This window comes from Streptomyces hyderabadensis (assembly GCF_020404845.1).
Classification (GTDB): Bacteria; Actinomycetota; Actinomycetes; order Streptomycetales; family Streptomycetaceae; genus Streptomyces; species Streptomyces hyderabadensis.
The window spans coordinates 171139-228809 of record NZ_JAIOJZ010000004.1; the positions used below are offsets into that span (position 1 = coordinate 171139).

The following is a 57671-nucleotide window of genomic DNA, read 5'->3' on the forward strand; positions in this document are numbered from 1 at the left end:
TGTCGCCGCGCGCCGCTTCCGGCCGCCGGTGCCGCAGGGCCATCGGCAGGACCCGCCGCAGATGCCCGGGGGTCACCCGGTCCGCGCCCTCCAGGGCGGCCAGTGCCCGGGCGGCCAGCACGGCCACGATCTCCCCCCGCTGGCCCACCGCCCCGGTGCGTTCCGCGGCCCGGGCGCACAGCTCCAGGACGTGGTCGGGGACGTCGACGGCGCCGACCCTGGCCCGGGCGGCCGTCAGCCGGTCCCGGGCGCGCCCGTCCTCCCGCCGCGCGTCGGACAGCCACGCGGAGTCCTCGCGTCCCAGCTCCTGCTCGAAGTCGAGCACCGTGCGCAGCAGCAGGTGCCGGGCGGTCGCGTCCAGCGTCTCGGCGGTGACCATCAGGCCAAAGCGGTCGAGCAGTTGGGGGCGCAGGCCGCCCTCCTCGGGGTTCATGGTGCCGACCAGCCCGAACGAAAGGTACTTGGCGGTGTCCAGCCCCTCGCGCTGCACGGACAGCACACCGGTGGCGGCGACGTCCAGGATGATGTCGACGAGGTGGTCGTCGAGGAGGTTCACCTCGTCGACGTAGAGCAGCCCCTTGTCCGCCGCGTCCTCCAGCAGTCCGGGCTGCGGCCGGGGCTCGCCGCGGATGAGCGCGTCCAGGTCCCAGCCGCCGACGACGCGGTCGTCGGTCGCGTTGATGGGCAGGGTGACCGGCAGTTCACCGTGGGCCATCAGGGCGAAGGCCCGGACGAGGGTCGACTTGGCCGTACCGCGCGGACCGGCCATGAGCACGCCGCCGATGCGCGGGACGACGTGGTGCAGCTCCAGCGCCAGCTTCAGCTCGTCCTGGGCCACGACACGGGAGTACGGCAGGATGCGCGGGCCCGGCACCTCCCGGTTCACGAACCGGCCCCGTCCGCCGTACCGGCCCCCTGGTCGTCGGGGGCGGGGGCGGGGACCGGGTCCGTGGCCGGAGCCGTCGCCGGGGCGGTCTGCCAGCGGAGCGTGATCTGGAGCTGGGCCTCGGCCCCGCTCTTGACGAGGGTGGCCACCCCGGCGTCGATCTTGATGGCGAGCTGCATCTCGATCTCGTCCGGCCGCAGCCCCTCCTGGAGCTCGCCGAAGCGCCGTACGGCCTGGGCGGCGCACCTGCGGGCGAGGTCCAGCCCGTCGGTGTAGACGTCCCGCGCCACCCGGACGACCCGCTGTCCGGCGCCGTCCCGGGTCACCTCGCCGCCGAACACGAGGTCGAGCCCGTCGACGGCGGACGCGTCGACCTGCGCGTCGACCTCGACCGGTATCGGCCCGTCCGCGCCCGCCGGCACGGGCCCCAATAGGATCACCACACGCTCCCCCACGGCTCAACTCGTGTGTGTTACAGGTGTGTTGAGTGGAACCCTGTTCTTCCCCGGGGCGCGGGGGGTTATGCGCCCCGGGGCAACGAACGTGACCTTCCGGTCCGGCCTCCGCGCGGTCAGGTGGTCTGGGGCTCGAAGTCCCAGTACGGGCGGTTGCGGGAGCGGGCGGAGACGGTGTGCGAGTGCTTGCTGCCCAGTGTCGCGTCGAGGTCGGACAGTGCCTCCTGCTCGACCTTCTCCGCCTGCCGGCGGTCCCGCAGGCCACGCAGGTCCGCCGCATAGGCGATACGGGTCGACAGCGTGAGCGGGTGGGTGCGGCCGAGCGACTCGATGGCCCGCGCCACCGTGTCCCGGCTCAGCTCGGCGGCGCCTTCGGTGTCGCCCACCAGGTTCCGCAGCGCGGAGGCGTTCAGGGCGCAGCCGAGCGTCCAGGGGTGGCTCTCGCCGACGGCCTGCGTCATCTCGGCCAGCGCCTGCTCCACGAGGACGTGCCCGTGCTCGCGTTCGCCGACGTTGCGCAGGATCAGCGCCTGGTTGGCGCGGGACCCGGCGATGAACGGGTGTCCGGCGGGAAGCATCATCTCGTAGCGGGCGACGACTGCTTCGCTGAGTTCGCGCGCCTGGTCGATGTCGCCGTGTTCACGGGCGTAGCAGCTCTGCCCCGTCGCGAAGATCAAGGTCAGCGGATGGGTCTCGCCCAGCACCCGTTCCCCGCGCTCCAGAACGCTGCTGAGCATCGGTCCCGGCTCCTCGCCGTGAGGGGCCCGCTCACCGAGGCGGTACCGGCACAGCGCCAGGTTGTACTCGGCCTTGAGCGTCTGCGGGTTGTCCGGACCCATCACGATGCGGTTCTCACGCACGTTCTTCGACTGCAGGGACTCGGCGTCGGCGTAGCGGCCCAGCAGGCGGAGATCGATGGCGTACGTGATCTCGGAGCTGAGCGCCCACGGATGGCGGGCGCGCAGCAGTTGGCGACGCGCCTCCATGGTTCTCCGGTCGGTCTCCAGCGTCTCCTCGTACCGGCCGAGCAGGCGCAGGGAGACGCCCAGGTTGTTCTGCGCGTTCAGGGTCCTGGAGTCCTGGTCGCCGAGGAGTTCGCGGTAGGCCGCCAGGACCCACTGGGAGAGTTCCAGGGCCTCGTCGTAGCGGGCCAGGCCGCGCAGGTCGCCGCCGAGGCCCGCGGCGGCGCGCAGGTGATCCAGGTCCTGGGGCCCGCGTTCTTCCCTGAGGTGCTCGACCGCGTCGCGGCTGAGGGACTCGGTGCGGGCGTAGTCGCCCATGGCGCGCAGCAGGTTGGTGTAGTGGTAGGTCAGCTCCCAGATCCGCGCGTGGGTCGGACCGAGGAGCCGGCGCCAGGCGGTGAGGGCGCGCTCGCCGAGTTTGATGCCGGCCCGGTACTCGCCGGAGAAGTACATGTAGCGCAGGCAGTTCAGGACCATGCGCTGGACCTTCGGGTCCTTGCTCTTGAGGACGTCCGCGTACTTGAGGTGCGGCACGATCTCGGCGTAGCCGGGCCACAGCCGGGTCTCGGTCGGCCGGCCCGGGTCGGCCGCGGCCAGGGCCCGCCGTACGACGTCGATGAACTCGCTGCGGTCGGTGTCCGGCATGTCCTTGTGCACGATCTGGTGGACCATGCGGTGCAGGTAGAGCGACTCCCCGGCGGAGACCGGTTCGTCCAGGGACGCCTCGTGGGACTCCAGCCGGACCACCGAGTAGGTGCGCAGCTGGTTGATCGCCTTGTTCCACAGCAGCGGGTCGTTGAGCAGTCCGGCGAGCTGCTCGGGCAGCTCGTCGACGGGCATCTCCTTCAGCAGCCGCACGGGGATGAAACCCGGCGCGAAGAAGGTGCACAGGCGCAGCAGGTCGACGGACTCCGGGACGGTCTCCCGGAGCTTGTTCAGCAGTATCGACCAGGCGGTCTGGAAGGCCAGCGGGAAGTCCGCCGACACCTTGACCACATCGCTGTCGATACCGCCCTCCAGCAGGGCGATGTACTCGTCGACCGACAGGTCGGAGTCGTTCAGCCAGCCCGCCGTCTGGTCGAGCAGCAGCGGCAGGTCGCCCAGTGCCTCGGCCAGTTGGTCGGCCTCGGCCTCCGACAGCCGGGGGGCGCGGCGGCGGATGAAGGCGACCGACTCGTCGCGGGGATAGACCCGCACTTCGAGCAGCTTGCTGTTGTGCTCGCTCCACTCGGGGTTGCGCGAGGTGACGATGACGTGTCCGGGGCCGGTCGGCAGCAGGTCCCAGATTTGCTCCGGTTCATCCGCCCCGTCCAGGACCAGCAGCCACCGCGAGTACGGCTCGCCGCGCCGGAGCGCGTCGCGTACGGCGCGCAGCCGCTCGCCGTACTCCTGGCCGGTGCGCAGGCCCAGTTTCGGTGCCAGTTCCGCCAGTTGCCGCCGGTAGGTGACGCGCTTCTCCGCGTTCACCCACCAGACCACGTCGTACTCCGAACCGAACCGGTGCGCGTACTCGGCGGCGAACTGGGTCTTGCCCACACCGGACATGCCGTGCAGGGTCAGTACGCCGGCGCCGGGCTCGGCGCTCTGCAGGAGGTGGTAGGCCTCGTTGAACAGCGGTTCGCGGCCGGTGAAGCGGGTGTTGCGCCGTGGCACCACGCCCCACACGTCCGGCATCGCGGCCGGGAACCGCGGCCCGCGCCGTGACTCCGCCGAGGTGTCGACGGGCGCGTCGGGCGACAGGTCGAGCCGGTCGAGCAGGCGGCGCTCCGCCTCCTCGGCGCCCATGTTGGTCAGCGCGACCGGGGCCAGGACGGCCGCGGCGGCCGGGACCGCCGCCGTGGTGACGGACACGGCGGCGAAGCGGGACGGATCGGGGGCGACGATCTCGCGCAGGGCCGCGTTCCACTCCTCGTGGGTGCGCGGTCCGAGCTGGAAGTACCACTCGCTGACGATGATGAGGACCCGGCCCTCGGCCAGCGTCAGGTCGCGCAGCAGGTCCACCAGCGGGACGTCGGCCGGGGAGTCCCAGCGCAGCGGCACCACCCGTACGCCGCGCCGCTCCAGCCGGTCCCCGATCCAGGCCGCCCAGGCCCGGTTGAAGCCTGCGAAGTGGATCGTGACCGTCTGCCTGGCGGTCCCCCTCTCGGCCGTCTCGACCGGCTTGCGAGCTCCAGACATGCAGTGGCCTCCAGCACGTAGTACCGCAAAATCCTAGGACTCCGGAGCGTCGCGCGTAAGTCCGCCGACCGACGGCAACACCCCCTGTACGGACGATCTTTCCGTACCCGGCGGCGGTGCGTGGGCATTCATCCGTTAGAGGGCGGGAGCGCGGATGCGTGCCGCTGGGCCCACAGTGCGCGAGCGGAGGCCACGTACGCCTGGGCGCGTGCCACGTGGCCCCTGGGTGCGGGGTGTTCGGCCATCCGTTCGTGGGCGGCGGCCATCTCGTCGACGAACCGGCGCCCTGGCACCGTGAGGTCGGGCGAGCCGACGAGGGCGGGCAGCGCGGCCCCGACCTGGGCGCGGTAGCGCGCGTGCTGGGCCCACGCCCAGTCCCGGTCCGGCAGTCCGCCGGCGAGCGCCCGGCGCTGGTAGAACGCGGCCATCGCGAGGTGGGAGTACGTGCCCTGGAGCAGGCCGTCGTAGGGCCGGGGATCGGCCCGCCAGGGGGCGAAGTACCGCGCCGCGGGACCGGCCCGGTGCAGGGTCACCAGGTCGCCGAGGGCGGCGAGTTTCGCGTGCTGCAGTTCGTGGACGAGGGTGGCGGCCAGGGTCACGGCGTCGGGCGGCGTGCTGCTGAGGAGGGCGCCGAACGCCTCACGGCGGGTGGCGCTGCAACTGCCGCGGCCGGTGCCGACGTCGGGCGGCGTCTCCAGCGGGACCAGGCAGCGCAGCAGCGCACCGGCCTCGGCGAGGCGTTGCGCGCCGCCCGAGCGGAGCGCCAGGGCCGTGCCGGACCAGGCCTGGAGCCACCGTTTGCGTTCCGCGTCGTCGAGGGCGAGCGGGGTGCGCAGGTTGCCGTGGCCGGGGCCGTCGGGCAGTTCGCGGTACGGGTCGAGGTCGTCGAGCGGCAGGGGCGGCGCGGCCGGGGTGAGGCCGGGGAGCGCGTGCGCGGGGGTCCAGGCGAGGGCGCCGGACCAGGCGCCGACGCCGCTCTCCAGGTGGACGGTCACGTCGGGGACGTCGGCCTGGCGCAGCACCAGCCGGCCGTCGGTGCAGGTGACGTCGACGGGTACGTCCCCGGACCGTGCCGTGTGCAGCGCGCCCAGCGACGGGAGGGCGAGGATTCCGTCGCGGGCCGTGAGCCGGGTGCGGAAGGGGATGCCCGCCCCGGCCGCGACGACCGCGGCGATCGCGCTGAAGTGGGCGAGGTCGCGCCGCAGCCGCCGGGCCCGCTCACCGTCCGCCGCTCCGGGCGGGGCGTCGAGGCCCCGCAGACAGGAGCGCGCCCAGGGACCGGTGAGCGGGTGGAAGAGCCGGGCACGCGCCGGGTTGCCGAACCACGCGTCGGCGAAGGAGGGCGACGCGCCGGCCCCTGCGCGGGTTGAGGCGTCGGCGGCGGCTCGGGGGCTCCATGTGCCGGGCGGGGCGTCGTCGGCGAGGCGGGGGCTCCCTGCCCCGGGCAGGGCGTCGTCGGCACCGCCGGCAGCGCGGTCAGGCGGCGCGCCGGGCATGGTACCGGCGGCAGCACGGTGGCTCGGGGACCCGGGCCCGGCACCGGCGGCAGCACCGTCCGGCGGCGCGCCGTGCCAGTCGGCCGCGGCGACAGGGTCGTTCGGCGTGCCGGGCAGGGCATCGGGGGCAGCACGGTCACTCCGCACGCCGCGCCCGGCATCGGCGGCAACGCCGGTAGTCCACGCGCCGGGCAGCGCATCGCGGTCGCCGCTCGGCGTCGCGCGGCCGGGCCGGCGCTCCGGGCCCCGCGCGTCCGCCGCCGGGAGCCGGTCCGCCTCGGTCAGCAGCGCCCAGTCCTCGCGCAGCCTCGCCTTCTGCGCGGCGGTGCAGACGGACCGCTCGGCCCCCTCGGCCGCGTCCAGCACGGCTCGCAGCAGCAGCAACCGCCGCGTGTCCTGGTCCCGCACGAGGAGCGCCAGGGTGTCGGGGCCGCCTTCGGTCCGGGCGAGTTCGAGCAGGGCCCGCTCGGGAACCACCGGAAACATCACGAAACGCCTCCTGGGGCCGAGACCGTCCCGGCGCGGGCCGAACCGTTCCCGACCGGCCGGATCGAAGCCCCACCGCCCGAAACGACATCGGCCGCCGCCGGGCCGGTCGCGGACGGACCCGTCGCGGACGAGTCACCCGCGGTCGCCCCGTTCGCGGCCACGGCGAGCCGCGAGGACACGTGGCGGATGAAGCGCTGGAGGTCCGCGCAGTACACGGACGGGTTCCGGAAGCCGTGCCCGGCGCGGTAGCGGTGCGCGTAGTGCCCGCCTCCGCAGACCCGCAGCAGCGGGCAGGCCCGGCACTGGTCCGCGAGCGACGCCGCGCCCGCCTGGCGGGCGGCCACGCCCGGGTGCCGCAGCGCCTCGTCGAACGTGTGGCGGAACACGTCGAGGCCGGTCCGCGCGGCCCCCGGATAGGCCGATTTGAGCGAGTCGACCTGCTCGATCGACCCGTCGGTCTCCACCACGACCGCGTCGAACGGCGCGAGCCCCAGCGCCTCGGTGGCCGCGGGCAGACCCAGCAGGAGCGCCACGCACTCCTCGAAGAGCCGCACCCGGACCTCACGCCGCCCTGCGGCCCACCAGCGGTCGAAGACGGCGCACAGCCAGTCGCCGTACCGGACGCCGGTCCGGCCCGGCGGCGGCGCCGACCAGTTGCCGTGCGGCAGCAGGAGGTCCAGCGCGGGCGGGCGCAGGCCGAGCAGCGACTCGTACGTCTCGACCGGGTCCAGCGTCGGGTCGACGACGGTCAGCAGACCCGCGTACGCCTGCGGGAAGCGCTCGGCGGCCAGGCGCGCCCCTCGTGCCGCGGCGGGCCAGGACGGGCGGCCCGCGTGGTCCACCCGCCGTCGGTTGTGGGCGGCGGTGCCTCCGTCGAGGCTGATGCCGACGCGGACGCCGGCGTCGGCCAGTACGGCGAGGCGTTCCTCGGTGAGCAGGGTGCCGTTGGTCTGCACGGTGGCGTGGACCTGACACCCCGGCGGGACCAGCTCCCGCACCCGTCCGGCGACCGCGGCCAGCGGCCCGGCCCCCGCGAGCAGCGGTTCGCCCCCGTGCAGGACCAGGGCGAGGTCGCGCAGCGCGTGCCGGGCGGCGTGCTCGGCGATGCGGGTGGCGGTGCGCTCCAGGACGGCGGCGGAGGCGGCGGCGGGACGGTCGCGCCAGCCGCTGTCCGGGCCTTCGTAGAGGTAGCAGTAGGTGCAGGCCAGGTTGCAGCGGCCGTGCATCTTGACGATGAACTGACGGAAGGGGAAGGCGCCTTCGGGACCGGTTCCCGGACCGGGAACGGCGGGAGCCGGTTCGGTCATGGCCTGTTCCGACATTCCAGCACCCCCCATGCCGTAACGGTTCGGCCGGTGTCGCCGCGACTCGGCGCCACGGCACCGTGCCGCACGGAGCCGCATTCCCGGCGCGGCGGGTGCCCGAAACTCGACGCCGCGGAAGTTGTCCTATTCACATATCTTCAGGCACCAAGATGACTGCGGCCGCCGGGCTGAGAAATTCAGAGAGGCCATCAGAGAGACCAGCGGGATCAGAAGGAGTTGTCGAAGCCCCACAGCATCTCGCTCGGCTCCGCGGCCCGCGCCCTCAGCTCCCCCAGCACCTCGCGCAGCACCGGGTGCTCGATGGTGCCCAGCTGTGCGAGGTCCAGTGCCAGCAGGTCCGGCAGTGGCTCCCCGGCGCCCGTGAGCGCCTGCTCCGCCCCGCCGGCCTCTTCCTGTTTGTCCATTCCCGTCTCCTCTCCCCTGCTGCCCCGAGCCGACTTCGACGGTGTCCGCCCTCACTCCAGGTCGGCGAGCCGCTGCGCCGTCTGCCGCGCGGTCGGCTCCCCGGTGGCCAGACGGTCGTCCGGCAACCGGTCCCACTGCGCCCGGGCCGCCGCGTAGGCGTCCCGTGCCGCGCGGGGCCGGACGGCCGCCTCGAAGGACATACCCCGCCAGTGGTGTGCCTGCGCGGCCAGTTCCACGGCCTCCTGGCGTCGGCGCTCGGTTTCGGCCTCCTCCTCCGCCCGGCGGGCCGCCTCGGCGGCCGCCCGGAAGGCGTCCACCGCCACGTCCAGCCGCGCCGCCCGGCCGAGACTCTGGAACGCCTCGAACTGGGCCTGCCCCAGCTCCAGTCGGCAGCGTGCCGCCAGCAGCGGGTCCTCCGCGTCGGCCGCGGCGAGCCCGAAGAGGTGCTCCGCCTCCCTGAGGTCGACCCGGTCGCCGCGCGCCTGGTACCGGAGCATGAGGGCCTGGCCGAGGAGCAGCAGCCGGTGGGCGACCCGCGGGCTGCCCGCCGGGGTCTCCATCCGGCAGTCCCGCAGCACCCGGATCGCGTCGGACACCCGGTCCCGGCGCCGGTGGGCGGGCTCCAGCGTGGCCAGCCGGAGCAGTACGCTCCCCCACTCGGCGAGCACGTCCGCGTGCGCGGGCGCGTCCCTCGACATCCAGTGCGCCGCCTGGGCGAAACGGTCGGCTGCCGCGTGCAGTTCGGGCGGCTCCCCGGACTCGGCGTAGCGGGCCAGGGCCACCCGCCCGGCGCGGACCAGCAACGCCGCGCGCTGCGCCTGCTCGCGTACCCGGCCGAGTGCCTCGTCGGTCCGGGCCTGGGCCTCGTCCAGCGGGCCGCCCGCCGCCAACAGCGCGTCGACCAGGTCGACCAGCACCCGGACCCGGTCACGGACGGACTCGGCGGTGTCCTGTTCCGGGTCGGCCTCGAGCCCCCGGCGCAGCGACCGCGCCGACTGCTCCGCGTACAGCCTGGCCTGGGCCGGGTCCGCCGTCACCGCCGACAGACGCAGCAGGGTGCGGCCGTGGGCCAGCAGCAGCTCGGCGGGGCGGTCGCTGCGGTCGGGCCAGGCGTCGGCGAACGCCTCCAGCATGCCGACGGCACTCTGCAGGAGGGCGCTGTCGCCGCCCAGGCGCCACTGGGTCTCCAGCGAGGCGACCCGTTCCAGGGTGAGCCGCAGCGCCTCCGCCTCGTCCAGGCCGGGTGCCGCGCACGCGACCGCGTACTCCCGGTCGGCGCGGCGCAGCAGGTCGAGCGCGCCGGACCGGTCTCCGCGCCGTCGCGCGTCGGTGGCGGCGGCGTGCAGCACGCGCGCGAGGACGGCGCGTTCCCGCAGGGCGTGCGGGGGCGCGGCGGCCCGTTCGGCGGCCCGGGTGGCCTCCTGCAGCAGCGCGGCACCGCCCTGCACCTCCCACAGCCGCAGGGTGCAGCGCGCGTACTCGCCCCACAGCTCGGGGTCGGCGCCGGCCGGCCGTTCCTGCTCGGTGGCGCCGCGCAGCAACTGCACGGCGTCGATGACGTCCTGGACCATGCCCTCGCCGTCGAACCGGGCGAGCAGGGCGCGCGCCCGGACGACCGCCCGGTGCGTGGGCCGGTCCGCGGTGAGCTGCGTGCCGGTCCGGCTGTCGTACGTCGCGAACTGCTCGGGCAACGGCATGAACCGCTCCAGGATCCGGGCCGCGACCTCCGCGAAGGGCTGCGGGACCGGGGCGCTCGCGCCGTTGCCCCCGTTCTCGCCCGGGTAGCCGGGTTCGGCGCCGGAGGGGTGCGGGTGCGGGCGGCCGGGGCCGTCGTCGCCGAGCTGGGCCAGCGCGAGCGCCGGGAAGTTGGGGCCGCCCTTGCCGAAGTGCTGCTCGATGTACTCCGAGCAGTGCTTGAGGACCAGCATGGCCTCGTCCCGCCCGAGCCGGGACAGCAGGGCCTCGCGCACCTCGGGGTCGATGTCGTACCACTGGGTGCCGTCCTCGCCGTGCTCCGCGCGGGCCCGGGTGAGCAGGCCGCCGACCAGCACCTCGGCGAGTTCGGACGGGCCGGATCCGGGCAGCATCGTCCGCTGGACCAGCTGCATCACCGGGAGGCACAGCGGCGTCGCCGCGAGGTAGACGGCCAGCCGCGCGGCGGCCGGGGACGCCCCCGCGCTGAACCTGCTGACCCGCTCCAACGGCGTGCGGCGGCGGTCCGGGCGGGCCGCCGGGGCGGCCGGCTGGTCGGCCCGCACCCAGCCCACGGCGCCCGGGACCGGTCCGGCGCCGGACAGCAGGCGCGCCCACGAGCCGAGGGCCACCGGCTCCGGCGGCAGTACGGGGACGGCCAGCGCGCCCCGGCGGGCCTCGGCGGAGGCGCCGGAGGCGGTGCGCACCCGCAGCAGTCCGCCGCCCAGGGTGTCACCGCGCGACAGGCCACCGAAGGTGACGGGCAGCCGGGTGCGGTTCCACATGCGCTGCGGCAGCGGCTGGAGCACGGCGACGGGGCCCTGCCGGGACAGGTGGTGGAGCAGCCGGTGGGCGTGGCCGCTGTGCCACAGCGGGCCGGCGCAGTCGCTGACCAGGACGACGATCCGGCGCCCGGTCGGATCGCTGAGCCGGTCGGCGGCGTGCAGCGGCGCGCCGTGCGGGTCGGCGCTGCGGCTGACGGCCGGGCCCCCGTCCGGACCCTGGTGCAGATGGCTGACCTGGACGTCCGAGAAGGCCCCCAGCCGACTGAAGATCTGGGCCAGTTCGGCGAACAGCCGGCCCCATACGCGCATCGAGGAGGAGGCGTCCAGCACCAGTTGCAACCGGGCGTCGCCGCGGGTGAGGTACCGGCGGACGGGCAGGATCAGTCCCCCGGCCCGGGCGCTGACCTCCGCGGTCCCGACCTCGTCGAGTTCGGAGCGCAGCGGGGTGGCCGGGCTCCGGTAGCCCTGCAAGGGGCGCAGGGCGCGCAGGAGTTCGAGCGGCGCGGGCAGCACCGGAGCGGCGGGCACCCCCACCGGCAGCGCCCGGGCCCGGCCGGCTCCGCGCACCCCGGTTCCCTCGCCGGGCGGCAGCGGGTAGAGGGCCACCCGCCGGGCGGCCGGAGGGTCGGGCCGCTCGGGCGAGGGCGGCCGGGTCTCGGGCGGGGGCGGCGCAACGGGCCGGGCGGGCGGCCGGACCGCCGGGGGCGCAAGGCGGTCGCCCGGGTCGGGCGCCGGGTCCGTGGCGTCGGCGGACCGGGTCCACCGGGCCAGCCAGAGCGCGTCGCAGAGCTGCTCGGCGTCCGGGTCCAGGCCGATCTCCCGCAGCCGCAGGACGAGTCGGGCGAGCGGGTCGTCGCCGGTCGCGGCCGCACGACCTGCCCCGGAACCACCGTCGCCGGGCACGGCCGCACGACCTGCCCCGGAACCACCGTCGCCGGGCGCGGCGGCACGACGTGCCCGGGAGCCGCCGTCGCCGGGCGCGCCGGGGTGGCCGGGGGTGCCGTTGCCGCCGGGGCCGTGACGCGCCGTCTCGTCGGGCATCGCGTCACCTCGGGCGATCGAGCCGCTGGATGAGCAGGTCGGCCAGGCGGTCGCGGCTGGGCGTGGCGGCGGCGTCGGTGAGGTAGATCGCGTTGAGCAACTGGTCCGTCGCCAGCAACTCGCTGCGGGACCGCTCCAGGAAGCGGGTGACGAGGTCGTCGCCCGCGCGGGCCGCCTCGTCGCCCAGGTGGGCCCGTACGAAGGTGGCGAGCCGGTTGTGGTCGGGCCGGCCGAGTTCCAGGTGGATGCAGCGCCGCATCAGCGGGGCCGGGAAGTCGCGTTCGCCGTTGCTGGTGAGCACCACGAACGGGAAGGCACGGCAGCGCACCCGGCCGTCGCGCACCGGCACCTTCACGCCGTCCGCGGTGAGCACCTCGGCGGTGCGGTCCGGCAGCCGGTCCGCGATGCGTTCCAGCTCCGGGATGGCGAACTCGCCTTCCTCCAGTACGTTCAGGAGGTCGTTGGGCAGGTCGATGTCGCTCTTGTCCAGCTCGTCGATGAGCAGGACACGCGGCTTGTCCGAGGGCAGCAGGGCGGTGCCGAGGGGGCCGAGCCGGATGTAGCCGCCGATGCCGTCGACCGCGCCCGGCGTCCCGGATCCCGGGCCGTTGTCCGCCTGCGCCGCGATCTGCACGTCCTGCAGGCGCGCGATGGCGTCGTAGTGGTAGAGGCCGTCCTGCAGTTCGGAGCGGCTGACGATGGACCAGCGCAGTACGTTGCCCAGGCCCAGTTCGTACGCCACCGAGTGGGCCAGGGTGCTCTTGCCCGCGCCGGGGCTGCCGGTGACGAGGAGCGGCCGGCGCAGGTACAGCGCGGCGTTGATCATCTCGAGTTCCTCGGCGCCCGGCCGGTGCAGCTCGGCCAGGTGCCGGTGGGCGCCGAGCCTGCGGTCCTCGGAGCCGTCGCCGGAGCCCGCCGCGTCCCGGCTGGTGAAGTCCCGCCACGGGGGCGGGTCGGGAAGCCGGTCGAGGCCGTCGTGGGGTTCGCCGGCGCCCCGGTAGATGAGCCACTCGCTGGATTCGGTCATGATCCAATCCTCGTCGTCACTCGTCCCGGGGGCGCTGTCGTCGTGGGGCGTCCATCACGGTATCGATCCTGAACGGGACTGGTAAGAGGCACATCACCCAACGGGTCCCTCGGCAAAGGGACTTGAAACGCCGGGGAGGGCGGCCGACGGAGGCGCGCGCGGGCCGCGGTCACGGTGCCTCCAGCAGGTCGCCCGCGCCGGGCAGGGGCTGGTGCGGATCGTCGTACAGCAGCGCTATGCCGTGGGCCCAGAAGGTCTCGGGCCGGCCCGATCGCAGCCGGAAGCGCAGGTCGCGCACCGCCTCGGGCAATCGGTGGGCGCCGGCCGGACCCGCGATCTGGTCCAGGGTGCCGCGGTGGAACTCACCGCACACCGCCTCCGGCAGCCCGTGCCGGCGGCGCCACAACGCCACCCCGAAACCGCCGCGCACGAGCCGGGCGAGCCCCTCCGTGTCGCCCTCGTGGCCGTGGCCGTGGCCGTCGAAGCGGCACAGCACCGGCACCGTGCCGTGCGACAGGCCCCGCAACTCCTCGACGGGCGGCACCGGTTTGCGCAGGCCGTCGTCGCAGTCGAGGACCGCGGCCGTCACCGGGTGCGCGTGCAGCCAGCGCCAGCGGGCCCGGCGTTCCTCGTCGATGTCCAGCCGGTAGTCACCGTCCGGTGCGGCCGACGGCTGCCCCCCGCCTCCGCCGGTCCCACGCCTCCCGCCGTCTCCGCCGCTCGACCCAGGTCCGCCGTCCTCGCCGTACTCGCCGTACTCGCCGTACTCACCGACCTCGCCGTACTCGCCGTTCTCTGTCAGCTGGTCGCGGTCGGAGCAGCGCAGGACGACCGGGCGCTGGGTGCCGAGCCGCTCGTCCCCGGGGCCGAGCCGCCATTCGTCCACGTCGAGGGCGAGCAGCGAGTGCTCCGTCGCCACTTGCAGGACCGCCGGCCGTCCCGGCGTGTCGCACTGCCGGAACGCCTCCTTGAGGGGTGCGGACAGCTGGGTGGCGAGGTCGGCCAGCGGCACTCGCTGGACCTCCTCGATGCGCTTGGCCTCCCCGTCGGAGCCCACCACGAAGACCGACCAGTCGCAGCGGTCCGGCTCCCAGCCCCGCCGCACGATCTCGACCAGCACGGACGACTGCCCGGTCGCCGCCCGGCCCGGATCACCGGCGGACGGTCCGGCCCGCCGGGGGCCCACCACCGGGACGGGCCGGCGCGCCCGCAGCCTGTCGTTCCGCCGTTCGACGAGGGCGGTCCGGCGGCCGGGGCCGAGTCGCTGGGCCGCCTGCCTCACCCCGGCCCACAGGGCCTCCTCGGCGGCCGGCGTACTGGGCGCGAGGAACGGGCGGTCGGCGGTCATGGCGTGCACCGCGTAGTCGAGCACCAGATAGAGGGCGCCGTCGTCGCGCGCGTACTCGTACAGGGCGCCGAGCCCGTCCCGCCAGCCGCGCGGGGCGGGCAGCGGGGGCGGGGCCTCGAAGTCCTGCAGCGAGTCCAGGAGGTCCAGCAGGGAACGGGTGCTGGCCGGGGGCGGCAGGTCCGCGAGACGGCCGAGCAACTGGACGCGCTCGTCGGGGCTCAGCGTCTGGCCGGGCCGGGCACCGAGCTGGCTCTGCACGTCCGCCCAGGTGTGGCGGCGCGCGTCCGGATGGCGCTGCCGGTCACGGTGGTAGCGGTCGTGGGCGTGCACCACCGCCTGGTACAGGTCGTCGGCTTCCGCCTTCAGCTCCCCGGACGGCACGGGCAGCGTCCGCAGCTGTTCCAGCCCGGTGGAGGTGCCCCCGCGCGCGTGATCGGAACGCGACTTCAGTACGCCGATGACCTCGCCGCGCTCCGGATCGATCACGGGGCCGCCGGAGACGCCGTCCGGCAGGTCGTTGTCCCCGAGCCGCATCTGGACGTCCGTGGTCCAGCCGCCGATGGTGCCCTGCACGGTGAGGGTGCCGTCGAGCATGCTCAGCCGCCCGTCGACCACCGTCCAGCCCGCGTACAGGACCCTGCCCTCGCCGAAATAGGCCGCGGGGCGCTCGGAGAGGTACACGCACTCGTGGTCGACCGGCTCGCTCAGCCGCACCAGCGCGAGGTCCGGGGCGGGCCAGTTGCCGGGCACGGAACCGGCGCCCTCGGGCAGCGCGGCCGCCACGTGGCCCGAGACCGCGGACATGCCGCGGCCCGGTGCCGGCTCGTACACCACCACCACCTCGTCCCCCTCACCGCCGCAGGCCACGTGTGCGCAGGTCAGAACCCAACTCGGCGCGACGAAATAGCCGCTCCCGAGGAACGTCTCGGGTTCGTCCAGGGCATACCCGGCGTCCGGCCGATGAATGCGAACGGTCGCCGCCACGACGAGGCCACGCAGCGCACGGCGGGCCGCGTCGTGGGCCCCCGGTGCGCCGGGGGCGCGTCCGTGCGTCATGCCCCGCTCCCGGCAGCGGCGTCCCCGGTCCCGCCGTGCCCCGGAGCGCGGGCGGATGCGTCGGCGGTGGCGTCGGGGGGCTCACCACCCGGGGCGCCGGCGCCGGGCGCGGACGGGTCCGGCGGTCCGCCGTTCCAGGTAAGGGTGACCGAGATGCCCGCCTTGGCCTCGCCGTCGGCGAGGAGTCCCACGACCTTGCCTGCCTTGGCGGTCAGCTCGATGCCGAACTGGACGCTCACCTCGTCCGGCCGCACCGCGCGCAGAGGTTCCGCCAGTGAGCGGGCGACGCCGGTCACGAGCGCGTTCAGGCTCTCCACGCTCGCCTCGATCCGCTCCGTGAAGCCGGTGTCGCTGAACGACAGCTGACCGGACGGCGCCGGCAGCTCCGCCGCGCCCGAGATCCGTGCCCAGACCGGTGTCCCGTCCGGCAGCACGATGCGCGTGACGCGCGTCGCTTCCTGTCCCATGCGTTTCCCCCGTCCCCGCGCCCCCTCGACGGCCCCGGAAGGCACGGCCCTGTGGACGCCTATCCTTGTGCTGTCTTTTCACAACCGACGGAAAGACCCCATCTCTCCACCCCGCAGGCACAGGTTTCTTCCCGCACGGGAGGCTCTCAACCCTGCAAAGACCCGACGGAGCACGATCCATGTACTTCACCGACCGCGGCATCGAGGAGCTGGAGAAGCGGCGCGGCGAGGAGGAGATCACCTTCGAGTGGCTCGCCGAGCAGCTGCGCACGTTCGTCGACCTGAACCCGGACTTCGAGGTACCGGTGGAACGCCTGGCCACGTGGCTGGCGCGGCTGGACGACGAGGACGAGGACGAGTAGTCCGCGGCGACCCGCGAGACGAGCAGGGGCGCCCGGGCGCCAGAAGAAGCACGCAGGCCCGTGCGACCGGCCCGGGCGTGTACGCCACGGCAGCCCGGGCGTGTACGCCACGGCGGCCCGGGCAACGGCGAGGCAGCCCGCGGGCCACGACGGCACCGCCCCGGCACCACGACCGGAAACGGTGAGCCGCCGCGACGCACCCCGGCGAGACCACCCGGACGGACATACCGCCCCCGCCCAGACACACGGTGCGGCCACCCGGAACCACCACGGGACCGCGGCAGCACGACCAAGCCCCGCCGTCCGACGGCACACAACCCGGCGAAACCGCCCGGAGGGACATGCCGAGGCCGCCCGGGACACACGGTGCAGCCACCCAGAAACGCCACGGGACCACCGCGGCAGCACGGCCAAGCCCCACCCCGCTGCCCGACGGCACGGAATCCGGCGAGACCGCCCGAACAGACATACCGACCCCGCCCGGGACGCGGTAGAGCCACCCGGAAACATCGCGGACCGCCGCGGCAGCACGGCCAAGCCCCGCCGTCCGACGGCACGGCAACCGGCGAGACCGCCCGGAGGGACACCGCGGGGCCGCCCGGAGACACGAGGGGCCGCCCGGAGACCCGGCCGGGTCCCACGGAGACCCGCGGGGCCCGGACGCGCGGCGGGGCCCCGACGGCGCGGCCAAGCCCGCTGAACCGGACCCCGCGGAACCGTCAGGTGCGCTTGGCCAGCCCGTAGGCCGCGCCGAGCGCGCCGTGGCCGATCAGCAGCACCCCCGCCGCGGTCCAGCCTCCGCTGCGGCGCCGCAGACCCCAGACGGTGAGCGGCAGCCCCGTCGCCATCTGGGCCAGCGCCAGGACGCGGGATCCCGGTCCGCCCGTCCAGGGCATCCAGGCGGCCAGTCGGCTCTCGTCGGCGGTCGGACGGCGTCCGGCGGTCTCGGTCCGGAGCACGCCGGGCAGGGCGTCGGCGGCCGCGCCGAGGCGGTCGGCGCCCGCGCCGGGGTCGAGCCCGGCGGGGAGGGTGATCCCCGCGCGCGTGAGCACCGCGAGCAGCCCGCGCAACCTGGCCCGTGCACCGGCACCGGCCGCCCGGGCCCCGGATTCGCGACCGGCGTCCGGATCGGCCCGGGTGAGCCGGTCCAGCGACTGCACGTCCAGGACCGGGTCCAGACCGAGCCGGGCGGCGAAGGTGCGCATCGCCTCGTCCTCGCCGGCCGGAGTGCCGTCGGCGAGCCACACGTAGCCCACCGGGCGGCGGAATCCGGACGCGAGGGTGTAACCGGCCCGGTCGGCGTCCCACCACAGGGCGAGTACGGGCCAGGGCGCGCCGACGGCGAGCGCCGCGGCCCAGCCGCCGACGACACGGTCGACGGGCTCCCCGCCCTCGCGCCAGGCCCGGCCCTCGGGCACGAGCACGCTCCATCCCTCGCCGGCCCGGGCCAACGGCATCCGTTCACCCAGCAGCGGGGCGACCGCGGCGACGGAATCCGGCTCGGCGCGGCAGAGCAGCAGGGCACCGGGAAGGCGGGCGGACACGGGCTCTTCCGTCGACATGGGAACAAGCTAGGCCAAGTCTGACCACCCGGCCGATCGGCGATCACCAGAACGGGTGTCTTGACTTTCCACGTCCGCGATATATCGTGAATTGCGAGGGACGCGATATGGCGCGTTCGGTCGAGGAGGTCGTCACCATGTCCGAGTGGTCCGTCACGGAGCCCAGGAAGCTCACCTTCGACGAGCCCGTGAGCCGGCTCCACGTACGCGTCGTCGGTGGAACGGTGAACGTGGTGGGCACGGACGAAGGTTCCGCCCGCCTGGAGGTCTCCGACATCGAGGGACCACCGCTGATCGTGACCCACCGGGACGGCGTGCTCACGGTCGCCTACGAGGACCTGCCCTGGAAGGGCTTCCTCAAGTGGCTGGACCGCAAGGGCTGGCGCCGCAGCGCGGTGGTCTCCCTGGCGGTACCGACGGGCACCCGCGTGGAGGTCGGCGCGGTCACCGCCGCGGCCGTGGTCTCCGGCCTGGAGGGGCCCGCCGAGGTCAAGGGCGTCTCCGGGGACACCACCCTGGTGAGCCTCGCGGGCCCCGTCCGCGCGGACACCGTCTCGGGGAACGTGGAGGCGCAGGCCCTCACCGGCGACCTGCGCTTCAACTCAGTCTCCGGTGACCTGACGGTGGTGGAGGCGGGCTCCTCCGTGCGGGCCGACTCGGTGAGCGGTTCGATGATCGTCGACCTGGACCCGTCCGGCGGACCCACCGACATCAGCCTGAACAGCGTCTCGGGCGAGATCGCCATCCGGCTGCCCCAGCCGGCCGATGCCCAGGTCGAGGCGAACACGGCCAGCGGCATGGTCAGCAGTGCCTTCGAGGACCTCCGGGTGGGCGGCCAGTGGGGGGCCAAGCGCATCACCGGCCGGCTCGGCGCGGGCAACGGCCGGCTGAAGGCGACCACGGTCTCGGGCTCGATCGCCCTGCTCCGCCGGCCGGCGACGGAGGAGGGGACACCGTGGGAGCCGGAGCCGGAGGACTCCGGCCCGGCGAGCCGGACGCAGGACGACTCGGGGGACAATTCCGCTTCCGTCCGGGACCAGGGCACCACCGGTGACCCTTCCGACGGCACGACCGACAAGAAGGTGCTCTGACATGCCCCCCGTCTTCGCCCACGGCCGCCTCCGCCTCTATCTCCTCAAGCTCCTGGACGAGGCCCCGCGCCACGGTTACGAGGTGATCCGGCTCCTCGAAGAGCGCTTCCAGGGCCTGTACGCCCCGTCCGCGGGCACGGTGTATCCGCGCCTGGCCAAGCTGGAGGCGGAGGGCCTGGTCACCCACACCACCGAGGGCGGCCGCAAGGTGTACGCCATCACGGACGCCGGGCGCGCCGAGCTGGCCGACCGCAGCGGTGAGCTGGCCGACCTCGAGCTGGAGATCCGCGAGTCGGTCGCCGAGCTGGCCGCCGAGATCCGGGCCGACGTGCGGGGCGCGGCCGGTGATCTGCGGCGCGAGATGCGGGCAGCGGCCACCGCGGCCCGCCGGGGCGCCACCGGGACTCAGGACGAGGGGAGCGGCTCCGCCGGCGTCGGGGACACCGACGAGAAGGAGGCCTGGCGGGCCGCCAAGGAGGAGATGCGGCGGGTCAAGCAGGAGTGGAAGGAGCAGGCCCGCCGCGCCAAGGACGAGAGCCGCCGCGCCCGGGACGAGGCCCAGCGGGCCCGGCGCCAGGCCAAGGAGGCCCAGGAGCGGGCCCGGGCCCAGGCGCAGGAGGAGGTCCAGCGCATCGCCCAGCGCGTGCAGGAACAGGTGCAGGACCACTTCTCGCGGGGCGACTGGCCGACGGGACTGCGCGAGGGGCTGAGCGAACTGGCCAAGGAGGTCGGCGACTTCGGAAAGGACTTCGGGAAGGAGTTCGGCAAGGACTGGGGCTTCGGCCGCACCGACACCGGGAGCACCGCCCGCCGGCCCGAGTACTCGGTCACGCCCGAGGACTTCCCCGCCGGATACGCCCCGAGCTGGGCCCACGAGGACGCCGCGGAGTCCACCGGCGACCCGGCCCGGGACCTGGACCGGCTGCTCGACCGTTTCCGGGACGACATTCGCGACGCCGCCCGGGACCACGGCGTGACGGCCGACCAGCTGCGCGACACCCGCCGTCGGCTGTCGGAGGCGGCGGCGCACATCGGGGCGATCCTGCGCACCCCGAAGGCCTGAGCCCGGCACGCCACGGCACGGCGCCCCGCCAAGCTCCCAGGGGCGCCGCACGCCAGCGAGGCGCCGGTGACCCGCACCGGTGACGGGTATCGGCAACCCCGCACCGGCGACGCGTACCGGTCAGGCGCAGGCTCTGCCCCCACCCTCGCCCAGCACCCTGGTCAGCGACGCATGGCTCACCCCGTGGTCGGCGAGCACCTCGGCGGGCACCCCCGGACGCAGGGCCAGGGCGAGAAGGAGGTGCTCGTCCCCGATGTGCCGGTCACGGCGGGCGACGGCGACCCGTAGCGCCTTCTCCAGGACCTCCTTGGCGCCACGGCTGAAGCTGCGGTGTCCGGTCCGCCGGCGCCCGCCCTTACGGCCGTCGGGGGACATCGCCCCCACGCCATGTGCCGCCTCCACCTTGGCGACGACCTCCAGGACGTCGATCCCCATCGCGGCGAGGGCCTCCGTCTCGGACTGCGACAGACCGGCTCGGCGCCGGGCGTCCCGCAGCGCCTGGCGCACCGCGTCCCGGTGCTCGCCGACGCCGAGTGCCGCCAGTGCGAAGGAGGCACGGCTGCCCTCCCGGTCCAGCAGGGCGAGCAGCAGGTGCTCCGGTTCGACGGTCTCCGCCAGCGCCTCCTCGGCGTGTCCGACCGCCCCCTGCACGACAGCGCGGGCGTCCTTGGTGAATCGCTCGAACATCAATGCCTCCCATGCTTCTTGTGCACGGCCTGCCTGCTGACCCCGAGTTCCGTGGCGATCTCCTGCCACGACCACCCCCGCTGGCGCGCACTGCGCACCTGTACGGCCTCCAGTTGCTCCACCAGCCTCCGCAGGGCGGCTACGGCTCGCAGTCCGATCCGGGGATCGCGGTCACCCGCACGCGTGGCGAGATCCGTTGCTTCGCTCATGATGTCAACGTAAGTTGACATCACCCGCCTGTCAACCCTGGTTGACAAATGAGGGCGGGGACGGTGAACGCGAACGGCGGGCCCGGAGAACCGGACCCGCCGCACACGAGGGAGCGCGTGAGAAGTTCAGGAATTGGTGAGCACGATCTTGCCGAACTGCCCCCCGGAGGCCATCCGCTCGAACCCCTCACGGGCCCGGTCCATCGGGAGCACCTCGTCGAGGACGGGCCGCACCCCGGTGGCGGCACAGAAGGACAGCAGGTCCTCCAGTTCGTCCTTGGAGCCCATCGTGGAGCCGACGACCTTCAGCTCCAGGAAGAAGATCCGGGTCAGTTCGGCGTGGGAGGGCCGGTCGCCGCTGGTGGCACCGGAGATGACCAGCGTGCCGCCCGGCCTGAGCGACTTGATCGAGTGCGACCAGGTGGCGGCACCCACGGTCTCGATCACGGCGTCCACCCGCTGCGGCAGCCGCGCACCGCTCTCCACGGCCTCCACCGCACCCAGCTCCAGGGCCCGCTTCCGCTTGGCCTCGTCCCGGCTGGTCGCGAAGACCCGCAGCCCCGCCGCCTTGCCCAGCACGATCGCCGCCGTGGCGACCCCGCCGCCGGCGCCCTGCACCAGCACCGAGTCACCGGGACGCACCCCGGCGTTGGTGAAGAGCATCCGGTAAGCCGTCAGCCAGGCGGTCGGCAGACAGGCGGCCTCCTCGAAGGAGAGTTCCCTGGGCTTGGGCAGGATGTTCCAGGTCGGCACGGCGACCTGCTCGGCGAACGTCCCCGGGTAGCGCTCGGTGAGGATGGAACGGGGCTCCTTGGGGCCGACCCCGTGGCCGGTCTGCCCGATCACGGAGTGCAGGACGACCTCGTTGCCGTCGGCGTCGATCCCGGCGGCGTCGCAGCCGAGGATCATCGGCAGCCGGTCCTCGGGGAGGCCGACGCCGCGCAGGGACCACAGGTCGTGATGATTGAGGGAGGCGGCCCTGACATCGACGACACTCCAGCCCGGCCGGGCCTCGGGAGCCGGAAGCTCTCCCAACTCCAGGCCGGCCAACGGCTGGTCGCGGTCGATTCGGGCGGCGTAGACAGCGAACATGACCTTGACGATAGGTTCCAAGCCCCCCATCCGGAACCACACCCCCATGTGACACACCCCCTCTTGCGCCCCCCAACTGCGGGCAGTCGCGCCCCCAGCTGCGGGCAGTCGTGCCGCTGGGGCGGCACGGGTGGGCGCAGCGGCACCCGCCCAGCGCCGGCCAGCGCCCCCACCTCGCCCAGCCCCAACGCACCCGCACCCGCACCCGCACCCAAAAACGGCAAGGGCCCCGCCCACCAAGGACGAGGCCACTCACCACACCGCAAGAATCACACCGCAGGAAACACCCCGCAGGAATCACCCCCGCAGCGATCACACCGAAGGCGTCACACCGTCACCGGCGCGCAACCCCCTCCGCCCGGGCCGCCGCAGCCACCGCCGCCGTGACGGCCGGCGCGACCCGCTCGTCGAACGGCGACGGAATGACGTAGTCGGCGGCAAGGTCGTCCCCCACCACGGAGGCCAGCGCCTCGGCCGCCGCGAGCTTCATGCCCTCGGTGATCCGCGACGCCCGCACCTGCAGCGCGCCCGCGAAGATGCCCGGGAACGCCAGCACGTTGTTGATCTGGTTCGGGAAGTCCGACCGCCCCGTCGCGACGACCGCCGCGTACTTGTGGGCGACCTCCGGATGCACCTCGGGGTTCGGGTTGGCCATCGCGAAGACGAACGCACCCTCGGCCATCGACGCCACCGCCGGCTCCGGCACCGTACCCCCGGAGACGCCGATGAAGACGTCCGCACCCGCGAGGGCGGTCTCCAGGGGGCCGGACAGCCCGGCCTTGTTGGTGAAGGAGGCCAGCTCCTGCTTCACCGGCGTCAGATCGTCCCGGTCGGCCGAGACGACACCCTTGCGGTCGGCGACCGCGACGTCCCCGATGCCGGCCTCCACCAGCATCTTGGCGATGGCGACACCGGCCGCGCCCGCGCCCGAGATCACCGCCCGCAGCTCGCCCAGCGTCCGCCCGCTCAGCCGCGCCGCGTTCCGCAGCGCCGCCAGCGTCACCACGGCCGTGCCGTGCTGGTCGTCGTGGAAGACCGGGATGTCCAGGCGCTCCTGGAGCTTGCGCTCGATCTCGAAGCACCGCGGTGCCGAGATGTCCTCCAGGTTCACGCCGCCGAACGAGGGAGCGAGCCGGACCACGGTCTCGACGATCTCGCCTGCGTCCGTGCAGTTCAGGGCGATCGGGACCGCGTCCACTCCGCCGAACTGCTTGAAGAGGATGGCCTTGCCCTCCATCACCGGGAGGGAGGCCTCGGGCCCGATGTCACCGAGTCCCAGCACCGCCGTACCGTCCGTCACGACCGCGACGACCGACGACTTCCAGGTGTAGTCGTGGACGAGGTCGGGCTGCTCGGCGATCGCGCTGCACACTTTCGCGACGCCGGGCGTGTACGCCAGGGACAGGTCGTCCTTGTCGCGGACCGGCACGGTGGCCTGCACGGCCATCTTGCCGCCGCGGTGCAGCGCGAACGCGGGGTCGAAGGAGTCGAGCGGCTCGGCGCCCGCCTCCTGCTCCGCACCGGCTTCGCTGTCGCTGCGAGGATTGACGATCTCCGCTGCCACTTTGTCTTACCCCTTAAGAGTTCATGGTTTGAGGGTTTGTCCACTCCTGGTGAGGAATGGGCGGGCACCGCACAGGGAGATGACCGTCTGGGCCACGCGGGCCCCTGCGCGACGGGCGCGCCGCACACGCGCCCTGAGCCCCTGATGAGGGGTGTAAAGAACCTTCTTACCCGACGGACGCCTCCCGCGACGAGTCCGATAAGCGCAAGCTCACATGCCGGACCCCGAACGCCGCATGTCGGTGACATGGCTCATAGCCAGGGTTTTGGACAACCTCCCGCCACCTCTTGACAGACCCGCACTCGCCACCTTCAACGGCCCGGTCCATCTGTCATCCATGGCGGGATAAGGAGAAATTCCGCAGATCTTCCGGCCGGAAGGGCAGATTCCCGCAAAGGTTCGGTCGTGATGTACCGACCTGGTGCGGTTCGGGAGGCGACCCGTTATCCGATTTTGACATGACGGCCCCCCTGAACGGCCGAGTCCGAATGGCAAGATGCCGTAATCACACGAGGTCGCGGCACTCGAAGGTGTGTGCTCTCGTCGACCCACGGCGCCGGCCGGTCCCCGGCCGGCGTCTCGTCCCACCGGAACTCCACCGTCCCCATCGGCAATCCCTCATCCGCCGGAGGAACCACCATGACCGCACGCTCCACCCGTCGTACGACCGCCGCGCACTCCCGGCTAGCAGCGGTCGGTGCGATCGCGGTCGCAGGCGCCCTGCTGCTCACCGGATGCGGCGACCAGACCGAGAGCAGCGACTCCGGCAGCAGCGACACCCAGTCCGCGAGCGGCGCTCCGCTGGCCGACAAGCTGCCGCAGTCGATTCGCGACAAGGGCACCATCAAGGTCGGCTCCGACATCGCGTACGCACCCGTCGAATTCAAGGATGACTCGGGCAAGACCGTCGGTATCGACCCCGATCTCGCGGACGCGCTGGGCAAGCAGCTCGGGGTGAAGTTCGAGTTCGAGAACGGCACCTTCGACACCCTGATCACCGGCCTGCGCTCCAAGCGGTACGACATCGCCATGTCCGCGATGACCGACACCAAGGACCGCCAGGAGGGCATCGACTCCGACACCGGCAAGAAGGTCGGCCAGGGCGTCGACTTCGTCGACTACTTCACCGCCGGCGTCTCGATCTACACCAAGAAGGGCGACGACCAGGGCATCAAGACCTGGTCCGACCTGTGCGGCAAGAAGCTCGTGCTCCAGCGCGGCACGGTCTCGGAGGACCTGGCCAAGGCCGAGAACGAGAAGTGCCCGGCCGGCAAGAAGATCTCCATGGAGGCCTTCGACAACGACCAGCAGGCCCAGACCCGCCTGCGCGCGGGCGGCGCGGACGCCGGCTCCTCCGACTTCCCGGTGGCCGCCTACGCGGTGAAGACCTCCGGCGGCGGCAAGGACTTCCAGCTCGTCGGCGAGCAGGTCGAGGCCGCCCCGTACGGCATCGCGGTGGCCAAGGACAACACGCAGCTGCGCGACGCCCTCAAGGCGGCGCTGGACGCGGTGATCGCGAACGGCGAGTACAAGAAGATCATGGACAAGTGGGGCGTGGCGGAAGGCGCCGTCACCCAGGCCACCGTCAACGGCGGCAAGTGACCGCGCGGCGGGCGCTGAAAGGCAACATCCGTGACTGTTGACATCGACAAGACGGCGGGCGGCCCGTCCGGCACCCCGCCGACCCCTCCGGAGGCCATCAAGGCCATCCCGGTGCGGCACTACGGGCGGTACGTCTCCGCGGTGGTCGCGATCGCGCTGCTGGCCGCGGTCGTCTACGCGTTCTCCCAGGGCAAGATCAACTGGGGTGCGATCCCGGACTACTTCTTCGACGACCGCGTCCTGACCGGCATGGGCAAGACGCTGCTGATCACCGTGCTCGCGATGCTGATCGGCATCGTCGGCGGCATCCTGCTCGCCGTGATGCGGCTGTCGAAGAACCCGGTGACCTCGTCCATCGCGTGGTTCTACATCTGGTTCTTCCGCGGCACGCCGGTCCTGGTGCAGCTGGTCGTCTGGTTCAACCTCGGCCTGGTCTTCGAGTACATCAACCTCGGGCCGTTCTACCGCGACGAGTGGTCGGACTTCATGACGCCGTTCCTGACGGCGCTGCTGGGTCTCGGCCTCAACGAGGCGGCGTACATGGCGGAGATCTGCCGCGCCGGTCTGCTCGCGGTCGACGAGGGCCAGACGGAGGCGGCGCACGCGCTGGGCATGAGCCACTCCAAGACGCTGCGCCGGATCGTGGTCCCGCAGGCGATGCGCGTGATCGTGCCGCCGACGGGCAACGAGGTCATCAACATGCTGAAGACGACCTCGCTGGTGTCGGTCGTCCAGTACGCCGAGTTGTTCCGGGTGGCCCAGGACATCGGCCAGACATCCGGCGCCCCGGCCGAGATGCTGTTCCTGGCGGCGGCCTGGTACCTGCTGCTGACCTCGGTCTTCAGCGTCGGCCAGTACTACCTGGAGCGCCACTACGCCCGCGGCTCCAGCCGCAGTCTGCCGCCGACCCCGCTGCAGAAGATCAGGGCGAACCTGTTCTCCCTGTCGAACCGCTCCAGCACGACGGGAGGTGCGGCATGACCGCCATGGTCAAGGCCGAGGGCGTGCACAAGTCCTTCGGTGCCGTCGAGGTCCTCAAGGGCATCGACCTGGAGGTGAAGCAGGGCGAGGTGTTCTGCCTCATCGGCCCCTCCGGCTCCGGCAAGTCCACCTTCCTCAGGTGTATCAACCACCTCGAGAAGATCAACGCCGGACGTCTGTACGTCGACGGCGAGCTGGTCGGCTACCGCCAGAAGGGTGACAAGCTCTACGAGCTGAAGGACAGCGAGGTCGCCGTCAAGCGCCGCGACATCGGCATGGTCTTCCAGCGCTTCAACCTGTTCCCGCACATGACGGCCGTGGAGAACGTCATGGAGGCGCCGGTCCAGGTCAAGGGCATGAGCAGGTCCCAGGCCCGGGACCGCGCCCGGGCGCTGCTTGAGCGCGTGGGCCTGGGCGACAAGGCCGGCAACTACCCCTCGCAGCTCTCCGGCGGCCAGCAGCAGCGCGTCGCCATCGCGCGGGCCCTGGCGATGGACCCGAAGCTGATGCTGTTCGACGAGCCGACCTCGGCGCTCGACCCCGAACTGGTCGGCGACGTCCTGGACGTCATGCGCGACCTGGCCGAGTCCGGCATGACGATGGTCGTCGTCACCCACGAGATGGGTTTCGCCCGCGAGGTCGGCGACAGCCTGGTCTTCATGGACAACGGCGTGGTGGTCGAGTCGGGCAACCCGCGTGACGTCCTGACCGACCCGCAGCACGACCGGACGAAGGCGTTCCTGTCCAAGGTCCTCTGAGACTGCGCGGGCCGAGGCCGGGGGCGGTACGGATCTCCGTACCGCCCCTTCGGCGTGTGGTCCTACTTGACCGCCAGCAGCAGGGTGTCCGAGGGCGAGCACCACACCGGCCGGGCCTCGCCGAAGCCCTTCTCGCGCAGTACGCGCGCGTGCCAGGCCGCCGAGGGCATTTCGCCGTCGGCGTGCTCGCCGTAGATCTCGAAGCGGCGGGCGGTGGGTGCGGCGAGCACCGGATCCTTGGCGGCGAGCTGCCACCACTCCGACCAGTCCAGGGCGCCCTCGTCCTTGGCGGCGTCCATCCGGGCGTGCCGCTGGGCGCGCTCGGCCGCGTTGATCCGGGGCGTCGTGTCGTCGATCATGTGGTCCGCGTTCATGAAGACACCACCGTCGCGGACCAGCCCCGCGACCCGCCCGTAGAGATCCGCGAGGGGTTCGGCGTGGAACCAGTGCAGGGCCGTCGCGGTCAGCACGGCGTCGTACGCGTCGTACGGCAGCTTCGACGGCCAGTCGGGGTCCTTGAGGTCGGCGGTGACGAAGGAGACCCGCTCGTCGCCCGCGAAGGTGCCCTCGGCGATGGCGAGGAGCGCGGGGTCGAGGTCCACGCCGGTGCTGGTGGCCTCCGGGAACCGGTCGAGCAGGCGGGCCGTGATGGTGCCGGTGCCGCAGGCCAGGTCGAGCACGCGTGGCGCGGGGCCGACGAGCGCCTCGACCATGTCGAGCATGATCCGGAACCGTTCCTCGCGGTCCGGCATGTACCACTCCTGCTGCCGGTCCCAGCTCTGCTGCCAGGCCTGCCAGTCGGCACCGGCCGCGGTGGCCGGGGTGGCCGGGGTGCTGGCCGTGGTGGCCGTGGTGGCGTCCGCGTTCGTCATCGAGCCCCTCCGTCTGCGTCGCGTAATACCCTGGAAGCACGATCAGCTGTTACCTGACCGCAGGCACGACCCTAGAGCCCCTTCGTAAGGACTACAAGTGGAACTGGCCTATTACTCGGATTACGCCGTACGTCTCGTCAACACCGAGGAACCGTCGCGCGGGCAGGACTCCCTGACCTCGGTGGAGGCCGTCCGTGAGCTGTTCGGCGCCAACCAGTCGGCGGCCCGCCGCGCCTCCGACGCCGACGTGACGCGGTTCCGCTCGGTCCGGGGGCGGCTGCGCGCGGTCTTCGAGGCGGCCGACGGCGGCGACGAGACCCTCGCCGTGGACCTGCTGAACTCACTGCTCCTGGAGTTCCCGGTGAGCCCGCAGATCTCCGGCCACGACCACCGGGCGGAGGACGGCAGCCCGCTGTGGCACATGCACCTGGCGGACCACCCCTCCAACGCGACCGCCGGTTTCGCGGCCATCGCGGCGATGGGCCTGGCCTTCCACCTCACCGAGTACGGCGTGGACCGGCTCGGCCTGTGCGAGGCGGCCCCCTGCCGCAACGCCTACCTGGACACCTCCACCAACCGCTCCCGGCGCTACTGCTCCGACCGCTGCGCCACCCGCGCCAACGTGGCGGCCTACCGCGCCCGCAAGCGCCTGGAGGCGGACCGGTCGGCCAGCACCGGCCTGACCGCCGACAGCGCCCAGCGGACCACGGCCAGCGGCGAACGCTGACCGGAGCGCGGCGGGCGGTACCGGAACCGGACCCTGCCCAGCACGAGGTCCTCCGGGACCACCCCGTAGTCGGTGCTGTCCCCGCCCGCGAACGCGTTGTCCCCGAGCACCCACCAGCCGGTCCCGCGCCGTTCGGCCGCCCGCTTGACCACGAGCAGGTCCTGCTGGAAGGGGTGCCGCAGGACGATCACGTCACCCGGCCGGACCCTCGCCCCCCAGTGCACGAGCAGCACGTCACCGTGGTGCAGCGTGGGCACCATGGACGGCCCGGTCACCTCGGCCGGCCCGAAGGGCAACGCCCCTCTGGCGCGCTCGGTCTCCTGCGACAGTTGCTCCGGCATCACCCGGCACCTCCCCGGTCTTTCCTCCACCAGTCTCAGTCTCACCCCGGACTTTTGTCCTAAGCCCACGGGGGCACTCGCGAAATCGGGCCTCCCAGGGAGTAATGTCCCCCCTGAGAAGACGATCACGAGGAAGGAACGCTTCATGCTTTCCCGCCTGTTTGCCCCCAAGGTCACGGTCAGCGCCCACTGCGACCTGCCCTGCGGCGTGTACGACCCGGCCCAGGCCCGCATCGAGGCGGAGTCGGTGAAGGCCGTCCAGGAGAAGATGGCCGGCAACGACGACCCGCACTTCCAGACGCGCGCCACGGTCATCAAGGAGCAGCGCGCCGAGCTGGCGAAGCACCACGTCTCCGTGCTGTGGAGCGACTACTTCAAGCCCCCGCACTTCGAGAAGTACCCGGAGCTGCACCAGCTGGTCAACGACACCCTGAAGGCCCTCTCGGCCGCCAAGGGCTCGAAGGACCCGGCGACCGGCCAGAAGGCCCTGGACTACATCGCCCAGATCGACAAGATCTTCTGGGAGACCAAGAAGGCTTGATCTTTGATCATGCCCTCTGACCTGCGATTTCCTTGGTTGCAGTGTCTCGGAGTCCGCACCCGGTCCGCAGGCCGCCAAGAACGGCGTCCATGACGGTCCGGGTGCGGTCTTCTTCGCCCGGCCAGAGGTGCGCGTAGATCCGCAGTGTGATGACGGCGGACGCGTGGCCGAGGACCAGCTGGACCTGCTTGACACATGCCCTTGACGGAGAAGCGGGCCGCACCTCCACATAGGCGCTGTGACAGTTGGAGGCGCTCGCGAGCCCCGCACTGCTGCGTGTCCGTGTTCTCCATGCCCGGCGAGGTGTAGCAGCAACATTCAGCCATGCACCGTCACTTGGCGATAGGCGATCTTCTGTCTCCTGACGGCATGCCGTGAGACGCGTCCAACAGCCGCAACACCCTGCGTGGAGAGCCTCGGTCTCCCCGCTAGCCAAGCAGCCCACTCAAGGCCGTCCACATCTACCTTGGTCGAGCCCTCAAATCTACTGAGGGTCTGCTGCCGCCTGACTCTTCCAGTACTGCATCTGACAAAACGCCTCGAAAGTCACAGGATGACGCGGTCCTAGGATGCGAAACATGTCGGACAGCAACGCCTGGTAAGCGATGACAGCACCTGCCGCATCCCCAGCCTGGCCTTGCAATGCAGCCAAGTTGTGGCGGGTGGTCAGCGTGTCTGGGTGGTCAGGGCCGAGAAGCCGGAGTCGGTCAGCGAGAAGATCCGTTTGTGCGATGCGTGCCCCTGGCACGTCCCCGGCCTCCCCCTGGAAACCAGCGAGATTGCCGCGGGTTGCAAGAGTGCTCGGGTGATCAGCCCCGAGGACTCGGATCTGATCGCCAAGCAGCTCCTTGTACGCGACGATGGCAGCAGCAACATCCCCCGCTTGCCCTCGCCTCCCAGCAAGGTTGTTGCGGGTCGCGAGGATATCCGGGTGATCGGGACCGAGAACGCGCAACTGATCGGCCAAAAGTTCCTCAGTGGCCGCAATAGCGCCCTGCAGGTCCCCTGCCTCACCCCGCCAGCCGGCAAGATTACTGCGTGTGGCAAGTGTGTCCGGATGGTCGGGGCCAAGCACCCTCAGCCGATCAGCCAGCAACTGCTCGTAGGAGGACACGGCACCAGCAGTGTCTCCCGTTTCCCCCTGGGCCGCAGCAAGATCGCTACGGGAAGCAAGGGTGTCCAGATGGTCTGGGCCAAGCACCCGCAACCGATCACGCAAGAGATCCGCATATGCACTGCGGGAACCCACAATGTCACCCATCTCGGCTCGCCAGAACGCGAGATTTCCACGGGTGGTGAGGGTACGGGGATGGTCGGGCCCCAGCACACGCTCACATGCTGTGAGCAAATCTCCGAACGCTGAAACCGCCCCTGACGCGTCACCAGCGTACCCCCGCATCGCAGCAAGGTTGTTGCGAGTGACAAGCGTGGCTAGGTGGTCAGGGCCAAGTACGCGCAGCCGATCGGCGAGAAGATCCTCGTAAGCAGCAACAGCACCCGCCACATCCCCCGCCTCCCCCCGCCAGTGAGCAAGCTCGTTGCGCGTTGCAAGGGTGTCCGGGTGATCAGGGCCAAGTACCCGCAGCCGATCGGCGAGAAGATCCTCGTAAGCAGCAACAGCACCCGCCACATCCCCCGCCTCCCCCCGCCAGCCAGCGGCATTGCCGCGGCTGGCGAAGGTTCGAGGATGGTCAGCCCCAAGCACTCGCACCTGGTCGACCAACAGTTCCTCTGTTGCGGCGATAGCACCCGTCACATCCCCCATCTTCCCTCGCCAGTAGGCGACTTCATTGCGGGTAGTGAGTGTGTGAGCGTGGTCGGGTCCCTGTACACGAAGCTGGTCGGTCAGCAATCGCTCAAAGGCGGCAAGCGCCTCCGCTATGTCGCCAGCCTGCCCTCGCCAGTATGCGGTTTCATGGCGGGCGGCAAGCGTGTCAGGATGGTCGACACCCAATTTGGTGTGAGCATCGCTAGCCAAGCGCTCGAAATACTCGACCGCGCCCCGCATTTCACCTGCTTCCCCTCGACTTCGGCCAACACGGAATAGCACAGCATGAGCTCCGGCTTGCCACAGATAACCGTCACTACGACTTATCAGCACGTCGGCGCTAGCCCGCAATAGCAAGGCGAACATGGTGTCACGTTCGAGATCTGGCCAAACCTCCATCAAGGCACCAGCGCTAGCAGAGACCAGGTCACGGAGATGTGTGCGAGTGTCTTCGTTTTCACGGATGGCCCGCTGGATCAACTGATGGATGCGAACGGTACCGCTACTCAAGTCATTATCCAGCAGGTTCAGTCGATGCAAGATGCGAAGAGCGTCCTCGGCATCCACGTCGTCCACCACGCTTGCCTCGGACACATCCGCCTCTTTGAACATCCCCGCAACATTAGAAGTACGGCGCAATTCGAGAAAGGAGCGAGCTGCGGAAGCGGTTAGCACCTGCTCAGGAACAGCGTTGCCATCCAATAATGCGGCAAGTTCCATCATCGGCCTCGCCAGACCAACCGGCCGGCAAGTGTCAGCAAGCGCAAGGGAGATATCCCAAACAGCATTGACCGTTCGAGTCTGGGCATCAGGGAGCCCACCGATCTCAGGGACAAGGTGGGACAGGAGGCGGGCACGGTCAGACAGCAGGACACGGTATCTGGAAATACCGCGACCTGTATCAACTAGGTATGCGGCTGCTTGTGCAAGAGCCAGCGGAAGGTGCCCCAAGTCGGAGGCCAGAGCGGCGATCTCAGTATCGCTGTCAGTGCGCTCGGGGCGTCCTGGGCGGACAAGGGCCTGGTGTAGGTACGCAGCGGACTGGTCGGGTGTGAACATACCGACTTGCAAAAGCATGCGAGTCTCGGTGCTCCAGGCGGCATCCCGACTGCGCGTGGTTACCAAAACGTGGCCCGCCGAAACCTCCGGTGGCCACAGCCCGGCGAGCGTGCCAGGTGCTATTACGTCGTCCAGCACTATCAGCCACTGCCGGGTCGTAGTACCCAACCAAGCCAAGAACTGCTGTGCAGCCTCGTTCGCATCCAGCCCTGCTACGCCACCGGGAACCACTACTTGTGCAGCCGCGACGTACGCTTCGGTGACTGCTTGCGGGCTGGTCGCATTAACCCACAGCAGCATTTCGACGGCCCTCGACTCCGATCCATTGCGCGGCCGGGCTCTATCATCGTCTGCGCTGGGCAGATTGCCTATGGAAGGAAAAGCGGTACGCGCGTACTCGGCGGCCAGCTGAGTCTTGCCTACCCCTCCTGTGCCAGTGATGACTTGGCACCGTCCCGTTCTGCTCCCTTCAAATCCCTCGGCGAGCTCCCCAGCCAGTGGGCGGTGCTGGTAATACCCTGCCTGAGCCGGGACGACGCCAATCAGCACTGGCCAGGAAGGCTGACGCCAGGGTGCAGATTCCTGTACGATCAGGTGCTCTATGTAAGTAACGGCGCTGCCGTCGCCAAGGGCGTTGCCCTTGATATCCCGGCCAGCGCCAAGTGCGCCATCGCCCCGCACACTGACCTGCGCCAGATCAGCTTCAGCGGATATCCGCGTATCGCTGGCCGCCGGAGCATCCGAGATTTGGGGCAAATTGCTCACCCCGCGGGTCGGCCTCCGTCGCCATGGGGATGGATTCATCGCACCTCACTGTCATCACCGATGGCGTTGCCGTTTATGTCCCCTCCCGCAGCCACTGCCCCTTCGCCGCGCGACTCGATTTGCGGGGCAGGAGTGACCGGATTCGTTTGGGGTGTGACAGGAGCGACGGGCGCGGCAGTGGCACTAGCCTTGCTGCGAGCACCGATGGCGTTTCCCGAGATGCTGCCACTTGCCGCTATCGCGCCCCGCCCGTACGCCCGCGCGGCACTGCCGACGTTAGCGGGCGCCTGAAGCAAGGTGTATGCACTCAGCGCGAGGCCCACCAATGCGACAACAGCTCCAACGACGCTCGCCGTTCGATCCGCGCTGTCCAGATCCACGAGCGTCGCGACCAGCACCAAACCAACTCCGGTCACTCCGCAGAGCGCGGCGATCGCCCACATCACCCTGCGCCTGGTGTCCGACACGTGAAGCGCCCCCTCCGTGCTTATCTCCGCTGCGTAGGCAAGCACCGTAGCGCCCACAAGGTGACGGACATGCCGGACTTCCAAGATCCTCTGCTGAGACGTCAAAGAGTGCGCCAACCGTTCCGCAAGGCAGGCCGTCGGAGAAGATCCGGGCCATCAGCTTCCTCCAGGTCATCCCCGCCCCGATCCGCTACGAGACGAAGAAGGGTAGGACTCAAGTCACGCCCTCTGGATTGCGGTTTTCTTGGTGCTCTGGTCTCCCTCTCCCCACCGGCTGCGTATACCGCCGAGAACTGCGTCCATGACAGTTCGTGTGCGGTCTTCTTCGCCCGGCCACAGGTGGGCGTAGATCCGCAGCGTGATGACGGCGGATGCGTGGCCGAGGACCAGCTGGACCTGCTTGACGCTCGCTCCGCCGGCGATGAGGGCGGAGGCGAAGAAGTGGCGCAGGTCGTGGGTCACCATGTGCGGGAGTTCGACGGGCTTGCGGCCCTCGCGCTGGGCCGCCTCGTTCTCCGCTGCTTGGAGCGTCCTGCGGGCGCAGTTCCACTCCGTCTTCCAGCGGCGGTAGTTGAGGGGCTCGCCCTCCTCCATGGTGAAAAGCCACTCCTGGGAGGGGTGTGCGGCGAGGTGCGCCAGGAGCGCGTCGGTGACGACCTCGCCAACCGGGACCGTGCGCCGGGACTTAGCGGTCTTCGGCGGGCCGATCTTCCCGGACTGGAGGCGCTGGCGCTCGACGCGGATGGTGCCGATCTTGAAGTCGATGTCCGACACCTTGAGACCCAGCAACTCGCCTATTCGCAAACCCGATCCGGCGAGCGTGACGATCGCCGCGCCAATGTACGGCGGCATCACTCGGGCCATCGCTTCGACCTGCGCCACCGTGGGCGGGGTGACCTCCTCGTCCGGCATGGGCGGGAGGGTGATCCGACGGCACGGACTGGAGGCGATTACCTTGTCCTCCACGGCCGCGGTCATCAGGCGCACGAGGACGTCGTAAACGTTTCGCACGCTGCCGGGGCCGAGCTGCTCAGACAGGCTCTTGAAGAGCACTTGAAGGTCGTTGCGGCGTATCGCCGCCATGGCTCGGGAGCCGAGCGCCGGGACCAGGTGGAGCCGCAACGCGTTGTCGGTGATGCGCTCGCCCGCCTCGCTGGCGATGAGCGACTCCTCCCACTTCTTCGCGTACTTCTCGAACGTTATCCGTCCGGCGCGCGGATCGACGTACTGGCCCGTCACAATGCTGGCCGTGACCTCGTCGAGCCAGCGCTGGGCGTCGAGCTTGCGGTCAAAGTGGCGGGCGTGCTCCTTGCCGTCGAGGTCGCGGTAGCGGGCCCGCCATTTGCCGTTGGGGCGCTTTTGGATGTTGGCCAAGTGGCTTTTCCCTTGGGTTGGTTATCGGTAGTAGCCGCCGCCCTCGATGTACTCGGTGAGGGCGCGGGCGTCGCGCTCCTCGCCCATGAGGCGAAGGCACTGTTCGTGGATGGCCCGAGAGCTGTCGGGGTGGGCCTGGATGTGCTCGGCGATGCCGACGACGGCGTGATGCAGGCGGTCCTCGGCGTCGCGTGTCTCGTAGTACGCCTCGACGGCCTCCTGGACGAGCCGTCTGCTGTCGAGGTCCAGCCCTTCCAGCGGCGGGGACATCAGCTCTTCAAGGGGCAGCTCGAAGACGCGAGCGAAGGCGAGGGCTTCGTCGACATTGATGCGGCGGCGCGGGGTGCCGTTCTCGATGCGCCAGACCGCGGTCTGGTTCATCTTGACGCCGGCCTTGGACACCCGATCCGCCAGCTCGATCGTGCTCCACCCCCTGACTTCGCGCTCCAGTGCCACCCGCGCGGCGATGTTGCCCTCGCTGTAGAGCAGCGGCACCTCACCACCGTCGACCTTGTCGCCTGCCATCGAACCTCCATCCCGACCGTTGCTTTCCTAATTGAAACATGAGCTTCCCGATTTGGCTAACCGACGATCGTCGAGTACAACCTATGCAGACCGAATTGCTACCTAGTCGATTGGGAATGCATGCGTTATCTGACCACCGCCGAGGTCGCCGTGCCTGGAGCCGCCGAACTCGCCCGCCGCGCACGCGAAGCGCTGGCCTAAGCTGCCCACCAACCGGCCGACGAAGGGACACAAGCCGTGGCTCAGCGGACAACCGACGACCAGCCCAAAGCCCTGCCGCCCGCCCTCGAATCCATGACCCTGCTGGTCGCCGCCGTCATCGTCCACGACAAGGCCACCAACCGCGTCGTCCTCCTCCAGCGCAGCCAGAATGCCAAGTTCGCCCAGGGCATGTGGGATCTGCCCGTCGGCAAGAGTGAGCCCGGCGAGCCCATCATCGATACCGCGGTGCGCGAGCTGTGCGAGGAGACCGGCCTAGCCGTGAAACCCGAGTCCCTCAAGGTCGCCCACATCATCCACGGCGCCTGGGGCGTCGAAGCACCCAACGGCTTCCTCACCGTCGCCTTCGTCGCCCATGACTGGACCGGTGAGCCCGAGAACCGCGAACCACGCAAGCACGCCCAGGTCTGCTGGGTCGACGCCGACGCAATCCCCGAGAACTTCGTGGACACCACCTCAAGCGCCCTCCACCAGTACCTCGAGGGAGGCCCGCAGGTCTCCCTCGATGGCTGGCAATAGAGGCCAACTGTGGGCCCGACCGGTTGCCTGGGCGGGCCTTCATCGCTCAACCTCGGCAACCAAGATCGGCCGCATGAACGACCATAGATCTCCAAGTCGTCCATGTCCGGCCTCTCGCGCCGGTCGCTGGGGGGCCTTCTCACCGTCCCAGAGTTCGACAACCGATCAACAGGCTGACTTGCTGCCCGGCAACATGTGGCTTCCTGTAGCTCATGTTCGCCGAGGAGGAGACGGCTACGATTTCCCGATGGCCGCCCGATCGATCGAGCGGCGGTGCCTTGGTCCGCGCTGTACGGGAGGAACGCCTTGATGCAGCACCACCTCCGCTTCGCTCCGGAGATCCTCGCCCGGCTCGGTGAAGAACTGGTCCCACACGCGGACTTGGGCATCATGGAACTCGTCCGCAACGCCTACGATGCGGACGCAAAGCTCTGCCACCTGCGGATGAGCGAAGCCGAGCAGCCCGGCGGCACACTCATTGTGTCGGACGACGGCGACGGCATGACGGCGGACCAGCTCGCCAATGGCTTTCTCCTCATAGGAAAGTCCGGAAAATCCTCGGACACCCACACGCCTAGCGGTCGGCGAAAAGTGGGTGAAAAGGGCCTGGGCAGAATTGCCGCTCTGCGCCTCGGCACCCGTGTCACCGTACGCACACGCTCCAAAGATCAGCTGGACACCGAGCACGCGCTGACCATTGACTGGGACCGCATCGACGCGTCCGATGCGGTGGAAGACGTCCCGCTGGCAATCGAAAGCAGGAGGTGCGCGGGAGAGAAAGGAACGACTGTCGAGATCACAGGGCTCCGCCAAGGAATCACTCAGATGGACGCCGACCGTCTGGCGCGTTCGGTGCTCATGCTGACGGGCCCGTTTGCCGATGGTTCGGCGTTCCGAGTGACCTGCGATTCTCCGGAGTTCGAAAATCTCTCCAAGGTGATCACTACAGTTTTGCTCCAGTGGGTCGAGTATCGTCTTGTGGCCGAGCTTGATGAGCAGGGTCAGACGTCCGCGACGCTCTACAACTGGCGTGGTGAAGTCGTTAAGTCGGCGGGGCACAATGATGTGGGGAGGAAGCGCCAAGGGCGTGGCGACCGCGACGCACCTCTGCAATTCTCGGCTCCGCCGGCCACGTTCGAGATGTGGATGTTCAATCTCAACCCCGGGGCCTCCAAGGAGGTTCGACTCGCGCAGCAGCCCACAGAGGAGATCAGGAAGTGGCTCAAGCAGGTGGGCGGAATTCATCTCTACCATCGGGAACTGCGCGTACAGCCCTACGGAGACGTAGGGAACGACTGGCTGGCCATCAACTTGCGACGTGCAGCGAGTCCCGAGGTGCGTCCGTCCACGAACAACTCTGTGGGGCGGATTCGGGTGGTGGACCCGGACGACCTTCTTCAGCCCAAGACAGACCGCAGCGGCTTCGTAGACAACCTGCATTTCCTGGAGCTGCAGGAGTTCGCCAAACGAGCCCTGGATTGGTCGGCGGACCAGCGACTCGAACTGCGGGAACAACGTCGCATCGGCGCGGCACCGAAGGCGCGCAATCGGGTCAAGGAAGCAGAGAAGCAGTTCCGCAACCTCCTGGAGGCCATCAACCCGAAGGACCCCGATACTCCGACACTGGACGGAGTCGCTGATTCCGCCGTACTGGAGTCCTTTACCGACCGAGCGTCCGAGGTATTCGACTCACAGCGTCAGGAAATCGAAGCGCTCCGCGAAGACCTCCTCCTCTACCGCACCCTGGCCACGGTCGGCACCAGCACTGCGGTCTTCGCACACGAGGCGATGAAACCGGCGGCCCGCATCATCAACGAGGTCAAGACAGTTAGTCGCAGAGTCAAACAGCATGTCTCAGAGGACGAGTACAAGGAAAAATTCCACTCGTCGGTCGAGAACTCGATCGACAGCGCCCGAACTCTGGAGACCTTCGCCCGGCTGCCGTTGACCCTCCTGACTAAGAACAAGCGGCAAATCACCGACGTCGACTTCGATCGGGAGTGCCCGGCGATCGTCCGGCTGTTCTCCCGCTATCTCGACGAGCGAGGAATCCAAGTCGAATACGATCTTGGCGCGGAAGGCGCGATAGTCCGCAGCACGATCGCCGACATCGAGTCGATCTTGTCCAATCTGATCGTGAACGCCGCACACGCCTTCACACGCACGGATGCCATCCGGCCCGAGCGTGTGATCCGGATCAGAACACGCTTCGATGTGGAGGGAGACTCAACTCGGCTGTGTCTCTGCGTCGATGACTCGGGCCCCGGGATCAAGGACATCTCACTGAGGGCGATCTGGCTGCCGGGCAAGACGACACGCGACAACGGGACCGGGCTGGGGCTCACGATCGTCCGGGACATCGTCGCGGACCTCGGGGGCACTCAAGAGGCGCGTGAGCGCGGCGAGTTGGGCGGCGCGAGTATCATGGTCTGGCTTCCGGCGCAGATTGCTGGCGGCCAAAGGGCATGAGCTGGGGGGTGAGGCCGGGTGAATGTACGCCCGTTGGTGGAAGGATCGTCGGTCGTGGTCATCGACGACGACGTCAATGACGCGATCAGTGTTGTCCCTCCCCTTCAGGACGCGGGCTTCCGCACGGAGATGATCACCGAGTTCACACCGGGCCAGGACGCCGACGCCTTTCTCGCCTCCCTGGGTGATCGCTACGACGCCGTGGTGTGCGACCACATCCTTGCGGGGCGTGGCAACGTCCGCTTCACGGGTGCGGAGTTGGTGTGCAAGGCCAACCGACGCGCGGGGAGGCCGTTGCCCGCTGTACTCATCAGCAGCCATGTGAACACTGAGCAGAACGGGGCGATTTTGCGCTGGCGGGAGGGCATCCCGAGCGTCGTCGACAAAAGCGACGCCTCGGACGAGGTCGTCGACGCGCTCCGGTACACGCTGGATGAGCTGGCGGGAAATCTCGCCCGGGAGCGGCGAGCCTTCGCGACTCCGATCGAAGTCCTCGAAGTCCGGCCTGGGGGAGAGGAACCCAAGGCAAAGGTCATCGTGGTCGGTTGGAAGATCGACTCTTCCGTCTGGATGCCGTTGCGGCCCATTGAGGAAGCGACGGGCCTCCATCCGGAGGAGCTCCCGGGTCGGTGGCTTGAGGCTGACGTGAACTGCTACGCGAAGGAAGCCTCTGACCTCTTCTATCGCAACATCATCCTCGCTCCCGATCTGCCCCAGGAGTGGTTGACCGCATGACCGATCCGATGACTCCCGCTGAGCCACCGCTCGGCCAGCAACTGGAAGCAGACTTAGCGGTCACTGTCCTGGATGTGGGACATGGCAATTCCGCCGTGGTGCGCGATGGTTCGACATGCGCCGTCATTGACGCGGCTCCCGGCGACATTGTCCAGCGCGAACTCGATCGCGTCCGATGCAACCACATCGAGCACCTGATCATCTCGCACTCGGACAAAGATCACGCCGGTGGCGGTCCGCAGATCCTGCTCGATCCTTTGCGAACGGTCGGAATCGCCTGGTTCAACCCGGACGCGAAGAAGAACAGCCAGATCTGGGAACGACTGATCCGAGCCGTCTACACCCGCTACAGGCGTGGCGGCTTCGGCGGACACCAGATGCTGCACACGGAGACGCCCCAGACGCTGTACTGCGGCAGGGCTAGGCTCGAAGTCTGCCACCCCAGCTTCCTGATGGCCGGCACCGGCCCGACGGAGGCCTCCCCGGCCTTCGGCAAGCTGGACACCAATACCGTGTCCATCGTGGTCCGTGTGCATCTGGACGAGGAGCCCGCCGTGCTGCTCGCGGCAGACATGGACGCGGTAGCGCTCAAGCACATCCAGCAGAACGGCCAGCAACTGTCGGCGCCGGTCCTGGTCTTCCCCCATCACGGTGGACTCCCGGGCAAGGCCGATCCGCGGAGTTTCGCCAAAGAGCTGACGGAACTGGTGACTCCTCGACTGGTTATCTTCTCCATCCGAGGCGGCCTGCGCCCCGCCAACCCGCACCAGGAGATCATGGCGGGCGTACGGCTGGCGGCTCCGGACGCCCACATCGCATGCACACAGCTGTCTGTCCACTGCCATGAGGAGAAGCAGCTCGTCTCCGACCGACACCTGGCAGTCCTCCCGGCAGCGGGACGCAAATCCGGCCGGTCCTGTGCGGGCAGCGTGACGGTGACGCGCGTCGAGACAGGGCTGCGCTTCGATCCGCCGTTGGAAGCCCACCGGTCGTTCGTAGACGGCGGTGCCGTGGCTAACCCGCTCTGCCGACTCCCCGTCCCCGGTCCGCGCAAGGCTCCCGACACCGTCAGACAGAAGGAAGTGCCTGATAGGACGTAGGGCGACGGGATTCGGTGATCCGTTCCCAACGCCCGTGGTCCTGCTGCAGAATGACACCGCAGCCATTCCAGACACTTGATCCAGGACGCCATCCCTTCCGGATCAACAGGAGGGGAGTACATGAGTATTACGGCCTACGGCTCCTACGCACGTCAGCTTGAGACGCTCGTAACCGATGTGGCCGCGGGCCACTGGCGACGCGTGGCGGACGACGTGACGCATGCCCTCAATGGCCAAGCGTCGGGGGAACTGCGCCGCATAGTCTCCCGAGCCGATCGCCGCGCCACCGGATCCTTCTTCACCACAGGCGGAGTGCGGCAGTCATACGAGGAACTGCTGTCCCGCAACGGGGCATCCGAGCGGACGCCAGTGATCTGGGACCCCACCTGTGGCGCTGGGGATCTGCTCCTCGCCGGTACCGCACAGTTCCGACTCGGGGCGACGCCTGCGGAGACGCTCACGCTGTGGAACCGCCGGGTCAGGGGCCACGACCTGCACGATCCCTTCGTGTCCGTGACGCGCATGCGGCTGGTCCTGGCGCTACTAGAACGTCACCGGGCTGTCGGATCCGATGCTCCTCTCATGGAGCACCGGTGGCGCACCGCCTTCCCTCGGGTACAGGTCGGCGACGGCCTGCAGGCGTTGCGCGAAGTGTCCGATGCCCGTGGATTCGCAGGGCGATTGCTCTTGAACCCACCCTACGGAACGGATGCGGCTCCCCCTGGTTGTACATGGTCGACGGGCAGGACCTCCTTGGCGGCGACGTTCACCGCTCAGGCGACAGCCGCGATGGCCTCGGGCGGAAGGCTCTTTGCCGTCCTGCCCGACGTGTTGCGCAGCGGCAGCCGCTACCGAACCTGGCGGGACTGGATCGCCGAGCGGATGGAATTGGAGGAGATCCACCCGCACGGCCTCTTCGACAACTACACCGACGTTGATGTCTTCCTCCTCTCCGCTCGACGGAGAACCAGGGGCCACTCTGGCCCGGTTGCTTGGTGGCCGTCGTCCGCCCTCGCCTCCGACCGTGTCATAGGTGACCATTTTCGTGTCGGAGTCGGCCCTGTCGTCGACAACCGAGACCCTCACGACGGACCAGTGGTTCCCTATCTCACGGCGAAGGAACTGCCGGGCCAAGGTGAGACGGGGCTTCCACAGCGCAAGCGCCGCTTCGGTGGGCGCTTGCTCGATCCTCCCTTCGTGGTCATACGCCGTACGTCCCGGCCAGGGCAAGGGGCCAAAGGAGGCGCCCGTGGAACAGGGGTTCTCATTCAAGGTGATCGGCCGGTGGCCGTGGACAACCACCTGATCGTGGCGGAGCCGCTGACAGGTGGCGTGGCACGCTGCCGAGAGCTGCTGGAAGTGCTGGACGGACCCAAAGTCGTCCACTGGCTCGACGAGCGCATTCGCTGCCGCCATCTGACCGTCACTGTCGTCCGATCACTCCCTTGGGGCTGACCTGCACAACGGTAGGCGACGTGAGGGACGATCGGGCCCAGACAGGATGATCGGGTGCGACGCGACTGCGAGGCGACAGCGAGGACAAGTCCTTGATCACGGAGACAATGCCGAGCCGACATCGGTCCGCACACAGTCCGCAGAACACCCGCTCAAGACAGTCGCACCCCATCGCCACCCATCACCAAAAGGCCAGGTCAGCGACCTGCGGCCACCATCACCGCAGGTCACCGACCCGGCCCACTACTAGGAGACCGACCAAGAAGGCCTGACGGAGGTCAGCATCCCGGGGCCGGCGATCGGTGCACCATCGCAGGCCGCAGGACAGCCCGAAGGGGCCCGGCCGCATCCCGGCCGGGCCCCTTCGGCGTTCCCGCGGCCTCAGCGCTTGCGGTGGTACGTCCGCACCACGACGCCGTTGCCGAAGGTCCGCACCTCGTCCGCCACGAACTCGGAGACCGCGAAGCCGGAGGCGAACATCGGCATGCCGGTGCCGAGCACCACCGGATAGGTCTTGACCACCAGTTCGTCGACCTCGTCGACCAGTTCACCCGCGACGGCCGACCCGCCGCACAGGTAGATGTCGAAGGCACTGTCCTCCGCCTTCAACTTCCTCACCCTGCCGACCAGATCGGTCGAGACGATCTCGACGTTCGGGTCGGGCGACTCGGTGAGCGTGCGCGAGGCCACGTATTCGCGCAGATGCGCGTAAGGGCTGGTGACGCCCTCCTTGAGAGCCAGCTCGTAGCTGCCCCTCCCCTGCACGATCGTGTCGAACCGTTTGTTCGGCAGATCGTCGAGACCGAGCGCCCGGCGGCCCTGGGTGGCCATCGTCTCCGGGTACTCCGCCTTCAGGAACTCCAGGAACTCCTCGTCGACGAACGGGTACATGAACGACGCGTCGCCGTCCGGACCGCCGATGAAACCGTCGATCGAGCAGGCGATGAAGTACGTGAGTTTGCGCAAGCCGGTCTCCCCTTCACTTTGACCACTACGATCACAGTACTCCATACGTAGTGGTCCGGGCAGGGATTATGCGATCACCGGGTCGCCGGCTCTCGCCACATCGGCCACATCCGGGGGCCGTCCGGTAGGTCCAGGACCCGGGCCGTGCACTCGAAACCGAGGCGCTCGTACAGCACCTTGCCGCGGGCGCTGCTCGCCTCCAGATAGGCGGGCAGTCCCTCACGGTCGCAGCGGTCGAGGACGTTCTCGATCAGCGCGGTGCCCAGCCCTTCGCCCTGCCGCCCGGGGACCACGCCGATCATCCACAGGTATTCGTGCGCCCGGCCGGTGGGGTGGATGCCGTCCGTGAGCCGGGCTATCAGCTCCACGCGCTCGTTCTCCGGGTCGACGGCCTCGCGGATCCGCGCGGGAACGTCCTCGGTGTCCTCGGCCGGCTCGGCGGCCGCCTGCCCGTCCGCCGGGACGGACAGCCACAGCGCGCACGCGGCGCCGTCCTCGGTGAGGTCGATGCGGCCGTCGGCGAAGACGGCGTCGGCGAACGCGGCCATCAGCCGGTGGTGCGTCCGGCGCCGGTACTCCTCGCCGGGGAAGACCCAGCTGCTCACCGGATCGTCCTGGAAGGCCTCGTCCAGCAAGCGGACGACCAGATCCCGGTCGCCCTCCTCCGCCGTCCGGATCACCACACCCATGCCTCGCCCCTTCGACTCGACACCACCGACTCAACACCGTTCGTTTGTACGGCGGTTGAGCCTATCCGGTGAGCCGCGGGCCCAGAGGGACGAAAGAGGCGGGCCCCGCACACCGTGGGGAAGTGCGGGACCCGCCGGACCGGAGCCGTCGGCGGTGCGGCCGTACGTCGGTCAGGTGCCGTACGGCCCTGCACGGGCTCCGGGGTCTTGCGTGGTGGCGCTCGGGCTCAGGTGCTGCGCCGGGTCACGAACTCGGCCAGCGCGAGCAGGCCGCCCGCCGCCTCCGGCTCGGGCACGGCACGGGCCAGCTCCTGCATGGCCCTCGCCATCCGGTCGGCCGCCTGGGCCTGCGCCCAGTCCCGGCCGCCGGCCCGCTCCACGGCCAGGGCGGTGCGCTCCAGATCCTCCTTCTCCTCGTCGTACGGTGCCGCGTACAGCTCGGCCAGTTCGACGGCGGCCGGGGTACCGGAGGTGAGGGCGGCGACCACCGGCAGCGACTTCTTGCGGGCGGCCAGGTCCGCACCGGCCGGCTTGCCGGTGTGGCGAGGGTCGCCCCATATGCCGATGACGTCGTCGATGAGCTGGAAGGCCAGCCCGGCCTCACGGCCGAAGGCGTCCAGCGCCTCGACGTCCTCCACGGCCGCTCCCGCGTACAGCGCGCCGAGGGCACAGGCGCAGCCCAGCAGGGCACCCGTCTTGGCCTCGGCCATGGCGAGCGTCTCGTCGAGCGTGACCTCGCCCGGCGGACGCCGCTCCATGGCCGTGTCCGCGTGCTGGCCCTCGCACAGCTCCATGACGCAGTCGGCGAGCCGGGTGGCCGCCGCCGCGGACGCCGGGTGCGGGTCCGCGGCGAGCAGCCGCAGGGCGAGCGCCTGGAGGGCGTCCCCGGCGAGGATCGCGTCGGCGTCGCCGAACACGGTCCACGCGGTCGGCCGGTGACGGCGGGTGGTGTCCCGGTCCATCACGTCGTCGTGCAGCAGGGTGAAGTTGTGGACCAGCTCCACCGCCGCGGCGGCCCGGCCGGCCGCCGCGCGGGCCGACTGCCCGCCGAGCGCGGTCGCCGCCGTGAGGACGAGGGCGGGGCGGATCGCCTTGCCCGCGTTGCCCGCCGCGGGCGTGCCGTCCGCGTGCTGCCAGCCGAAGTGGTAGAGCGCGATCCGGCGCATCGACTCGGGCAGTGAAGCGATGGCGGCCCGCAGTTCGGGGTCGACCGACGCCCGTGACTCACTCAGGAGCACGGCTGCCTCGTGCCCTTCCGCCACCGGACGTCCCTGCCCGTCGGTGGACTCCCCCGGTTCCTTCTCGCGCTGTGTGCCGATGGGCCCGTGCCTTTCCGGCGTTCCGGTGGGACGGCGCGTCACGGTGCCGCCGCGCCGGGTCTCCGTCATGGACTCACCCTCCCCCTCGGCCCGTCCGTACCCCGGGGGTGTACCCGCCTGGGAGGGCGGGAACACGGCGTTCGGGGCAGTGACGTCACCGCCAGCGGCCGATCTCGACGTTCTCCAGGACGCCGAGCGCGTCCGGCACCAGGACCGCCGCCGAGTAGTAGGCCGTGACCAGGTACTTGATGACGGCCTGCTCGTTGATGCCCATGAAGCGCACCGACAGGCTCGGCTCGATCTCGTCCGGGATGCCGGTGGCCCGCAGACCGATGACGCCCTGGTCCTGCTCGCCGGTACGCATCGCGATGATCGAGGACGTACGGGCCTCGGTGACCGGGATCTTGTTGCACGGGTAGATGGGCACACCGCGCCAGGTCGGGATGCGGTTGCCGGCGACGTCGATCGTCTCGGGGACGAGACCGCGCTTGTTCAGCTCGCGGCCGATGGCGGCGATGGCGCGCGGGTGTGCGAGGAGCAGCTTGGTGCCGCGCCGGCGGCTCAGCAGCTCGTCGAGGTCGTCCGGACCGGGCACGCCGTCGTGCGGCTGGATGCGCTGGTCGTACTCGCAGTTGTGCAGCAGGCCGAACTCACGGTTGTTGATGAGTTCGTGCTCCTGACGCTCCTTCAGGGCCTCGACCGTCAGCCGGATCTGCTGCTCGGTCTGGTTCATCGGCTGGTTGTACAGGTCGGCCACGCGCGAGTGGATGCGCAGCACGGTCTGGGCGACGCTCAGTTCGTACTCACGGGGCCGGGCCTCGTAGTCGACGAAGGTGTGCGGGATGTCCGGCTCACCGCTGTGGCCGGCCGCGAGGTCGATCTCCTTCTCACCGTGCTTGTTGGTGCGCTGCTCCGGGATCGAGCGCTGCTGTTCCAGGTGCGCGCGCAGGGAGTCCGCCCGCTCCGCGACCTGCTCCACCTCCTGGCGGGGCAGCACCAGCACCGTGCAGGCGGTGACCGTGCGGGCGGTGTACTCCCAGATGGCGTCCGCGTCGAGGAGCGCCTGGTCGCCGAAGTAGGCGCCGTCGGCGAGGACGCCGAGCACCGCGTCGTCGCCGTAGGGGCCGGTGCCGATCTTCTCGATCTTGCCGTGCGCCAGCAGGTAGACCTCGTCGGCCCGGCCGCCGAACGAGGCGATGACCTCACCGGGGCCGAACTCCCGCTGCTCACAGCGCTGCGCGAGTTCCGACAGGACCTCGTCGTCCTCGTACGAACGCAGGGCCGGCAGCTCGCCCAGCTCCGCGGGGATGACCTCGACGCGGTCGCCGGTCTTCACGAACGTCACCCGACCGTCGCCGACGGCGAAGGTCAGTCGCCGGTTGACCCGGTACGTGCCGCCCTGGACGTCGATCCAGGGGAGCGTGCGCAGCAGCCAGCGCGAGCTGATCTCCTGCATCTGAGGAACGGACTTGGTGGTGGTGGCCAGGTTCCGCGCGGCCGCCGTGCCGAGGCTCTGCTGCGGCCTGGTCTGCTCGGTGCGGACCTCTTCGCCTACCGACATAAGGAATTGCCCTCCCGGTCATGCCGGACGGCTGCGCCCGGCATCGATGTGCATGGACCAGCCTTCCTCACGGAGCGTGCCGGTGCTATTACACGAAAGAGCGGGAATGGATCACCTGCGGCCGGGGCAGATATGGGGGCTTGTCCGGCGTCTGGGCGACGTGTCACGACTCCGCCTGGCCCTGCCCGACACCCCTGGCCGGGATGAGATTGTCCGAAACGATTCGCACACCGGCCGAGCAAGTAATAGGAGGCGATCCGTTTCGGTACAAGCTCCGTACGAGGCGGCCGCGTCGGGCGGTCGTCGCGCAGCGTGAAGGAGCCGGCCGTGGCCTCACCCATGTCCGCGAGCAGTTTCCTCAAGGCACTGAAGGCGGAGGGCCTCACCGTCGTCGAGGTCGGCGACTGGCGGGACCACAACCGCAACCACAAGGGCGCCTGGGGCCCCGTGCACGGGGTGATGATCCACCACACCGTGACCCGGGGCAGCGCGCGGACCGTGGACATCTGCCGCAAGGGCTACGCGGGCCTGCCCGGCCCCCTGTGCCACGGCGTGATCACCAAGGACGGCCGCGTGCACCTGGTCGGCTACGGCAGGGCCAACCACGCCGGTCTCGGCGACGACGACGTCCTGCGCGCCGTCATCGCGGAGAAGGCCCTGCCCCGGGACAACGAGGCGAACACCGACGGCAACCGGCACTTCTACGGCTTCGAGTGCGAGAACCTCGGCGACGGCGACGACCCCTGGCCTGCGGCCCAGCTGGAGGCGATCGAGCGGGCCGCCGCGGCCGTGTGCCGCCACCACGGCTGGAACGAGCGGTCCGTCATCGGACACCTGGAGTGGCAGCCCGGCAAGGTGGACCCGCGCGGCTTCACGATGACGTCGATGCGGGAGCGCATCCGCGACCGGCTGAAGTGACCCCGGGCCGAGCGGAGGGATCCGCGGGCGAGCGGAGGGATCCGCGGGCCGAGCGCATCGACCCGTCGACCAGCCGGAGCGGCCCGCGGGACGGAGGGACCCGGGCCGGGCCGGAGCGGCCCGGGGACCGGTCCGCGGGAGGTGTCCGCCGGGTGGCGGCGCCACAATGACGGGGTGACCGGCACCGACCCCCGCGACCTCGCCGCCCTGCGGCCCCGTCTGCCCTCTCCCCTGCACGAGGTGAGCGACGGGCGGTTCGAGCGGCACGGCGTCCGGTTGCTGCTCAAGCGGGACGATCTGATCCACCCCGAGCTGGTCGGCAACAAGTGGCGCAAGCTCGCGCCGGTCCTCGCCACGGCGGGCGGTCGTGCCGTCGTCACGTTCGGCGGCGCCTACTCCAACCACCTGCGGGCCGCGGCCGCCGCGGGCCGGCTGCTCGGGCTGCCCACGGTGGGCGTGGTCCGCGGCCAGGAGCTGGCCGACCGTCCGCTCAACCCCTCACTGGCCCGGTGCGCCGCCGACGGGATGCGGCTGCACTTCGTCGACCGCTCGACGTACCGGCGCAAGTCCGAACCGGACACGCTGGCGGCTCTCCTGCGGGCGGTGGACGCCGAGGGCGCCGTCGTCGTCCCCGAGGGCGGCAGCAACGCGGAGGCGGTCCGCGGCTGCCGCGCCCTGGGCGAGGAGCTGGGCGAACACGCCGACGTGGCCGCCGTCGCCTGCGGCACCGGCGGCACGCTCGCGGGCCTGGCCGCCGGGCTGCCCCGGGGGCGGCGGACCCTCGGCATACCCGTGCTCAGGGGCGGCTTCCTGGAGGGCGACATACGGCGGCTCCAGGAACGCGCGTTCGGCGGGCCGCGCGGCGCCTGGAGCCTGGACGACCGCTTCCACCACGGCGGCTACGCCCGCACCACACCCGCGCTGGACGCCTTCGCGGAGGACTTCGAACACCGCCACGGCCTCCCCGTGGAGCGCGTCTACGTCGCCAAGCTGCTGTACGCCCTGCTCGCGCTCACGGAGGAGGGCGCCTTCCCGCGCGGGACGGCCCTGGCGGCGGTCGTCACCGGCCGCCCCTTCCCCTGAGCCGGTCCGGGGCACCCCGCACCGACGCGCACACACGCGCGTGCCGGCCCGCTCACGTCGTCTCCCGGTACGCGGCGGCCTCCTCCAGGTCGAGCCGGCGCAGCAGGGTCCGGAGCATCTCGTCGTCGATGTAGCGGCCGTCCCGCAGCCGGACGAAGACCTCGCGCTCGGCGCTGATCATCTCCCGGGAGAGCCGCCGGTAGGTGTCGTCGACGGTCTCACCGGTGACGGGATTGACCTGGCCGAGCCGTTCCCAGACGGCGTTGCGGCGGCGCTCCAGGACCATGCGGAGGCGGTCGGCGAGCGGCGCCGGCAGGGCGTTGCGCTCGTCGGCCAGCAGCTCGTCCAGGCGCAGCTCCGCGGCCCGCGAGGCCTGCGCCTGCGCGTTGGCCTCCGCCAGCGTCTCGGCCTGCACGTCGTGTGCGGGGAACTTCAGCAGGCGGATCAGCGGCGGCAGGCTGACGCCCTGGACCACCAGCGTGCCGATGACGGTCGTGAAGGTGAGGAACAGGATGAGGTTGCGCTCGGGAAAGGGCTCGCCGCCGTGCACGGTGAGCGGGATGGAGAAGGCGATGGCCAGGGAGACCACGCCCCGCATCCCGGCCCAGCCGATCACGAACGGCCCCTTCCAGGAGAGGTCGCCCTCACGCGCGCGTACCCGTGCCGACAGCCGGGGCAGGAAGGTCGCCGGATACACCCACACGAACCTCGCCACGGCCACCACCAGGAAGACGGCGAGGGCGTACCAGGCGGCGTCGATCCCCTCGTACTCCCCCAGGCCCTTGAGGACGACGGGCAGCTGGAGTCCGATGAGGGCGAACACGGCCGACTCCAGGACGAAGGCGACCATCTTCCACACCGCCTCCTCCTGGAGCCGGGTGGCGAAATCGACCTCCCACGCGCGGTGTCCGAGATAGAGGGCGACGACGACGACCGCGAGCACCCCGGAGGCGTGCACCTGCTCGGCGACCGCGTAGGCGACGAACGGGATCAGCAGGGAGAGCGTGTTCTGCAGCAGCGCCTCCCTCAGGTGGGTGCGCAGCCAGTGCAGCGGCACCATCAGGACCAGTCCGACGCCGACGCCGCCCACCGCCGCGATCAGGAACTCGCCGATCCCGCCGGCCCAGGTCGCGCCCTCGCCGACGGCCGCCGCGAGCGCCACCTTGAAGGCGGTGATGGCGGTGGCGTCGTTCACCAGGGACTCGCCCTGCAGGATCGTGGTGATCCGGGAGGGCAGCCCCACGCGGCGGGCGACCGCCGTGGCCGCGACGGCGTCCGGGGGCGCCACCACCGCCCCCAGCACCAGGGCCGCGGTCAGCGGCAGGCCCGGCACGATGAGGTACGCGGCGCAGCCGACGACGAAGGTGGCGAACAGGACGTAGCCCACGGACAGCAGCGCCACGGGCCGCGCCTGCGCCCGCAGGTCCAGGTACGAGCTGTCGGTGGCGGCCGTGTGGAGCAGCGGGGGCAGCAGGAGCGGCAGCACGATGTGCGGGTCCAGGGTGTAGTCGGGCACGCCGGGCACGTAGCTCACCGCCAGGCCCGCCGCGACCAGCAGCAGCGGCGCCGGCACCGGCACGCGCCGTCCCGCCGCGGCGATCGCGGCGCTGCCCGCCACCAGCAGCAGCAGCGGCATCACGTCCATCGTCCTCGCCCGCCCTCGTTTTCCGCGCGGTCATCCGCACGCCCGTCGTAACCTGGCAATCATGAAACAGTGCACGCACGCCGACGCGCTGCCGCACCCGGAACCGGAGCCGTGCGGCGAGACCTGTCCGGAGTGCCTGGCCGAGGGCACGGATCCGGTGCAGCTGAGGCTGTGCCTCAGCTGCGGTCATGTCGGCTGCTGCGACTCCTCGCCGAAGCAGCACGCGACGGCGCACCACAAGGAGACCGGTCACCCGGTGATGCGGACCTTCGAGCCCGGTGAGAGCTGGCGCTGGTGCTTCGTCGATCACGTCCTCGTGTGACCTCTGCCCGGGACGGTTCGACCGTCTGACGCCTGGGTACGTCAACCCGGCGCGCGCTCTTCCGATTTGGGCCCGCCGACCCCCTAGCCACTGTGCGTGTTCGCGTGTTTACTATGAGTGACAGCACGGGGTTGGGGTCTCGGGGACAGGAAACTTCGGGGCGCGATAACGTCACCGCTGAACCACGTATCGCGTTGACCCGAGGGTCGTCCCTCGGCCCTGTAACGCTTGTACCACCTTGGAGGTGAGGGTGTCCCAGATCGCAGGCGAGCCCGCGACCCAGGACTTCGTCGAAGTCCGGCTGCCGGCCGCGGGTGCCTACCTGTCGGTGCTGCGTACGGCGACGGCCGGCCTCGCAGCTCGTTTGGACTTCACCCTCGACGAGATCGAGGACCTGCGCATCGCAGTCGACGAGGCCTGCGCGATCCTGCTCCAGCAGGCCGTGCCCGGCTCGGTGCTCAGTTGCGTCTTCCGCCTCGTCGACGACTCGCTCGAGGTCACCGTCTCGGCGCCGACCACGGACGGCCACGCCCCCTCGCGGGACACCTTCGCCTGGACGGTGCTCTCCGCTCTCGCGGGCAAGGTCTCCTCCGCCGTGGACGAGGACAAAACCGTTTCGATCAGCCTCTACAAACAGCGCGGCGCGGGACCCGGGCCGACGTGAGGGACGGGGACGGGCCGGTGCGGGACGAAGAGCGCGGGACACGGGAGCTGCCGGCCGAGGGCACACGTTCTCCGAACGAGGCGCGGCGCACGGCGGACAGCATCGACGGCATCCCCGAGCAGGCCCGGCCGCATCCGGAGGACGAGACCTCGCCCGAGGCCGTCGTTCCGGGCGACGGGCAGCGGACCGGGGACACCCCCGTCCGGCCCGTCCGAGCGGAGGCGAGGGCTCGGGAAAGGGCAACGGGCGGGACGATGAGCGAGCACGAGCGACACTCCGAGGGCCACCTGCCGGGCGCGCGGGGCGCGCAGGGCACACGGCACGACCCGCAGGACCGCAGCGGTGCGCGCCTCCTGTTCGCCGAGCTGCGCACGCTGGCGAAGGACAGCCCGGAGTACGCGGAGCTGCGCAATCGGCTGGTCCGCATGCACCTGCCGCTGGTCGAGCACCTCGCGCGGCGCTTCCGCAACCGCGGCGAGCCGCTGGACGACCTCACCCAGGTCGCCACCATCGGACTGATCAAGTCGGTGGACCGCTTCGACCCGGACCGCGGGGTGGAGTTCTCCACCTACGCGACCCCTACGGTCGTCGGCGAGATCAAGCGGCACTTCCGCGACAAGGGCTGGGCGGTGCGCGTCCCGCGGCGGCTCCAGGAGCTGCGGCTGGCCCTGACCACGGCCACCGCGGAGCTGTCCCAGCTGCACGGCCGCTCCCCCACGGTCCACGAGCTCGCCGAGAAGCTGTCGATCTCGGAGGAGGAGGTCCTGGAGGGCCTGGAGTCGGCCAACGCCTACTCCACCCTGTCCCTGGACGTCCCGGACACCGACGACGAGTCCCCGGCGGTCGCCGACACCCTCGGCGCCGAGGACGAGGCCCTCGAAGGGGTCGAGTACCGGGAGTCGCTCAAGCCGCTCCTCGAAGACCTGCCTCCGCGCGAGAAGCGCATCCTGCTCCTGCGCTTCTTCGGCAACATGACCCAGTCCCAGATCGCCCAAGAGGTCGGGATCTCCCAGATGCACGTCTCCCGACTCCTCGCCCGCACGCTGGCACAGCTGCGGGAGAAGCTGCTGGTCGAGGAGTAGCCGCCGGGGCGCCCGGGCGGCGTCGCCGGGCCGCCCCCGGGCTACTTCCTGGCGCTGCCGGGCCCCCGGATCCCCAGGGCCTGGGTGGTCGACGGGTTGACGAGCAGCACCAGCGCGGTGACGGCCACGACTCCGAGCACGATGCCCGCCGGGACGGCCAGGCTGTCGGCCCGCACCATGTTGTAGGCGACGGGCAGCGCCAGGATCTGCGTGATCACGGCGGGTCCCCGGCTCCAGCCCTTCCGGCCGATCAGTCCGCGGGCGGCGAGCAGCGGCAGCAGGGCGAGCACGATCAGGGTGACGCCGCCGGTTACGGCCGCGGTCCGGTCGTCGGGGTGCCCGGTGAGGCCCTCCACGAGCATCCAGACGCCGCCGGCGACGAGCGCCAGCCCCTCCAGCGCGGCGAGCACGGCCGCGGCGGTCAGCCGCCCGGGGCGGGGGCCCGCCTCCTCGGCGTCGGCGGCTGCGGAGGCGGGGGTGGTGGGGGTCTGCTCACTGCTCACCCCTGAAGGGTAGCCCTCGGCGTGTGCGCGCCCGTCCGGGTGTCGGGCGTATCACGCGCGGGGTGTGCCGGTGGGGATCTTCACCTCGGTCTGGGCCGAGTACCGCCCAGTAGGTACCCTGCACACCATGCGTGCACTTCTCGTGGTCAATCCGGCGGCAACCACCACGAGCGCGCGCACGCGCGACGTGCTGATCCACGCACTCGCGAGCGAGATGAAGCTCGAAGCGGTCACCACCGAGTACCGCGGCCACGCGCGCGACCTCGGCCGGCAGGCGGCGCAGAGCGACGACATCGACCTGGTGGTCGCCCTCGGCGGCGACGGCACGGTGAACGAGGTCGTCAACGGTCTGCTGCACGCGGGCCCCGACCCCGAGCACCTGCCCGGTCTCGCCGTGGTTCCCGGCGGTTCCACCAACGTCTTCGCCCGCGCCCTCGGCCTGCCCAACCACGCGGTGGAGGCCACCGGCGCCCTGCTGGACGCCCTGCGCGAGGGCAGCGAGCGGACCGTCGGCCTGGGTCTGGCGTCGGGCACGCCCGGCTCCGAGGACGAGGCGGTTCCGGCGCGCTGGTTCACCTTCAACGCCGGTCTCGGGTTCGACGCCGGCGTGGTCGGCCGTGTCGAGCAGCACCGCGAGCGCGGCAAGAAGTCGACGCACGCGCTCTACGTCCGCCAGGTGGTGCGCCAGCTCATCGGCGAGCCGCACCGCCGCAGCGGGACGATCACCCTGGAGCGCGCCGGCGAGGACCCGGTCACCGATCTGGTGCTGTCCATAGTTTCGAACACCTGTCCCTGGACGTTCCTCGGCAATCGTCCGATCTACGCCTCGCCCGAGGCGTCGTTCGACACCGCGCTCGACGTCTTCGGCCTCAGCCGGCTGTCGACGGCCGCGGTTGCCCGGTATGGCACCCAGTTGCTCACTTCGTCCCCCGAGCGCGGACCGCGCGGTCGGCACGCGGTCTCCCTGCACGATCTGACCGACTTCACCTTGCATTCGAAGGTGCCTCTGCCCCTTCAGATGGACGGTGACCACCTGGGGTTGCGCACCAGCGTGACGTTCACAGGCGTACGCCGTGCACTGCGTGTGATTGTGTGAGCAGAAGGGGCGAAAGTCCTTTCACTCGAACGTTTAGACCAGGGTCCACCCCATGGAAGTACGGCTGTGACCTAGTCGACACCGAAGAATCAAAAAAAACTTTCCGGAAGGGGTTGTATCCGCCGCCGAGGTTTGCGAGTCTCTTCTTGGCGATCGGGACAGCCCGCAGGACCGGCATCCACAGATCACCGGAACCCCTCTTCAAACCACAGGACCACGCCAGGGAACCTGGCGGTAGGCCCTTCCCTTGTTGAGGGATTCGTGAAAGCGTTCACATTCACAAGCATCCCAGCATGTAATACCAAGGAGAGGTAGCAGCCATGGACTGGCGTCACCGCGCCGTTTGCCGCGAGGAAGACCCCGAGCTCTTCTTCCCCATCGGCAACACCGGTCCCGCGCTGCTGCAGATCGAGGAAGCCAAGGCCGTCTGCCGTCGCTGCCCCGTCATGGAGCAGTGCCTGCAGTGGGCGCTCGAGTCCGGCCAGGACTCCGGCGTCTGGGGTGGTCTCAGCGAGGACGAGCGCCGCGCAATGAAGCGCCGTGCCGCCCGCAACCGGGCTCGTCAGGCCTCCGCCTGACAACCCACCCCTACTGACAGCCTCAGCTTGGCGGCGCGTACAGCGAGTACGCATCCCCCGCTCCCGAGCCGCAGCGCGCAGTACCCCCGATGCGCATCGGACGATGTAGCGCACGAGCACTGGCCTCGGACCTTCACCGGTCCGGGGCTTTTTGCTGTGCCCGCGTCCCGGTCCGACCGGCCGCCGTTACTTCTCGGCGGGCACCGGGATGTCGAGGATCACCCGGGTCCCGCGCTCCGGGGCGGGGACCATGTCGAAGGCGCCGCCCAGCTCGCCCTCCACCAGGGTGCGGACGATCTGCAGACCGAGATTGCCGGAGCGGTGCGGGTCGAAGTCCTCGGGCAGGCCGACGCCGTCGTCCTGGACGGTGACCAGCAGCCGGGCCTCCTTCGTCGTACCGCCGCGGACCGCGGAGACCTCGACCGTGCCGGTGTCGCCGTCCCGGAAACCGTGTTCCAGGGCGTTCTGCAGCACCTCGGTCAGAACCATGGAGAGCGGGGTGGCCACCTCGGCGTCGAGGATGCCGAAGCGTCCGGTGCGGCGGCCGGTGACCTTGCCCGGCGAGATCTCCGCCACCATCGCCAGCACACGGTCGGCGATCTCGTCGAACTCCACGCGCTCGTCCAGGTTCTGGGAGAGCGTCTCGTGCACGATCGCGATCGAGCCCACCCGGCGCACGGCCTCCTCCAGCGCCTCCCGGCCCCGGTCGGACTCGATGCGCCGGGCCTGCAGGCGCAACAGGGCCGCCACCGTCTGGAGGTTGTTCTTCACCCGGTGGTGGATCTCCCGGATGGTGGCGTCCTTGGTGATCAATTCGCGTTCACGGCGGCGCAGTTCCGTCACGTCCCGCAGGAGCACCAGCGAACCGATGCGGGTGCCCTTGGGTTTGAGCGGGATGGCGCGGAACTGGATCACCCCGTCGTGCGCCTCGATCTCGAACTCGCGGGGCGCCCAGCCGCTGGCGACCTTGGCCAGCGCCTCGTCCACCGGGCCGCGGGAGGGGGCGAGTTCGGCGGTGGTGCGGCCGAGGTGATGGCCCACCAGGTCGGCGGCGAGCCCCATGCGGTGGTAGGCCGACAGGGCGTTCGGGGAGGCGTACTGGACGATGCCGTCCCCGTCGACCCGGATCAGGCCGTCGCCGACGCGGGGCGAGGCGTCCATGTCGACCTGCTGGTTCTCGAACGGGAAGGCGCCGGCCGCGATCATCTGGGCGAGGTCCGAGGCGCTCTGCAGGTAGGTCAGCTCCAGGCGGCTCGGGGTTCGCACGGTGAGCAGGTTGGTGTTGCGGGCGATGACGCCCAGCACGCGTCCCTGGCGGCGTACGGGGATGGACTCGACGCGGACCGGGACCTCCTCGCGCCACTCGGGGTCGCCCTCGCGCACGATGCGGCCCTCGTCCAGGGCGGCGTCCAGCATGGGGCGCCGGCCGCGCGGGACGAGGTGGCCCACCATGTCGTCCTGGTACGAGGTGGGTCCCGTGTTGGGCCGCATCTGGGCGACGGAGACGTAGCGCGTGCCGTCCCGGGTGGGGACCCACAGGACCAGGTCGGCGAAGGAGAGGTCGGACAGCAGCTGCCACTCCGAGACCAGCAGATGGAGCCACTCGAGGTCGGAGTCGTCGAGCGCGGTGTGCTGGCGTACGAGTTCGTTCATGGAGGGCACGGGGCTGAGCGTACCTGGCGGTACGGACGGCGATCGAAACCAGCCACAGTCCACTGCTCCCCCGCCCCCGGGCTCGGCCCGCAGGGCCCCGGAAACACCCGCGGGCCGCGGCGCCTGAGAGGGACCCTCAACCCTCCCGGCACCGCAGCCCGGAGCAACATCGGCCGTGGGGTGTGCGGTCCCGGTCGGCCGAAGGATGAGGAGCCGGGGCAGTCAGGGCAGAGAGCCCGGTTCCTCGGTCCGTCCTCCTGTGCGGGGAGGACGGAAGCCTGACGATCACTGTGCGCGAGCGGCACCGTCGGTGCCTCGGTGCCATTGTGGACTAGACCACTAACCGTGTCCATGCGGTGGACGTCGTTTGTTGTCGGTGGTTTCTGTCGGCCGCACCACCGCGTGGCCGGCCGCCAGAAGCGTAACCCTGTTGGCTCAGCCTCGGGGCCAGACCGCCAGGGCAATTTCCGCGAGTGCCTCCAGCTCCGCCCGGCTCGCGCCGTCGCGCGCCTGCTGGGACATGCCCTGGATCATCGCGCCGGTGTACCGGGCGAGGGCGGCGGCGTCGGTGTCCGGCGGCAGGACGCCGTCCGCCACGTCGGCCCCGATCCGGCGCTCGATGGCGGCGATGTTGGCGTTGCGCCGCTCCCGCAGGGACTCCTCGACCTCGGCCGTCGAGCAGTTGGCGGCCGCGTGGATGACGAGGCAGCCGTGCGGCCGCCCGGGGGCCGTGTACTCGACGGCGGCCTCGCGCAGCATCCTCTCTATGCCCGCGCGCGCGGTCGGCTCCTCGGCGAGGGCACGGTCGCCGAAGGAGCCGTAGCGCGCTCCGTACTCCTGGACGACCTCCTCGAAGAGCGAGCGCTTGTCGCCGAAGGCGGCGTAGAGGCTCGGGGCGCCGATGTCCATGACCCGGGTCAGGTCGGAGACGGACGTGGCCTCGTAACCGTGCTCCCAGAACGCCAGCAGCGCGGCCTCCAGCGCCGTCGCCCGGTCGAAGGAGCGCGGGCGGCCGCGGGTCCTGGCCGCGCTGCTCCGCGCCGACGCCCGGGGCCGTTCACTCTTCTCGCCGCTCACCATGGAGTGCATTTTATAGCGGCCACTAGAAAAGTCGCGCGGGGCTGCGGTACGGTCATTTCTGTAGCGACCACTAGTGAAATCGAAGGGGGCGCCGACATGGGCGTGCTTACGGGCAGGACGGCACTCGTCACGGGGGCGAGCAGGGGGATCGGGCGGGGCATCGCGGAGCGGCTGGGCCGGGACGGCGCCCGCGTCGCGGTGCACTACGGGACGAACGAGGCGGCGGCCAAGGAGACGGCCGTCGCGATCGAGGCCGGGGGCGGTTCCGCCTTCACGATCAGGGCCGACCTGACCGCTCCGGGTGCCGCCGAGACGCTGTGGGAGGAGTTCGACAGACACGCCGACGGCCTGGACGTCCTGGTGAACAACGCCGGGATCGGCAGCACGCGCCCCATAGGGGAGATAGGGGAGGCGGAGTACGACGCGGTCTTCACGGTCAACGTGAAGGCACCGTTCTTCATCCTCAAGCACGGCATGGGGCGCCTGCGCGACGGCGGCCGGGTCGTCAACATCTCGTCCGGCCTGGCCCGCACGGCGGTGATGCCGGACAACATGGCGTACGCGATGACGAAGGGCGCGCTGGACGTGTTCTCCCGCGACCTGTCCAAGGTGCTGGGCGCCCGCGGCATCACGGTGAATTCGGTGGCCCCCGGCATCATCGACACGGACAACACGGCCGAGCTGCTGCACGGGAGCGCGGACGGCTGGGAGCGGGCCGCGGCGCTCTCCGCCCTGGGCGGGGTGGGGACGGCGGCCGAGGTGGCCGACGTGGTCGCGTTCCTCGCCTCGCACGGGGGCCGTTGGGTCACGGGCAGTTGGGTGGACGCCACGGGAGGTTCACTGACCTGACACCGCCCCCGGCACACCGCCACTCGTCCGACCGTTTCGACGCGACCGCGCGGCTCCGCTCTGTTAGATTGGTCTAAACCACATAGCCAGTCCCGGGCCCCGGGTGAGTCCTCTCTTCGAAACGGCAGGCCAGCGTGGAAGTTG

The 57671-nt window shown here is 70.7% G+C and carries 50 protein-coding genes and 1 pseudogene (2 of these 51 only partly in view); 22 read left to right on the forward strand and 29 right to left on the reverse strand.

All coding sequences use genetic code 11. From position 1 onward, the window contains the following. The 10 genes from K7854_RS05580 to K7854_RS05625 form a co-directional block, all read right to left on the reverse strand. Positions 1–886, reverse strand: partial view of an AAA family ATPase gene (locus K7854_RS05580; protein WP_226025221.1) — the 5' portion only. It extends 56 nt beyond the left edge of the window; 886 of the gene's 942 nt are visible here — the first part of the coding sequence; it begins with the start codon at positions 884–886; the stop codon falls past the left edge of the window. Beyond that, entirely contained in the window at positions 883–1329 is a 447-nt protein-coding gene (locus K7854_RS05585) for a CU044_2847 family protein (RefSeq protein ID WP_226025222.1), read from the reverse strand. The genes K7854_RS05580 and K7854_RS05585 overlap by 4 nt, the downstream gene beginning before the upstream one ends. A gap of 128 nt (positions 1330–1457) precedes the next feature. Next, complete coding sequence (gene fxsT, locus K7854_RS05590) at positions 1458–4481, reverse strand: FxSxx-COOH system tetratricopeptide repeat protein (protein ID WP_226025223.1); 3024 nt, start codon at positions 4479–4481, stop codon at positions 1458–1460. Positions 4482–4609: 128 nt separating this feature from the next. Next, on the reverse strand, positions 4610–6463 hold the full coding sequence (locus K7854_RS05595; protein ID WP_226025266.1) for an aKG-HExxH-type peptide beta-hydroxylase: 1854 nt from the start codon (positions 6461–6463) through the stop codon (positions 4610–4612). Further along, entirely contained in the window at positions 6463–7773 is a 1311-nt protein-coding gene (locus K7854_RS05600; RefSeq protein WP_226025224.1) for an FxsB family cyclophane-forming radical SAM/SPASM peptide maturase, read from the reverse strand. Before K7854_RS05600 ends, K7854_RS05595 begins: the two co-directional genes overlap by 1 nt. Positions 7774–7997: 224 nt before the next feature. Continuing rightward, positions 7998–8195, reverse strand: coding sequence for an FxSxx-COOH cyclophane-containing RiPP peptide (gene fxsA, locus K7854_RS05605; RefSeq protein WP_226025225.1), 198 nt, complete (start codon positions 8193–8195; stop codon positions 7998–8000). 51 nt (positions 8196–8246) lie between these two features. Next, a complete protein-coding gene (locus K7854_RS05610) occupies positions 8247–11714 on the reverse strand; it encodes an SAV_2336 N-terminal domain-related protein (protein WP_226025226.1) in 3468 nt (1155 codons plus the stop codon). A gap of 4 nt (positions 11715–11718) precedes the next feature. Further along, complete coding sequence (locus tag K7854_RS05615; protein ID WP_226025227.1) at positions 11719–12741, reverse strand: AAA family ATPase; 1023 nt, start codon at positions 12739–12741, stop codon at positions 11719–11721. A gap of 169 nt (positions 12742–12910) precedes the next feature. Then, the gene (locus K7854_RS05620; RefSeq protein WP_226025228.1) at positions 12911–15145 is read right to left on the reverse strand and encodes a VMAP-C domain-containing protein; all 2235 of its coding nucleotides are present in this window, start codon (positions 15143–15145) and stop codon (positions 12911–12913) included. Continuing rightward, complete coding sequence (locus K7854_RS05625; protein ID WP_226025229.1) at positions 15142–15612, reverse strand: CU044_2847 family protein; 471 nt, start codon at positions 15610–15612, stop codon at positions 15142–15144. The genes K7854_RS05620 and K7854_RS05625 overlap by 4 nt, the downstream gene beginning before the upstream one ends. Before the next feature lie 179 nt (positions 15613–15791). Between K7854_RS05625 and K7854_RS05630 the strand changes: the two genes are divergently transcribed. Beyond that, on the forward strand, positions 15792–15974 hold the full coding sequence (locus K7854_RS05630; RefSeq protein ID WP_014176503.1) for a DUF6104 family protein: 183 nt from the start codon (positions 15792–15794) through the stop codon (positions 15972–15974). A gap of 719 nt (positions 15975–16693) precedes the next feature. Here the strand turns inward: K7854_RS05630 and K7854_RS05635 are convergent. Beyond that, entirely contained in the window at positions 16694–17536 is an 843-nt protein-coding gene (locus tag K7854_RS05635) for a hypothetical protein (protein ID WP_226025230.1), read from the reverse strand. Positions 17537–17673: 137 nt separating this feature from the next. Between K7854_RS05635 and K7854_RS05640 the strand changes: the two genes are divergently transcribed. Beyond that, positions 17674–18627: a DUF4097 family beta strand repeat-containing protein gene (locus K7854_RS05640; protein WP_226025267.1), complete on the forward strand. Its 954-nt coding sequence runs from the start codon at positions 17674–17676 to the stop codon at positions 18625–18627. Between the two features lies 1 nt (position 18628). Next, a complete protein-coding gene (locus K7854_RS05645; RefSeq protein WP_226025231.1) occupies positions 18629–19690 on the forward strand; it encodes a PadR family transcriptional regulator in 1062 nt (353 codons plus the stop codon). Between the two features lie 120 nt (positions 19691–19810). On the opposite strand, the gene K7854_RS05650 is transcribed toward K7854_RS05645, so the two are convergent. The 4 genes from K7854_RS05650 to K7854_RS05665 form a co-directional block, all read right to left on the reverse strand. After that, on the reverse strand, positions 19811–20377 hold the full coding sequence (locus K7854_RS05650; RefSeq protein ID WP_226025232.1) for a Clp protease N-terminal domain-containing protein: 567 nt from the start codon (positions 20375–20377) through the stop codon (positions 19811–19813). Continuing rightward, entirely contained in the window at positions 20377–20586 is a 210-nt protein-coding gene (locus tag K7854_RS05655) for a helix-turn-helix domain-containing protein (RefSeq protein WP_226025233.1), read from the reverse strand. The genes K7854_RS05650 and K7854_RS05655 overlap by 1 nt, the downstream gene beginning before the upstream one ends. 126 nt (positions 20587–20712) lie before the next feature. After that, positions 20713–21678 carry a zinc-binding dehydrogenase gene (locus K7854_RS05660; protein ID WP_226025234.1) on the reverse strand — a complete coding sequence of 322 codons (966 nt, stop codon included), beginning with the start codon at positions 21676–21678 and terminating at the stop codon, positions 20713–20715. 334 nt (positions 21679–22012) lie between these two features. Further along, positions 22013–23242, reverse strand: coding sequence for an NAD(P)-dependent malic enzyme (locus tag K7854_RS05665; protein ID WP_226025235.1), 1230 nt, complete (start codon positions 23240–23242; stop codon positions 22013–22015). 639 nt (positions 23243–23881) lie between these two features. Here K7854_RS05665 and K7854_RS05670 point away from each other — a divergent pair. From K7854_RS05670 to K7854_RS05680, 3 genes are read left to right on the forward strand one after another with little or no spacing between them, the layout of a single operon-like run. Further along, the gene (locus K7854_RS05670) at positions 23882–24844 is read left to right on the forward strand and encodes an ABC transporter substrate-binding protein (protein WP_226025236.1); all 963 of its coding nucleotides are present in this window, start codon (positions 23882–23884) and stop codon (positions 24842–24844) included. A gap of 30 nt (positions 24845–24874) precedes the next feature. After that, the gene (locus K7854_RS05675) at positions 24875–25825 is read left to right on the forward strand and encodes an amino acid ABC transporter permease (protein WP_226025237.1); all 951 of its coding nucleotides are present in this window, start codon (positions 24875–24877) and stop codon (positions 25823–25825) included. After that, entirely contained in the window at positions 25822–26583 is a 762-nt protein-coding gene (locus K7854_RS05680; protein ID WP_308112526.1) for an amino acid ABC transporter ATP-binding protein, read from the forward strand. Before K7854_RS05675 ends, K7854_RS05680 begins: the two co-directional genes overlap by 4 nt. Before the next feature lie 62 nt (positions 26584–26645). Here K7854_RS05680 and K7854_RS05685 read toward each other — a convergent pair whose 3' ends face one another. Further along, positions 26646–27455, reverse strand: a complete 810-nt coding sequence (locus K7854_RS05685; protein WP_226025238.1) for a class I SAM-dependent methyltransferase — start codon at positions 27453–27455, stop codon at positions 26646–26648. Positions 27456–27552: 97 nt separating this feature from the next. On the opposite strand from K7854_RS05685, the gene K7854_RS05690 reads away from it, so the two are divergent. Next, complete coding sequence (locus K7854_RS05690) at positions 27553–28182, forward strand: CGNR zinc finger domain-containing protein (protein ID WP_052840746.1); 630 nt, start codon at positions 27553–27555, stop codon at positions 28180–28182. Here the strand turns inward: K7854_RS05690 and sodX are convergent. Then, positions 28086–28523: a nickel-type superoxide dismutase maturation protease gene (gene sodX / locus K7854_RS05695; RefSeq protein WP_226025239.1), complete on the reverse strand. Its 438-nt coding sequence runs from the start codon at positions 28521–28523 to the stop codon at positions 28086–28088. The two genes, K7854_RS05690 and sodX, sit on opposite strands and share 97 nt — an antisense overlap. Positions 28524–28668: 145 nt before the next feature. Here sodX and sodN point away from each other — a divergent pair, with 145 nt between their 5' ends. Beyond that, entirely contained in the window at positions 28669–29064 is a 396-nt protein-coding gene (sodN, locus tag K7854_RS05700) for a superoxide dismutase, Ni (protein ID WP_003973716.1), read from the forward strand. Between the two features lie 7 nt (positions 29065–29071). Here the strand turns inward: sodN and K7854_RS05705 are convergent. The 4 genes and pseudogenes from K7854_RS05705 to K7854_RS05720 all read right to left on the reverse strand — a co-directional run. After that, positions 29072–29263: pseudogene (locus K7854_RS05705) on the reverse strand (tyrosine-type recombinase/integrase); the annotation flags it as partial. Positions 29264–29548: 285 nt separating this feature from the next. Further along, positions 29549–32656, reverse strand: coding sequence for a tetratricopeptide repeat protein (locus K7854_RS05710; protein ID WP_226025240.1), 3108 nt, complete (start codon positions 32654–32656; stop codon positions 29549–29551). Between the two features lie 686 nt (positions 32657–33342). Then, positions 33343–34497 (reverse strand): tyrosine-type recombinase/integrase, encoded by a 1155-nt coding sequence (locus K7854_RS05715; protein ID WP_226025241.1) that lies wholly within the window; start codon positions 34495–34497, stop codon positions 33343–33345. A gap of 21 nt (positions 34498–34518) precedes the next feature. Beyond that, a complete protein-coding gene (locus tag K7854_RS05720; RefSeq protein ID WP_226025242.1) occupies positions 34519–35022 on the reverse strand; it encodes a helix-turn-helix domain-containing protein in 504 nt (167 codons plus the stop codon). A 237-nt stretch (positions 35023–35259) separates the two neighbouring features. Here K7854_RS05720 and K7854_RS05725 point away from each other — a divergent pair, with 237 nt between their 5' ends. The 5 genes from K7854_RS05725 to K7854_RS05745 all read left to right on the forward strand — a co-directional run bounded on the left by K7854_RS05725 (position 35260) and on the right by K7854_RS05745 (position 41519). After that, positions 35260–35760, forward strand: a complete 501-nt coding sequence (locus K7854_RS05725) for an NUDIX domain-containing protein (RefSeq protein ID WP_226025243.1) — start codon at positions 35260–35262, stop codon at positions 35758–35760. Positions 35761–36069: 309 nt separating this feature from the next. After that, positions 36070–38229: a sensor histidine kinase gene (locus K7854_RS05730; protein ID WP_226025244.1), complete on the forward strand. Its 2160-nt coding sequence runs from the start codon at positions 36070–36072 to the stop codon at positions 38227–38229. A 54-nt stretch (positions 38230–38283) separates the two neighbouring features. Next, on the forward strand, positions 38284–38964 hold the full coding sequence (locus K7854_RS05735; RefSeq protein WP_226025245.1) for a response regulator: 681 nt from the start codon (positions 38284–38286) through the stop codon (positions 38962–38964). Continuing rightward, the gene (locus K7854_RS05740) at positions 38961–40064 is read left to right on the forward strand and encodes a ComEC/Rec2 family competence protein (protein WP_226025246.1); all 1104 of its coding nucleotides are present in this window, start codon (positions 38961–38963) and stop codon (positions 40062–40064) included. The genes K7854_RS05735 and K7854_RS05740 overlap by 4 nt, the downstream gene beginning before the upstream one ends. 120 nt (positions 40065–40184) lie before the next feature. Then, on the forward strand, positions 40185–41519 hold the full coding sequence (locus K7854_RS05745) for a DNA methyltransferase family protein (protein WP_226025247.1): 1335 nt from the start codon (positions 40185–40187) through the stop codon (positions 41517–41519). A gap of 381 nt (positions 41520–41900) precedes the next feature. Here K7854_RS05745 and K7854_RS05750 read toward each other — a convergent pair whose 3' ends face one another. The 4 genes from K7854_RS05750 to K7854_RS05765 all read right to left on the reverse strand — a co-directional run bounded on the left by K7854_RS05750 (position 41901) and on the right by K7854_RS05765 (position 46054). Then, positions 41901–42485 (reverse strand): dihydrofolate reductase family protein, encoded by a 585-nt coding sequence (locus tag K7854_RS05750; protein ID WP_226025248.1) that lies wholly within the window; start codon positions 42483–42485, stop codon positions 41901–41903. Between the two features lie 74 nt (positions 42486–42559). Beyond that, complete coding sequence (locus tag K7854_RS05755; RefSeq protein ID WP_226025249.1) at positions 42560–43174, reverse strand: GNAT family N-acetyltransferase; 615 nt, start codon at positions 43172–43174, stop codon at positions 42560–42562. A gap of 227 nt (positions 43175–43401) precedes the next feature. Beyond that, entirely contained in the window at positions 43402–44562 is a 1161-nt protein-coding gene (locus tag K7854_RS05760) for a family 2 encapsulin nanocompartment cargo protein polyprenyl transferase (protein ID WP_226025250.1), read from the reverse strand. A gap of 85 nt (positions 44563–44647) precedes the next feature. Beyond that, entirely contained in the window at positions 44648–46054 is a 1407-nt protein-coding gene (locus K7854_RS05765) for a family 2B encapsulin nanocompartment shell protein (protein ID WP_226025251.1), read from the reverse strand. Positions 46055–46393: 339 nt separating this feature from the next. On the opposite strand from K7854_RS05765, the gene K7854_RS05770 reads away from it, so the two are divergent. Together K7854_RS05770 and K7854_RS05775 are read left to right on the forward strand one after the other, a co-directional pair. After that, on the forward strand, positions 46394–46972 hold the full coding sequence (locus tag K7854_RS05770; RefSeq protein WP_226025269.1) for an N-acetylmuramoyl-L-alanine amidase: 579 nt from the start codon (positions 46394–46396) through the stop codon (positions 46970–46972). Positions 46973–47146: 174 nt separating this feature from the next. After that, the gene (locus K7854_RS05775) at positions 47147–48055 is read left to right on the forward strand and encodes a 1-aminocyclopropane-1-carboxylate deaminase/D-cysteine desulfhydrase (protein ID WP_226025252.1); all 909 of its coding nucleotides are present in this window, start codon (positions 47147–47149) and stop codon (positions 48053–48055) included. Between the two features lie 52 nt (positions 48056–48107). Here the strand turns inward: K7854_RS05775 and K7854_RS05780 are convergent, their stop codons facing one another. Then, complete coding sequence (locus K7854_RS05780) at positions 48108–49700, reverse strand: Na+/H+ antiporter (protein ID WP_226025253.1); 1593 nt, start codon at positions 49698–49700, stop codon at positions 48108–48110. Positions 49701–49761: 61 nt separating this feature from the next. Between K7854_RS05780 and K7854_RS05785 the strand changes: the two genes are divergently transcribed. The 3 genes from K7854_RS05785 to K7854_RS05795 all read left to right on the forward strand — a co-directional run bounded on the left by K7854_RS05785 (position 49762) and on the right by K7854_RS05795 (position 51768). Further along, a complete protein-coding gene (locus K7854_RS05785; RefSeq protein ID WP_226025254.1) occupies positions 49762–50022 on the forward strand; it encodes a UBP-type zinc finger domain-containing protein in 261 nt (86 codons plus the stop codon). 250 nt (positions 50023–50272) lie between these two features. Next, entirely contained in the window at positions 50273–50686 is a 414-nt protein-coding gene (locus tag K7854_RS05790) for an ATP-binding protein (protein WP_003973726.1), read from the forward strand. Beyond that, complete coding sequence (locus K7854_RS05795; protein WP_226025255.1) at positions 50683–51768, forward strand: RNA polymerase sigma factor SigF; 1086 nt, start codon at positions 50683–50685, stop codon at positions 51766–51768. Before K7854_RS05790 ends, K7854_RS05795 begins: the two co-directional genes overlap by 4 nt. Before the next feature lie 41 nt (positions 51769–51809). Here the strand turns inward: K7854_RS05795 and K7854_RS05800 are convergent, their stop codons facing one another. Beyond that, entirely contained in the window at positions 51810–52271 is a 462-nt protein-coding gene (locus K7854_RS05800; RefSeq protein WP_226025256.1) for a hypothetical protein, read from the reverse strand. A 127-nt stretch (positions 52272–52398) separates the two neighbouring features. On the opposite strand from K7854_RS05800, the gene K7854_RS05805 reads away from it, so the two are divergent. Both K7854_RS05805 and K7854_RS05810 read left to right on the forward strand, forming a co-directional pair. Then, complete coding sequence (locus tag K7854_RS05805; protein ID WP_226025257.1) at positions 52399–53367, forward strand: diacylglycerol/lipid kinase family protein; 969 nt, start codon at positions 52399–52401, stop codon at positions 53365–53367. 320 nt (positions 53368–53687) lie between these two features. Next, entirely contained in the window at positions 53688–53945 is a 258-nt protein-coding gene (locus tag K7854_RS05810; protein WP_003973730.1) for a WhiB family transcriptional regulator, read from the forward strand. Positions 53946–54131: 186 nt separating this feature from the next. On the opposite strand, the gene K7854_RS05815 is transcribed toward K7854_RS05810, so the two are convergent. Continuing rightward, a complete protein-coding gene (locus K7854_RS05815; RefSeq protein ID WP_226025258.1) occupies positions 54132–55607 on the reverse strand; it encodes a sensor histidine kinase in 1476 nt (491 codons plus the stop codon). Between the two features lie 426 nt (positions 55608–56033). After that, entirely contained in the window at positions 56034–56678 is a 645-nt protein-coding gene (locus K7854_RS05820) for a TetR/AcrR family transcriptional regulator (RefSeq protein ID WP_226025259.1), read from the reverse strand. A gap of 96 nt (positions 56679–56774) precedes the next feature. Here K7854_RS05820 and K7854_RS05825 point away from each other — a divergent pair, with 96 nt between their 5' ends. Further along, the gene (locus K7854_RS05825; protein WP_226025260.1) at positions 56775–57527 is read left to right on the forward strand and encodes an SDR family oxidoreductase; all 753 of its coding nucleotides are present in this window, start codon (positions 56775–56777) and stop codon (positions 57525–57527) included. 134 nt (positions 57528–57661) lie between these two features. After that, positions 57662–57671, forward strand: the 5' end (the start) of a protein-coding gene (gene nagB, locus K7854_RS05830; protein WP_226025261.1) for a glucosamine-6-phosphate deaminase. It continues 776 nt past the right edge of the window; the window shows 10 of its 786 coding nt (coding positions 1–10); it begins with the start codon at positions 57662–57664; its stop codon lies off the right edge, out of view.

Excerpts from the sequence above, each read along its gene's own strand:
- fxsT (WP_226025223.1), bottom strand. The coding sequence starts at position 4,481 with ATGTCTGGAGCTCGCAAGCCGGTCGAGACGGCCGAGAGGGGGACCGCC.
- K7854_RS05595 (WP_226025266.1), bottom strand. The coding sequence starts at position 6,463 with ATGTTTCCGGTGGTTCCCGAGCGGGCCCTGCTCGAACTCGCCCGGACC.
- K7854_RS05600 (WP_226025224.1), bottom strand. The coding sequence starts at position 7,773 with ATGACCGAACCGGCTCCCGCCGTTCCCGGTCCGGGAACCGGTCCCGAA.
- fxsA (WP_226025225.1), bottom strand. The coding sequence starts at position 8,195 with ATGGACAAACAGGAAGAGGCCGGCGGGGCGGAGCAGGCGCTCACGGGC.
- K7854_RS05610 (WP_226025226.1), bottom strand. The coding sequence starts at position 11,714 with ATGCCCGACGAGACGGCGCGTCACGGCCCCGGCGGCAACGGCACCCCC.
- K7854_RS05615 (WP_226025227.1), bottom strand. The coding sequence starts at position 12,741 with ATGACCGAATCCAGCGAGTGGCTCATCTACCGGGGCGCCGGCGAACCC.
- K7854_RS05620 (WP_226025228.1), bottom strand. The coding sequence starts at position 15,145 with ATGACGCACGGACGCGCCCCCGGCGCACCGGGGGCCCACGACGCGGCC.
- K7854_RS05625 (WP_226025229.1), bottom strand. The coding sequence starts at position 15,612 with ATGGGACAGGAAGCGACGCGCGTCACGCGCATCGTGCTGCCGGACGGG.
- K7854_RS05630 (WP_014176503.1), top strand. The coding sequence starts at position 15,792 with ATGTACTTCACCGACCGCGGCATCGAGGAGCTGGAGAAGCGGCGCGGC.
- K7854_RS05635 (WP_226025230.1), bottom strand. The coding sequence starts at position 17,536 with ATGTCGACGGAAGAGCCCGTGTCCGCCCGCCTTCCCGGTGCCCTGCTG.
- K7854_RS05640 (WP_226025267.1), top strand. The coding sequence starts at position 17,674 with ATGTCCGAGTGGTCCGTCACGGAGCCCAGGAAGCTCACCTTCGACGAG.
- K7854_RS05645 (WP_226025231.1), top strand. The coding sequence starts at position 18,629 with ATGCCCCCCGTCTTCGCCCACGGCCGCCTCCGCCTCTATCTCCTCAAG.
- K7854_RS05650 (WP_226025232.1), bottom strand. The coding sequence starts at position 20,377 with ATGTTCGAGCGATTCACCAAGGACGCCCGCGCTGTCGTGCAGGGGGCG.
- K7854_RS05655 (WP_226025233.1), bottom strand. The coding sequence starts at position 20,586 with ATGAGCGAAGCAACGGATCTCGCCACGCGTGCGGGTGACCGCGATCCC.
- K7854_RS05660 (WP_226025234.1), bottom strand. The coding sequence starts at position 21,678 with ATGTTCGCTGTCTACGCCGCCCGAATCGACCGCGACCAGCCGTTGGCC.
- K7854_RS05670 (WP_226025236.1), top strand. The coding sequence starts at position 23,882 with ATGACCGCACGCTCCACCCGTCGTACGACCGCCGCGCACTCCCGGCTA.
- K7854_RS05680 (WP_308112526.1), top strand. The coding sequence starts at position 25,822 with ATGACCGCCATGGTCAAGGCCGAGGGCGTGCACAAGTCCTTCGGTGCC.
- K7854_RS05685 (WP_226025238.1), bottom strand. The coding sequence starts at position 27,455 with ATGACGAACGCGGACGCCACCACGGCCACCACGGCCAGCACCCCGGCC.
- sodX (WP_226025239.1), bottom strand. The coding sequence starts at position 28,523 with ATGCCGGAGCAACTGTCGCAGGAGACCGAGCGCGCCAGAGGGGCGTTG.
- sodN (WP_003973716.1), top strand. The coding sequence starts at position 28,669 with ATGCTTTCCCGCCTGTTTGCCCCCAAGGTCACGGTCAGCGCCCACTGC.
- K7854_RS05720 (WP_226025242.1), bottom strand. The coding sequence starts at position 35,022 with ATGGCAGGCGACAAGGTCGACGGTGGTGAGGTGCCGCTGCTCTACAGC.
- K7854_RS05730 (WP_226025244.1), top strand. The coding sequence starts at position 36,070 with ATGCAGCACCACCTCCGCTTCGCTCCGGAGATCCTCGCCCGGCTCGGT.
- K7854_RS05740 (WP_226025246.1), top strand. The coding sequence starts at position 38,961 with ATGACCGATCCGATGACTCCCGCTGAGCCACCGCTCGGCCAGCAACTG.
- K7854_RS05745 (WP_226025247.1), top strand. The coding sequence starts at position 40,185 with ATGAGTATTACGGCCTACGGCTCCTACGCACGTCAGCTTGAGACGCTC.
- K7854_RS05755 (WP_226025249.1), bottom strand. The coding sequence starts at position 43,174 with ATGGGTGTGGTGATCCGGACGGCGGAGGAGGGCGACCGGGATCTGGTC.
- K7854_RS05760 (WP_226025250.1), bottom strand. The coding sequence starts at position 44,562 with ATGACGGAGACCCGGCGCGGCGGCACCGTGACGCGCCGTCCCACCGGA.
- K7854_RS05765 (WP_226025251.1), bottom strand. The coding sequence starts at position 46,054 with ATGTCGGTAGGCGAAGAGGTCCGCACCGAGCAGACCAGGCCGCAGCAG.
- K7854_RS05770 (WP_226025269.1), top strand. The coding sequence starts at position 46,394 with ATGTCCGCGAGCAGTTTCCTCAAGGCACTGAAGGCGGAGGGCCTCACC.
- K7854_RS05780 (WP_226025253.1), bottom strand. The coding sequence starts at position 49,700 with ATGGACGTGATGCCGCTGCTGCTGCTGGTGGCGGGCAGCGCCGCGATC.
- K7854_RS05785 (WP_226025254.1), top strand. The coding sequence starts at position 49,762 with ATGAAACAGTGCACGCACGCCGACGCGCTGCCGCACCCGGAACCGGAG.
- K7854_RS05805 (WP_226025257.1), top strand. The coding sequence starts at position 52,399 with ATGCGTGCACTTCTCGTGGTCAATCCGGCGGCAACCACCACGAGCGCG.
- K7854_RS05810 (WP_003973730.1), top strand. The coding sequence starts at position 53,688 with ATGGACTGGCGTCACCGCGCCGTTTGCCGCGAGGAAGACCCCGAGCTC.
- K7854_RS05820 (WP_226025259.1), bottom strand. The coding sequence starts at position 56,678 with ATGGTGAGCGGCGAGAAGAGTGAACGGCCCCGGGCGTCGGCGCGGAGC.
- K7854_RS05825 (WP_226025260.1), top strand. The coding sequence starts at position 56,775 with ATGGGCGTGCTTACGGGCAGGACGGCACTCGTCACGGGGGCGAGCAGG.